The 41,334-nt window shown below is 58.5% G+C and carries 40 protein-coding genes, 1 pseudogene and 2 riboswitches (1 of these 43 running past the window's edge); of the genes and pseudogenes, 12 read left to right on the top strand and 29 right to left on the bottom strand.

All coding sequences use genetic code 11. From position 1 onward, the window contains the following. The 12 genes and pseudogenes from FBZ99_RS23860 to FBZ99_RS23805 form a co-directional block, all read right to left on the bottom strand. A pseudogene (locus tag FBZ99_RS23860) lies at positions 1 to 377 on the bottom strand (class 1b ribonucleoside-diphosphate reductase subunit alpha); the annotation flags it as partial. Next, the gene (gene nrdI / locus FBZ99_RS23855) at positions 347 to 757 is read right to left on the bottom strand and encodes a class Ib ribonucleoside-diphosphate reductase assembly flavoprotein NrdI (RefSeq protein WP_145635253.1); all 411 of its coding nucleotides are present in this window, start codon (positions 755 to 757) and stop codon (positions 347 to 349) included. The pseudogene FBZ99_RS23860 and the gene nrdI, both read right to left, overlap by 31 nt. A 12-nt stretch (positions 758 to 769) precedes the next feature. Next, positions 770 to 991, bottom strand: coding sequence for a glutaredoxin-like protein NrdH (nrdH, locus tag FBZ99_RS23850; protein WP_145635251.1), 222 nt, complete (start codon positions 989 to 991; stop codon positions 770 to 772). 245 nt (positions 992 to 1,236) lie between these two features. Then, positions 1,237 to 1,452, bottom strand: a riboswitch (cobalamin riboswitch). 91 nt (positions 1,453 to 1,543) lie between these two features. After that, a complete protein-coding gene (locus FBZ99_RS23845) occupies positions 1,544 to 2,119 on the bottom strand; it encodes a GNAT family N-acetyltransferase (RefSeq protein ID WP_145635248.1) in 576 nt (191 codons plus the stop codon). A gap of 38 nt (positions 2,120 to 2,157) precedes the next feature. Further along, a complete protein-coding gene (locus FBZ99_RS23840) occupies positions 2,158 to 2,664 on the bottom strand; it encodes a flavin reductase (RefSeq protein WP_186450341.1) in 507 nt (168 codons plus the stop codon). Between the two features lie 144 nt (positions 2,665 to 2,808). Then, complete coding sequence (locus tag FBZ99_RS23835) at positions 2,809 to 3,843, bottom strand: methionine synthase (protein WP_145635245.1); 1,035 nt, start codon at positions 3,841 to 3,843, stop codon at positions 2,809 to 2,811. 27 nt (positions 3,844 to 3,870) lie between these two features. Then, complete coding sequence (locus FBZ99_RS23830; RefSeq protein WP_246661186.1) at positions 3,871 to 5,028, bottom strand: DUF1852 domain-containing protein; 1,158 nt, start codon at positions 5,026 to 5,028, stop codon at positions 3,871 to 3,873. Next, a complete protein-coding gene (locus FBZ99_RS23825; RefSeq protein ID WP_145635242.1) occupies positions 5,029 to 5,946 on the bottom strand; it encodes a LysR family transcriptional regulator in 918 nt (305 codons plus the stop codon). After that, entirely contained in the window at positions 5,939 to 6,778 is an 840-nt protein-coding gene (locus FBZ99_RS23820) for an acyl-CoA thioesterase (protein WP_145635240.1), read from the bottom strand. The genes FBZ99_RS23825 and FBZ99_RS23820 overlap by 8 nt, the downstream gene beginning before the upstream one ends. Positions 6,779 to 6,877: 99 nt before the next feature. Then, positions 6,878 to 7,088: riboswitch (cobalamin riboswitch) on the bottom strand. Positions 7,089 to 7,581: 493 nt separating this feature from the next. Next, positions 7,582 to 7,881, bottom strand: a complete 300-nt coding sequence (locus tag FBZ99_RS23815) for a hypothetical protein (RefSeq protein WP_186450340.1) — start codon at positions 7,879 to 7,881, stop codon at positions 7,582 to 7,584. A gap of 470 nt (positions 7,882 to 8,351) precedes the next feature. After that, positions 8,352 to 8,666: a hypothetical protein gene (locus FBZ99_RS23810; protein WP_145635238.1), complete on the bottom strand. Its 315-nt coding sequence runs from the start codon at positions 8,664 to 8,666 to the stop codon at positions 8,352 to 8,354. A 59-nt stretch (positions 8,667 to 8,725) separates the two neighbouring features. Next, on the bottom strand, positions 8,726 to 9,508 hold the full coding sequence (locus FBZ99_RS23805) for an ATP dependent DNA ligase (RefSeq protein ID WP_145635236.1): 783 nt from the start codon (positions 9,506 to 9,508) through the stop codon (positions 8,726 to 8,728). 193 nt (positions 9,509 to 9,701) lie between these two features. Between FBZ99_RS23805 and FBZ99_RS23800 the strand changes: the two genes are divergently transcribed. The 7 genes from FBZ99_RS23800 (at position 9,702) to FBZ99_RS23770 (ending at position 19,636) form a co-directional block, all read left to right on the top strand. Then, a complete protein-coding gene (locus FBZ99_RS23800) occupies positions 9,702 to 10,208 on the top strand; it encodes an RNA polymerase sigma factor (protein ID WP_145635234.1) in 507 nt (168 codons plus the stop codon). Positions 10,209 to 10,305: 97 nt separating this feature from the next. Continuing rightward, a complete protein-coding gene (locus tag FBZ99_RS23795; protein ID WP_145635232.1) occupies positions 10,306 to 11,241 on the top strand; it encodes a FecR family protein in 936 nt (311 codons plus the stop codon). A gap of 193 nt (positions 11,242 to 11,434) precedes the next feature. After that, the gene (locus FBZ99_RS23790; RefSeq protein WP_186450339.1) at positions 11,435 to 13,831 is read left to right on the top strand and encodes a TonB-dependent siderophore receptor; all 2,397 of its coding nucleotides are present in this window, start codon (positions 11,435 to 11,437) and stop codon (positions 13,829 to 13,831) included. Next, complete coding sequence (locus FBZ99_RS23785) at positions 13,831 to 14,757, top strand: ABC transporter substrate-binding protein (RefSeq protein ID WP_145635228.1); 927 nt, start codon at positions 13,831 to 13,833, stop codon at positions 14,755 to 14,757. The genes FBZ99_RS23790 and FBZ99_RS23785 overlap by 1 nt, the downstream gene beginning before the upstream one ends. Next, entirely contained in the window at positions 14,757 to 16,739 is a 1,983-nt protein-coding gene (gene fhuB, locus FBZ99_RS23780; protein WP_145635225.1) for a Fe(3+)-hydroxamate ABC transporter permease FhuB, read from the top strand. The genes FBZ99_RS23785 and fhuB overlap by 1 nt, the downstream gene beginning before the upstream one ends. 109 nt (positions 16,740 to 16,848) lie before the next feature. Continuing rightward, positions 16,849 to 17,679 carry an ATP-binding cassette domain-containing protein gene (locus FBZ99_RS23775; RefSeq protein ID WP_145635288.1) on the top strand — a complete coding sequence of 277 codons (831 nt, stop codon included), beginning with the start codon at positions 16,849 to 16,851 and terminating at the stop codon, positions 17,677 to 17,679. A 253-nt stretch (positions 17,680 to 17,932) separates the two neighbouring features. Beyond that, complete coding sequence (locus FBZ99_RS23770; protein WP_145635223.1) at positions 17,933 to 19,636, top strand: cyclic peptide export ABC transporter; 1,704 nt, start codon at positions 17,933 to 17,935, stop codon at positions 19,634 to 19,636. Between the two features lie 194 nt (positions 19,637 to 19,830). Here the strand turns inward: FBZ99_RS23770 and FBZ99_RS23765 are convergent, their stop codons facing one another. The 8 genes from FBZ99_RS23765 to FBZ99_RS23730 all read right to left on the bottom strand — a co-directional run bounded on the left by FBZ99_RS23765 (position 19,831) and on the right by FBZ99_RS23730 (position 29,988). Next, positions 19,831 to 20,745 (bottom strand): dihydrodipicolinate synthase family protein, encoded by a 915-nt coding sequence (locus FBZ99_RS23765; RefSeq protein WP_145635221.1) that lies wholly within the window; start codon positions 20,743 to 20,745, stop codon positions 19,831 to 19,833. A 100-nt stretch (positions 20,746 to 20,845) separates the two neighbouring features. After that, entirely contained in the window at positions 20,846 to 22,537 is a 1,692-nt protein-coding gene (locus FBZ99_RS23760; RefSeq protein ID WP_145635219.1) for a dihydroxyacetone kinase family protein, read from the bottom strand. 26 nt (positions 22,538 to 22,563) lie between these two features. After that, the gene (locus FBZ99_RS23755) at positions 22,564 to 23,976 is read right to left on the bottom strand and encodes an FAD-binding oxidoreductase (RefSeq protein ID WP_145635217.1); all 1,413 of its coding nucleotides are present in this window, start codon (positions 23,974 to 23,976) and stop codon (positions 22,564 to 22,566) included. Then, entirely contained in the window at positions 23,976 to 25,304 is a 1,329-nt protein-coding gene (locus FBZ99_RS23750; protein ID WP_210248391.1) for an MFS transporter, read from the bottom strand. Before FBZ99_RS23750 ends, FBZ99_RS23755 begins: the two co-directional genes overlap by 1 nt. A gap of 51 nt (positions 25,305 to 25,355) precedes the next feature. Further along, positions 25,356 to 26,108: an ABC transporter ATP-binding protein gene (locus tag FBZ99_RS23745; protein ID WP_210248390.1), complete on the bottom strand. Its 753-nt coding sequence runs from the start codon at positions 26,106 to 26,108 to the stop codon at positions 25,356 to 25,358. A 17-nt stretch (positions 26,109 to 26,125) separates the two neighbouring features. Further along, positions 26,126 to 27,250: an ABC transporter substrate-binding protein gene (locus tag FBZ99_RS23740; protein ID WP_186450338.1), complete on the bottom strand. Its 1,125-nt coding sequence runs from the start codon at positions 27,248 to 27,250 to the stop codon at positions 26,126 to 26,128. Between the two features lie 13 nt (positions 27,251 to 27,263). Continuing rightward, positions 27,264 to 29,096, bottom strand: a complete 1,833-nt coding sequence (locus FBZ99_RS23735) for a branched-chain amino acid ABC transporter ATP-binding protein/permease (protein WP_186450337.1) — start codon at positions 29,094 to 29,096, stop codon at positions 27,264 to 27,266. 19 nt (positions 29,097 to 29,115) lie between these two features. Beyond that, positions 29,116 to 29,988, bottom strand: coding sequence for a branched-chain amino acid ABC transporter permease (locus tag FBZ99_RS23730; RefSeq protein WP_145635210.1), 873 nt, complete (start codon positions 29,986 to 29,988; stop codon positions 29,116 to 29,118). A gap of 250 nt (positions 29,989 to 30,238) precedes the next feature. Here FBZ99_RS23730 and FBZ99_RS33620 point away from each other — a divergent pair, with 250 nt between their 5' ends. After that, the gene (locus tag FBZ99_RS33620) at positions 30,239 to 30,925 is read left to right on the top strand and encodes a GntR family transcriptional regulator (protein ID WP_145635208.1); all 687 of its coding nucleotides are present in this window, start codon (positions 30,239 to 30,241) and stop codon (positions 30,923 to 30,925) included. 210 nt (positions 30,926 to 31,135) lie between these two features. Here the strand turns inward: FBZ99_RS33620 and bla are convergent, their stop codons facing one another. Continuing rightward, positions 31,136 to 31,990 (bottom strand): class A beta-lactamase, encoded by an 855-nt coding sequence (gene bla, locus FBZ99_RS23720; RefSeq protein WP_281408409.1) that lies wholly within the window; start codon positions 31,988 to 31,990, stop codon positions 31,136 to 31,138. A 296-nt stretch (positions 31,991 to 32,286) separates the two neighbouring features. Between bla and FBZ99_RS23715 the strand changes: the two genes are divergently transcribed. Continuing rightward, positions 32,287 to 33,147 carry a LysR family transcriptional regulator gene (locus tag FBZ99_RS23715; protein WP_145635204.1) on the top strand — a complete coding sequence of 287 codons (861 nt, stop codon included), beginning with the start codon at positions 32,287 to 32,289 and terminating at the stop codon, positions 33,145 to 33,147. 224 nt (positions 33,148 to 33,371) lie between these two features. Then, on the top strand, positions 33,372 to 33,995 hold the full coding sequence (locus tag FBZ99_RS23710; protein ID WP_145635282.1) for a plasmid pRiA4b ORF-3 family protein: 624 nt from the start codon (positions 33,372 to 33,374) through the stop codon (positions 33,993 to 33,995). Positions 33,996 to 34,132: 137 nt separating this feature from the next. Here the strand turns inward: FBZ99_RS23710 and FBZ99_RS23705 are convergent, their stop codons facing one another. The 8 genes from FBZ99_RS23705 to FBZ99_RS23670 form a co-directional block, all read right to left on the bottom strand. Beyond that, positions 34,133 to 34,555 carry a type II toxin-antitoxin system VapC family toxin gene (locus FBZ99_RS23705; RefSeq protein WP_145635202.1) on the bottom strand — a complete coding sequence of 141 codons (423 nt, stop codon included), beginning with the start codon at positions 34,553 to 34,555 and terminating at the stop codon, positions 34,133 to 34,135. Beyond that, the gene (locus FBZ99_RS23700; RefSeq protein WP_112508848.1) at positions 34,552 to 34,806 is read right to left on the bottom strand and encodes a type II toxin-antitoxin system Phd/YefM family antitoxin; all 255 of its coding nucleotides are present in this window, start codon (positions 34,804 to 34,806) and stop codon (positions 34,552 to 34,554) included. Before FBZ99_RS23700 ends, FBZ99_RS23705 begins: the two co-directional genes overlap by 4 nt. A 397-nt stretch (positions 34,807 to 35,203) precedes the next feature. Continuing rightward, on the bottom strand, positions 35,204 to 35,860 hold the full coding sequence (locus tag FBZ99_RS23695) for a hypothetical protein (protein ID WP_145635199.1): 657 nt from the start codon (positions 35,858 to 35,860) through the stop codon (positions 35,204 to 35,206). 4 nt (positions 35,861 to 35,864) lie between these two features. Continuing rightward, positions 35,865 to 36,470: a dCTP deaminase gene (gene dcd / locus FBZ99_RS23690; RefSeq protein WP_145635197.1), complete on the bottom strand. Its 606-nt coding sequence runs from the start codon at positions 36,468 to 36,470 to the stop codon at positions 35,865 to 35,867. Continuing rightward, positions 36,467 to 37,510: a hypothetical protein gene (locus FBZ99_RS23685; protein ID WP_145635195.1), complete on the bottom strand. Its 1,044-nt coding sequence runs from the start codon at positions 37,508 to 37,510 to the stop codon at positions 36,467 to 36,469. Before FBZ99_RS23685 ends, dcd begins: the two co-directional genes overlap by 4 nt. A gap of 382 nt (positions 37,511 to 37,892) precedes the next feature. After that, positions 37,893 to 38,264: a DUF6527 family protein gene (locus tag FBZ99_RS23680; RefSeq protein WP_246661183.1), complete on the bottom strand. Its 372-nt coding sequence runs from the start codon at positions 38,262 to 38,264 to the stop codon at positions 37,893 to 37,895. Continuing rightward, entirely contained in the window at positions 38,261 to 39,670 is a 1,410-nt protein-coding gene (locus FBZ99_RS23675) for a ThiF family adenylyltransferase (protein ID WP_186450336.1), read from the bottom strand. The genes FBZ99_RS23680 and FBZ99_RS23675 overlap by 4 nt, the downstream gene beginning before the upstream one ends. Beyond that, positions 39,667 to 40,521: a multiubiquitin domain-containing protein gene (locus tag FBZ99_RS23670; RefSeq protein WP_145635192.1), complete on the bottom strand. Its 855-nt coding sequence runs from the start codon at positions 40,519 to 40,521 to the stop codon at positions 39,667 to 39,669. The genes FBZ99_RS23675 and FBZ99_RS23670 overlap by 4 nt, the downstream gene beginning before the upstream one ends. A gap of 176 nt (positions 40,522 to 40,697) precedes the next feature. On the opposite strand from FBZ99_RS23670, the gene FBZ99_RS23665 reads away from it, so the two are divergent. Next, positions 40,698 to 40,892: a transcriptional regulator gene (locus FBZ99_RS23665; RefSeq protein WP_092749794.1), complete on the top strand. Its 195-nt coding sequence runs from the start codon at positions 40,698 to 40,700 to the stop codon at positions 40,890 to 40,892. 3 nt (positions 40,893 to 40,895) lie between these two features. Continuing rightward, positions 40,896 to 41,334 carry the 5' portion of a GNAT family N-acetyltransferase gene (locus FBZ99_RS23660; protein ID WP_145635190.1) on the top strand. 188 nt of this gene lie beyond the right edge of the window, so the window shows 439 of its 627 coding nt (coding positions 1–439); it begins with the start codon at positions 40,896 to 40,898; its stop codon lies off the right edge, out of view.

The following is a 41,334-nucleotide window of genomic DNA, read 5'->3' as shown; positions in this document are numbered from 1 at the left end:
CGCTTTCCATCGAAGGTCTTCAGCGTGTAGCTTGTGTAGTATTTGAAGGCGCCGAGGAAGGTCGGGAAACGGAACTTTTTCGCATAGGCGTGGTCAAAGAGATCGCGCACGAAATTGAAGGAATACTGATCCAGCACCTCCTGCTCGTAGTAGCCTTCCGTCACAAGATAATCGAGCTTTTCCCTCAGATTATGGAAGAAGACCGTGTTCTGGTTGACGTGCTGGAGGAAGTATTGCTTGGCCGCCATGCGATCCGTGTCGAGTTGGATCTTTCCGTGCTCGTCATAGAGGTTCAGCATGGCGTTCAGTGCGTGATAATCGAGCGCCGCATCAGCGGCCTGCGCCTTCAAGGGGCGCTCGAGAACTGCCGTGTCCAAAATCGTTCCAATCCGTGTCTGACATTGGCGACGTCCTCTTCGGTGCCTAGGAGCTCGAACCTATAGAGGTAAGGCACCTGGCATCTCTTTGAGATGATGTCGCCGGCAAGCCCGTAGGTCTCGCCGAAGTTGCTGTTGCCCGCGGCGATCACGCCGCGAAGGTTCGAACGGTTCGCCGCATCGTTCAAGAAACGGATCACCTGCTTGGGCACGGCCCCCTTGCCGCCCTCGCCGCTATAGGTCGGAACGAGAAGCACATAGGGCGACCCTGCCTGCAGGGTCTCGCCAGTGATGGGGATGCGCTGCGCGGGAAGGCCGAGCTTCTCGACGAAGCGATGGGTATTCTCGGATCTGCTGGAAAAGTAGATCACCTCACCCATTGCAGCAGCCACTCAGGCGAGCGCGCTGATCATGTCCGGGCGGAAGCCCGCCCAATGCTGCTCGCCGGCGATGACGACGGGAACCTGGCGATAGCCGAGACCCTGCACCAGCTCGTAGGCGGCAATATCGGTCGAAACGTCGACGACAGTATAGTCGATCCCCTGGCGGTCGAGCGCGCGGGTGGTGGCAGTGCATTGAACGCAGGCAGGCTTGGAATAGACGGTGATCGACATGGTTTCCTCGTGAAGCTGGACGCAGAAAAGGGTGTCCGGCCTGGCATCGGACCGGAGCGAAAAGGGCTGTGGCAGAAATCGACGGCGCGGATGGCCGCAGTCGAAACGACTACGGGTCAGCGATGATATAGAATTGTGAATTCATGGCCTTCACCCCGAAGCAGACAGATGACGGGGCAGCGAGGACGGCATAGGACCGGCTTCATCCGGACGCAATCTACCGTACCCTGCCGGACACCCCGCCGGCGGACGTATCGATCAAGGCAGGTCTCCTGGCTCACGGATCGCCGCACCTTCTCCGCCTTCCCGGGAACTCCCAGTGGCATAATGGACAAGGCACTCGCCGTTCACAGTTGCGGGGGGCAGCCTCGGCTTCGCGAACATCATGTGCGCTACCGAATTCCCATCTTAGCCCTTGATCCGAATTCGAATCGAAGGGAACCTCGAACACTAGATATAGTATACGAGGTTAAATCCGCGTCAACGGCTATGATGCGACTGTGCCAAATTCACAGGGGAAAACCCGGCTGCAAGGCTCCAAGCCGTGGATATTCAGTCCTTCTGGGTCAGAAGCTGCTTGTCGAAGTCCACGCTGGTATCCATCCCTTTTGCCGAGGGATACGAGAACCGGCCGAACTCGCTGTAGCCTTGGCTTCTCCAGAAGCTGAGGGTATCAGGTGTGCCCGCATCGGCATGGAGATAGGACGTGACATAACCGAGATCGCGCGCCTTATTCTCCAGGGCAGCAACGATTGAACCGCCGAGTCCTTTCCGCCGCACGTGTGGCTCCAGATAGACCCGGACGATCTGGCATACATTGGCAGCGTCGCAATAGCGATCTTGCAGGCGGATCGCCGTAGTCGGCTTGTTCTGAAGATCGTAGAGGCCTCCGGCGGCGACGACGCGCTCTTGTTCGTCGCGAACGACTAGGAAAGCCCCGCGTCTTTCATTCGAGAACCAACTCTCCGAGGACACGTCCAACAAAGAGTCCAGATCGGTGTGCCAGGCAGGGGTATAGTCGATCTTGTAGAAGTCCTTGATGATCCGGAGGCAGAATGCGCGTGCTTCAGTCCGCACAGCGGTTGGATCGTCATCAGTGAGCCATGTCAGTGCGCTTATCGATTTCACAACTCTGTTCTCGAACGTCCCCAAATCCCGACTTAGCGCTAGACTATCCCATTTATATATCGACGCATGCAATACAGGAGCGTTGCACGTTCTTCATTTTCGCAAAGGTTGATCACCCTGCCGAAAAGAATGCGGTGAGTAGCCTCATCAACGGCATTGACAAGTTCGCATTCGAAACTGACCGATGCGCTAAGAAGGACGGGGGAGCCGGCAATCCCTTCATTCCATTGCCCGAATGAAAATCGATCTTCTGTCGGTATCCGGCCTCCGAACGCGTTTGAAATGTCTTCCTGGCCTGGCATCAGGGTGTTAACGCAAAAATAGCGGGCGCCTCCAAAGGCATGAAAACATGAACTTGCGCGGTTGATACAGACGAGAAGCGTAGGCGGCGTATCGCTGACACTACAGACAGCCGAGGCCGTGAAGCCGTATCGCTTGCCCCTAACGCTGGTGCTGACGACATTGACCGACGTGGCAAGGCGAGACATTCCATCGCGAAAAATGGCGCTATCAACAATGTCGAAGCGGTGGTCATCCATTTTCATATCAGCCTCGTTAGCGCCGTCGAGACGGTTGTTTCTCTCAAAAATCAAGTTCGGCAGCGAGCCCCTGCCCCACAGAATTGGCAAGGCGCGCGCAAACATTGACGGATATGGGTGAAGCTGTCGCTGTCCCCTGTAAGCAACTCGTTAGGCCGCAGCAGACAATTCCCTACGGACGATTTCCGCGCCTGCGCTCAATGCCTGCAGCTTGCCTCTTGCCACGCGACGCGACAGCGGGGCCATGCCGCAGTTGGTGCAGGGGCAAAGCTTGTCGGCGTCGACGAACTGGAGAGCCTTTCGCAAGGTGGCGGCAACCTCTTCCGGAGTTTCGATGGTGTTGCTCGCCACGTCGATCGCACCGACCATGACCTTCTTGCCCCGGACAAGTTCGATGAGATCCATCGGCACATGGGAGTTGTGGCATTCCAGTGAGATCATGCCGATGCTGGATTTCTGCAGTTTCGGGAACGTCCGCTCATACTGCCGCCACTCCGAACCCAGCGTCTTTTTCCAGTCGGTATTGGCCTTGATCCCATAGCCATAGCAGATATGCACCGCCGTTTCGCACTTGAGCCCTTCGATCGCCCTTTCCAGGGTGGCGACGCCCCAGTCGTTCACTTCATCAAAGAAGACGTTGAAGGCGGGTTCGTCGAACTGGATAATGTCGACACCGGCAGCCTCAAGTTCCCTTGCTTCCTCATTGAGGATTCTGGCGAACTCCCACGCCAGTTTTTCCCGGCTTTTGTAGTGGTTGTCGAAGAGGGTATCGATCATGGTCATGGGGCCGGGAAGCGCCCATTTGATCGGCTGCTTGGTTTGCTGGCGCAGGAACTTGGCATCTTCAACGAAAACCGGTCTTTGACGAGACACGGCGCCGACAACGGTCGGCACGCTCGCATCATAACGATCCCGGATCCTGACTGTCTCGCGCTTCTCGAAATCAACGCCGTCCAGGTGTTCGATGAACGTCGTGACGAAATGCTGGCGCGTCTGCTCGCCGTCGCTGACGATATCGATGCCCGCTTGGTTCTGGTCATCAAGAGAAAGGCGAAGGGCGTCGTGCTTGCCCTCGGTCAATTCCTCGCCTTGCAACTTCCATGGCGACCAGAGCTTCTCGGGTTCGGCAAGCCAGGAAGGCTTCGGCAGGCTGCCGGCAGTTGACGTGGGCAGAAGTGTTTTCATGGCATTCGACCTTGTGATTTCGGTTCGTCAATGAGCGTGCTTGGCAGACCATTGTTCAAGAATGTGCCCGTAAGGCTTGATCAGATGGTCCTCGGCGAACTTGCCCTGTTCCACGGCCAGCCGGCTACGTTCGTCCCGATCGTAGACGATGCGGGTCAGCGAGTAGTCCTGGTGCTTCAGGCTCGGTTGATAGACGCCGCCCGCTGGCGAATTGGCGTTATAGATTTCGGGACGATAGATCTTCTGAAAGGTCTCCATCGTGCTGATGGTGCCGATCAGTTCAAGATCGGTGTAGTCATGGAGAAGGTCGCCGAGGAAGTAGAATGCCAGAGGCGCCACGCTATGTGGCGGCATGAAGAAGCGAACCTTTAATCCCATCTTACCGAAGTATTCATCGGTCGCCGAGAAGCCATTCTGCTGGTATTCGATCCCCAGCACGGGATGCTGATTTTCAGTCCGACGATAGGTCCTGCTGCTCGAGGCGCTCAGGCAGATCACCGGCGGCTTCCTGAAATGCGTCTTGAACGCTTCGGACTTCAGGAACGATTGGAACAGGTTTCCATGCAGCTCCCCGAAATTCTCCGGTGTACTGAATTCGGCGCGCTCCTTGTTGTATGAGGGCAGCACGATGCTGAAATCATAGTCGCGGATGTAGGATGACAGGTTGTTTCCGACGATGCCGTCGATGCGAGCATTCGTGGCTCGGTCGATGATCGTCGTCTTCAGGATCTCAATCAGCGGCAAGGCGTCGGACTTGCCTCGAGCATCGGTCGCAAGCTCGACCGAGATGATGTCGAGGGCGACGGAATATCGATCACCTGTAGCATTGTCCCAATGAACCAAGGCGTTGAAGCGATTGTCGATCATCGTCAGGGTGTTGCGAAGATTCTCCTGGCGGCGTGCCCCCCTGGCGAGGTTCGCGAAATTAGTCGTAATGCGCGTGTTAGCTGCCGGAAGGTAGTTCTCATCGAAGGGAATACTCTTGAGGACGAAGCGAAATCCCGCGTCCGCCGCATTATCATCCGTCACATCCGAAGTGAAAGCAGGGTCGCTTTGTTTCTCCTTTATCGCTCTCATCGCTTCTCTCACCCTTTTACCTGTCAGTACTGGAGGATTCTGCTGCTGGTATGTGCACCCCTTATGTCTGAGCCTTTGACGAAGAAAAATTGATTTGATTTCACGCAATCATGAGCGGCTCTCATGCTTGGGACGAGAGACATCTCTCGACCCGCGCGACGCAGTGAGAAAGCCCGCAATGAAATCGACGGCCTCTTCCCTACGTCTCAGGCCGAGATGAATGCTCTTGTGGATCCCTGTGGGGCCGATCCGCACAGGGCAGACGCCGAGCGTTGCCGCCTGCTGGTGCACCAGCCAGTCCGGGATGGCGCTGACCCCACGGCCAGCAGCCACGAGCTGGAGCATCATCTCGGTTGTCTCGACATTGCGGTGGTGTCGGGGGCTGCAATTGGCGGGCACCAGGAATTGCGTGAACACGTCCAACCTCTGCGGCGGAACAGGGTAGGTCAGGAGAGTTTCATGGGTGAGATCCATCGGGTCGGCATAGTCCCTGCTCGCAAGCGGGTGAGAGCTTGGAGCGGCAAGCACGAGCTCATAGTCGAACACCGGCACGTACAGGATACCCGGTGCCTCGATCGGGTCCGGGGTGATCAGGATGTCGATCTCGTGGACCATTAGCGCCGACACACCGCCGGCGGCGAATGAGGTCGTCAGCTCCAGGTCTACCTGCGGCCAGTCCATGAGGTAGGGTTTTGTCACACCCATCAGCCATTGATGGCATGGATGACATTCCATGCCGATCCTCAAAGAACCCCGCTGACCCTGACGATAGTCCGTCAGGACATGTTCGGCCCTCTCGATCTGCGGCAGCACACGCTGCGCCACCGAAACAACGTAGCGGCCAGCCTGTGTGAGACGGAGATTGCGACCGTCCTTCTCCCACATCGCCACGCCATAGCGGTCTTCGAGCTTTCGGATCGTATGGCTGAGCGCGGACTGGGTCACGTTCAGCCGTTCCGCGGCCGCGGTCAGACTTCCCAGGCGATCCACTTCGCGCAGGATCGATAAATGCTGTCGGTCAAGCATGAGCGTGCCCGTCCTCGCTTGCGGAGAGTTCTACCGCAGTGGTTTCCTCGAGGATCGCAATCGGCCGGCTGTCTTCGCCGACCGCCACCATGTTGAAGTACCCAGTGGCGGTAATGGATCTTTCGCCCGCGAGCAGATTCTCCGACCAGAGCTTTGTCTCAACAAGCATCGAGCTGTGACCCACACGTTCGATACGTGCCTCCGCCTCGACGATCTCCCCGATCTCAATGGGTCTCGCAAAGTCGATACGCTCGGATGACGCCAGCACCACCAGCTTGCCGGAGTAGCGCGATGCCTCCACGAAGGCGGCTTTCGTCATGAACGAGATAGCCTCACCCCCGAACATCCGCCCGACGCTGTTTGCCTGATCCGGAAAAACGATATCCACCATCTTGACGCTCGCCATCGGAAGCGGCGGCTCCACAGGCAGGAGTTCCGGGAGGCAAAAATCCCGGGCGCCCTGGCCTTCGGGAGTTGCCACCATATTAAAGATGCCGCGAGTGCAAGCATGGCGGTGATGCCCTACTACTGTCTCCGCGAACATCTCGACCTCGACCGTCACAGATCGACGTCCGGCTCTGACCGGCGCCGCCGAGAACTCAACGATGTGGCCGGCATGTGCCGGCTGCTTGAAATCGATGCGCTCACACGAGGCCGTCACGAAGGGGACGCGTCCGAAGCGGGTGGCCGCTATGAATGCGACGCGGTCCATGAGAGCAAGGCCAGCTCCGCCAAACAGCGTTCCGTGATGGTTCGTATCTCCGGGAAAAACGATGTCGATGAGACGGGTCGCCAGAGCTGGCTGGCCGGTTGTTTTGATCGTCTGTGTCATCCGCACTTCCATCAGGTTGTGACGGGGCGGACGCATGACGCAGGGCGAACGGCAGGGCATGCCGATCGCGTAAAGCGGCACACCGGGACACCCCGCCCGTGGACGTTATCTATCGCGGCAGGTCTCCTGGCTTGCGGGTCATCGCTGACGTTCGTCTTCCCGAGGAGTCTTCCTCAGTGACATGTTGAACGACAACTCTCCGCCTACAGTTGCGGGGGCAGCTCCGGTATGTGCGCTTGTGTCGCCGCCACCGAATTCCCTCTTAGCTCCGGATTTCGACATCCGCAGAACCACGACGGGCACACCATGCCTTGGCGAGAGCGCAGCCGTCAACCATATAACGACATCTTTATATGACTTGCTACATGGTTTTTTTGGGTAGAATGCGAAGCTAATGTCTGACTTCATTGGCAACGCCAGTTGCATCTTGTCATCGCCTTGCGAGAGCCGGAGACCTTTGCTCTCTGGTGCGCGAAGGACTAGCCGTCTCTATAGTATCCCTAGCGTCGGCCTATAGCCGACGCTGACGAGGCGATACGATCAGGGGAAGGCAGCTTTCAGGCGGTCCCGCTATCCGAAATGACGGCGCAAAGCAGTCGTCCCGCACTCGGCTGCAATGCCACTTTTAGAGATCACGACCCACAGTCGACAAAATCGATCCGTAATGATGTGAGGGGAATCGAACTGTCGGCCCGGAAATTCAAACAACCCATAAGTTCGCGAGAACATTACGCTTTAGATCAGGCTAGGTGATGGAACTCGTCTTTCCGCGTTTTGAATAGCACTACGGAATCTGCCGGCGGTCACCGCAGCTTGATGTCTTCAAATCCGAGATCGAAGCGCGCAAGATACTTCGTGAGACGATCTGCGTCATTGCTGCTTTTCTTTTCCAATCGCGAGATCGCAAACGAGGTTTTGCCGGCAGAACTCGCCGTCGTATGCTCGCGGCAACTCTGAAGAACGGTTGCAAGCTGCACTGCATCAAAACGTTCGAGCCGGGCGGCATCTTCTGTGCCTAACACATCTTCAATGATCACATCGGTCCCTTGACCATCGGTCGCCCGGCGGCAAAACGCATTGAGGCGCTTGATTTCGTCGCCCACCAGCTCGGTCGTAATATGCCCGTGGCGGCGATTGGACGGATCGATGTGGGCCGCTCAACCCAACCCCCTGCCTAGAATAACAGGCAGCTGTCCCTAGCGTATCTATTCTTCAACACTCGTGGAAAGTGCGGTTTCAGGCTGGTATGCAACAGCCACCAAACCGCCCAGACGTTCCACAACTCTGCTTATCTGTTCTTTATCAGGCTAAGTATTAGTATCCTATGCCGAAGCGAAATACGCCAATTTTTTCAATTCTCTACCAATTGCGATAGCGATACAAATAGGCCCAAATTCTTCCAGATTGGGATTGAACGAGACCATGATATTGCTCGCCGGAAATCGGCGAGTGTGAGAGCGCACCGCGGTCAACTTGCCGGCCAATCCCGATCTCTAGGGGCCGTTTCAGGCCAGTTGCGGGGGAACGGATTGGCTCAATTGGCGGGGCACCACGCCTAAGGCTTCGGATAGGTTCACAGCAAACTGTCCGCATTGATCGCGCCAACCAATGAATTTGCCCTTTCATGGGTATCGGGTCTTTGTCCCAAACCCATGTAATTAGCTTCGATGTCAACCAGATATGCAATGACGGTGGAAGTGGCAACTCCTCTACGCAACTGTTCTGCCGCGTTTAGCAGGTAAGTATCGTATTCATCGGCGAACGACCTACACTCTTCATCTTCCCACCGTTGTCCTGGTTTCAATAAACCTATTGGATCCCACAGAGACCAACCAATATCGCGTAGCCGGGAGAGTTTTATTGTTGGCGGCGATTGAAACGGAGCCATTTCTTATCTTCTTGACCATTTGTCACACGGGTTAGGGCTGTGCCAATTCATTCTGGGTCTCATTGCGGTAGACGATAGACCTCGGCATTGTCCTGCCGTTCCCGGAGTCCCTTGTACGAAGCGTGACGCAGTTTGCCGTCATCGGTCCAGGCACGATACTCGATTTCGGCGATCAGCGTCGGTTGGACCCAGACGACACCACGCTGTTTCAGCGCGATCGGCGCCCGGGATGTCTTGAGCTTTTCCAGATCCTTGCGGAGCCTGGTGGCATAGCGTTCATTGAAGCCCGTCCCCACATTGCCGACGTAAACGAGATCGTCACCTCTATAGGCAGCAAGAAACAAGTTGCGGATCCCACCGTGCGCAACGGCAGATGGTTCATAACCGACGATGAAAAAACTGTCGCTCCGGACGCATTTCACCTTGATCCAATCACCCGTACGGCCCGAGCGATACGGCTGGTCACGGTTCTTGGCGATGATACCCTCCAGCCCGTGCGCACATGCGGCGGCCAGCAATTCGTCGCCATCGGCTTCAACCTTCTCGGATAGTTTGATGACGCCAGCATGATCGACGAGAAGCCCATCGAGGATCTGCCGACGTTCAGCGAAATCCAGCTTTGTCAGGTCATGTCCATCGAAATAAAGGAGTCGAACCCGCGGCCGGGATCCTAATGAACTTCTGCGTATCCTCAAGTGGCTTAAGGCCAACTGAATTGGGTGGAGTCCTCGTTTGAAGTTAAATGCGCCTCCAAGCTGAAACGGGGTTCGCCTGGACAACAGCTTGTAAACGCCCAGCCGTGGAAACGAATGTTGCTCAATAGCCACAATCGTTCGAAACATGACAAATGTGATCAAGAATACGACGCAAGGCGCGTGATGCGACCCTAAATGAAATCCGTCACTTATCACCTCGGCGGGCTGGTATCTCTGGAGCACTTTAGAAGCCGTCTAAGATTCCGAGATTGCAGTTCATTTTTCGATCACCTACAGCCAACAGGAGGATCTGTCGCGGTTTGAAATCTGGATGAAGTCAATGAGTGCCAAGACGTTTGATATCGCTGGTTTATACGTCTCCGAACAAAGGCGCCTGCAACAACTCATCCGACGCCTCGTCGGCAACTGGGCCACGACGGACGATCTTGTCCAGCAAGCATTCACCAAATTAGTCGCGGCCGCGGACACTGGCAATCTCGACAACTGCCCGGCCTATCTCATGACGACGGCACGCAATCTCGCGCTCAATCATCTCCGAGATCTCAAGCGACATGGCGAAGTTGGCATCCCGGATGCAGAGCTTCACGCCATACCGGATGGACGCCCCTCCCCAGAAATGACAGCGATCTATCGTTGTGAATTGCGACGTGTTCTGCAGGCAGTCGCGTCGCTGCCGATAAAGCGCCGCGAGGCCTTCGTCCTCAACAAGTTCGAAGGCATGGGCTATGACGAAATCGCTGCACGCCAAGGTATTTCTCGCAACACCGTGATTTCTCACATCGTTCTCGCTCTTGCAGAGCTCGACCGGAAAATTGGTCGCTATTAATCCGGTTCCTCATTCATCGGATAGCTTGCTTGCGGTGTCATGGGTAATAGAGGCTTTGACCCACAAGGGTCTAGGGAACGCCGGGCTGCGAAGCGATATGAACGAAGAAGTGACTGACCCGATCGTCATGGAAGCCCTGGAGTGGTTCGTGCGGATGCGCGACGACAAGGTTACGGCGGCCGACCGGCAGGCGCTGGAAGAATGGCTCGCTCGGGACGACGCGCATCTCGCTGCATGGAATCACGCGCAGGCGCTCTGGGCACGCTTCGATATCATGCAGCCGGAATTCGATCGAATGCGCCGCGGTCGTCCGCTTCTGTCACGACGCAATTTCGTCCTCGGCTCCGTCGCGATCGTCGGGGGGCTTGGTGGCCTCTATGCCCTCAATCAGCGGGGCTTTTTTGCGGAATACAAAACCGACATAGGCGAGCGCAGGACGATCGGCTTGCCTGACGGCAGCACTGTCGAGCTGGGGAGCTATTCGGCGCTCTCGACGCATTTCAGTGAGACGGAGCGGCGCGTCGAGCTTTATCGCGGTGAAGGATTCTTCGATGTGTCACGCGATCCGGCTCGCTCTTTTCTAGTGGATGCCGGGGGTGGAAACACCCGCGCACTCGGGACGAAGTTCGATGTGAAATTTGTAGACGATCTCGTCACCGTCGCCGTCAGCGAGCATGCCGTCCAAGTGCAAGAAGACGGCTTTTCCAACCTGCGACTGGAAGAGGGATGGCAAGTCAGTTATGGCCGCAACGGTCTCGGCCAGCCGACCGAGGCAAGTCTTGACACGGTGGAGGCATGGCGCAGCGACCGCATCATCTTCCAGGACGTGCCCCTGCGGCGCGTATTGGCGGAACTGGAGCGTTACCGGCGCGGCCGTATCATTCTTATGGATAGCAGCATCGGCGACATACCGGTTACGGCGATCTTTGAAACGGCCCGTACCGAGAGCGCCTTGCAGACGATCGCAGACACACTTGGCATCCGCCTCCTGAACGCGGCCAATTATGTCACGCTCGTCTACCGCTCCGGCTAAGTTCCAAAAACATGAATTTTTTTCTCAACTAATTCATTAGCTCCGCCCCGTCAGGTGTCTAACTTCTCGAGGCCATCGAACCGAGGCCTTTTAGAGCAGCAATCCCGCATTGGCGGGCACAGGATGCAGGTGGGCGATGCAGTACCGCGGAAATGACACTCGGAGATCTCAGCAAAACGGCGGAGCCGGAAAATTGCGCTGCAACCGTTCCCTTGTATTCGCGCTGCTGGTCACGACCACGCTCGGCACCATCGTCGCCGCCCCTGCACCTGTCTTCGCGCAAGCGGTCGAGAAGACCGGCCGCGTCGCCTACAACATCCGGCCGCAGCCTCTGTCCCAAGCTCTCGTTCAATTCTCGAAAGTGACCGGCATCCAGCTGTTCTTCAGCGCCGATGTCGCGCGCGGCATAAGCTCGCGAGGTGCCAGCGGATCGCTGACCCGGACCGAAGCGCTGGACAAAATCCTGGCCGGATCAGGCCTGACCTATCATTTCACCAACGCAACGACGGTGACGATTTCCAATCCGAGTGCTGCAGCCACAGGAGCGGCAGCGGCCGATGGAGCAACGACGCTCGCTCCCATCGTGGTGCAGGCGGCCAAGCAGGCCGGTTTCGTCTCGACCGACGGCAACGTCGCGTCGAAGTCCGGCATCCCGCTGCTGGAAACGCCGCAATCCGTGCAGGTCGTCACCAGAGCCCAGCTCGAGGTTCAAAAGCCGCAGACTGTTCGTCAGGCCATTGCCTATTCGGCCGGCGTGACTACGCCTGACAGCCCCGACAACCGGCTGGACAATTTTCTGGCTCGCGGATTCCAGATCGACCAATACTATAATGGCTTGAAGCTCCAGCAGGGGACCTGGGCTGTGCCGAAGGTCGACCCCTTCTTCCTCGACAGCATCGAAGTCCTGCAGGGTCCCGCCTCGGTTCTCTACGGCCAGGGATCGCCCGGCGGTCTTCTCAACATGGTCGGCAAGAAGCCGACGGATGAACCGCTGCACGAGATGCAGTTTCAAACCGGCAGCTACAATCGCGCCCAGGCGGCCTTCGATTTCAGCGGGCCGGTGAACGACGAGGGCACAGTGCTGTATCGCTTGACCGGGTTAGGCCGCACCACAGGCACCCAGGTCGAGAGCCAGCGCGAAGAGCGCGTCGAGATTGCACCATCCGTGACGATCAAGCCGGACGAAGATACCAAGCTGACGATCCTCGGCGATTATCTCAACGATCCGAAGGGCGGCTTCTGGAGCCGCCTTCCGACTACCGGGACGCTCTTCCCGACAAGCCGCGGCGCCTATTTCCCGACGGACCTGTTCACGGGCGACAGGGATTTCGACCATATGCGGCGCCAGCAGCAGAGCATCGGATACGAGTTCGAGCATCGTTTCGACGACGTGTGGACAGTCCGACAGAACCTGCGCTTTCAGCACGTGAGCGTCGATTATGCCGAATTGCAGGCTACGGCCCTGGCGGTAGATGGCCATACGTTGGCCAGGTCGGCCTATACCGCTCAGGAACAGCTCAATACCCTTGCAATTGATAACCAGGCGGAAGCTGACTTCGATACCGGCCCCGTCGCGCACAAGGCGATCCTGGGTTTGGACTATCAGTACAAGAATTGGAACAACCTCACGCGCTTTGGCGCCGGACCTTCGCTCGATCTCGACAATCCCGACTATACGCAGCCCGTCACATTGCCTGCCATCTTTCAGAACGCCAACCAGAAGCAGTGGCAGCTCGGCGTTTACGCGCAGGACCAGCTCAAATTCGACAATTGGGCACTATTGCTGTCTGCTCGCCAGGATTGGGCCGCGACCGACAGCGACAACTATCTGAGAAACGTCACGACCGATCAGAACGACCATGCATTCACTTGGCGCGCCGGCTTGACCTACCTCTTCGATAACGGCTTTGCGCCCTATGTGAGCTATGCCACCTCCTTTAATCCCACCATCGGCGTCGCCGCTTCGGGCGAGCCTTTCAAGCCGACCACCGGCGATCAGTATGAAGTCGGTTTCAAATATCAGCCCACAGGTTATGACAGCTTCTTTACTGCGTCGCTCTACGATCTGACGCAACAAAACTACTTGACCAACACGTTGACGGTACCCGTCGTCCAGACGCAGGTCGGAGAGGTCAGAAGCAGGGGGGCTCAAGTTTCCGCCGTCGCCAGCATGAACGACGAACTCGACGTGACCGCCTCCTACGCCTACCTCAACAACGAAATCCTGAAGGCGAGCGATGGGACCGCAGGCAACCGCGTAGCGAATTTGCCCGCCAATACAGCATCGCTGTGGGCCGATTACAAGTTTCAGGATGGAACGGCCGGCGGCCTCGGCCTCGGCTTTGGCGTCCGATATATCGGCAGTCGTTACACCACCAATGCCAATACGGCAAAGATACCCGATCATGTCGTATTCGATGCGGCGCTGGACTACGATCTCGGAAAACTCTCGAGTGAGATGCGCGGAGCAACGTTTGCCTTGAACGTATCGAACCTGTTCGATAAGCACTTCATCAGTGATTGCACTGCGGCGGGCTGCGTATACGGCATGCGTCGTACCGTCTTCGCCACGCTCGGGTACAAGTGGTGATGACAGACAGAAGGCATCCCCCAGTAACCATCGGACGCCGCGCCCTGCTGGTAGGCCTCGCGGCGTCATGGGCGGACAGCATATCCTCGCGGGCAGCAGAGCTGACCGATGCTCCGGTTGCAGATGCCCCGCGCGTCGCCGCATTGGACTGGGGCATTGCCTCGACGCTTATGGCGATGGGTATCGCGCCGGTCGGCGTGCCCGCGCCAAGCTGGTGTGACCGCTATGTCGTCGATCCGACCTTGCCGGCCTCCGTTGTCGATGTCGGGCTCTTGTTTACGCCAAATTTCGAGGTGCTGATCGCGCTCGCTCCCAGCCTGATCGTCACCACGCCGACCTTACAGCAGGCAGCGCCAATGCTTCAGCGCATCGCGCCCGTCTACGGCGACCTGCTGTTCCAGCCTACACCTGACGTTCTTGAAATCGCCGAGCGCGGGACGCTCGGCCTGGCCGACAGGATTGGCATGCGCGACGCAGGCGAGCGCCTCGTCGAATCCACCCGCGCCGAGTTGGCGAGGACCGGTCAGCGCCTCTCCGGCTACACAGGTTCACCCGTCCTCCTGGCAAGTCCGCTCGATAACCGGCATGTCAGCCTCTTCGGCCCTAACAGTCTTTATGGCGCTGTGCTGCGGCATATCGGCTTGCCGCTCGCCGAGCCAGACATCGCCGGCGAATTCGTCATCGTCGGACTTGAGAAGCTCGGAGCCTATAACGACGCCACCATGGTTATGATTGATAGCCCCATCGCGCCAGGAATGGCGAGCCGACTGACGGAAAACCGTCTCTGGCGCACCTTACCCTTTGTCCGCGAGGGGCGATTGCGTGTCATTCCCACCGTACTCGGCTCGGGCGGTCTGCCGTCGGCCTCCCGTTTCGCACGTTTGCTGACCATTGCCTTGGGCGAGAATGGCGGGGGGACGCCTTGATGCCGGTCCAAGAGAAGTTTCGCATAGGTCCGGTCGCGATCATGCTGTGCCTGTTTGCGACCGCTCTCATTTCTGCCGCGATGCGGCTGTCGGAACTGTTGCCCGTGTACGATTGGTGGCAGGTGGCCGCCAATCCCGATCTCAATTCCTATGTGCAGGTTCTGGTTCATGACAGCGTCCTGCCGCGTTTCCTTATCGCTCTTCTCGCCGGCGGCGCGTTAGGACTGTCCGGCACCATCTTTCAGCAGGTGTTGCGCACGCCGCTCGCCGACCCCTCGACGCTCGGCGTCTCGGCCGGGGCTTATCTCGCCCTTGCACTCGCAACCTTGTGGGCGCCCGCCCTGGCAGCGTCAACGCGCGAACTGGTGGCTCTCACCGGCGGCTTGGCAGCCTTTGCGCTCGTTTTCCTGATCGCATGGCCTCATCGTCTATCACCCATATCTCTGATCCTGGCCGGTCTCGTCATAACCTTCGTCTGCGGAGCCGTGTCGGCTGCGGTCAGCCTGTCCTATGGCATGGGAATGACCGGTCTCTTCGTCTGGGGCAGCGGCTCGCTCACGCAGAATGATTGGTCGGCGGTTTCCCGCCTGCTTCCCTACACTCTGCTCGGTTGCCTCGGTGCTGCATTTTTGGCCCGACCGCTAGAGCTGCTGTCGCTCAACGACGAGGGAGCCAGATCGCTCGGGTTACCGCTTTTTCACGTGCGCCTGCTGTCGACCATTCTTGCTGTATTGCTCGCCGCCTTCACAGTCAGCGCCGTCGGCGTCATCGGTTTCGTCGGATTTGCCGCACCCTTTATCGCCCGTGCGGCAGGCGCTCGCAGACTTCCGCAGCGCATGCTCGCGAGCGTCTTGATCGGCGCGATCCTGCTCCTTGCCGCCGACGAGGCCCTGCAGCAGGCCGCACGTTTCATGCGCGAAATCTCTGCCGGGGCCGCGACTGCGCTACTCGGTGCACCGCTCATCGCCATCTTTCTGGGACGATTGCCTGTTGTGGAAACGCCGACGCCGCCACTCACCGCAGCACGCAACCATCGTCCTCTCCTGTATCTTACCATCACCGCCTCAGTCCTGCTGGTGTTGATCTGGATTTCCCTGTCTCTCGGCCCGTCCTTAAGTGGCTGGAGCTTTGCGTCACCGTCACAGATGCACTCGCTATTGATGTGGCGGCTCCCGCGCTTGGCGGCCGCTGCTTCTGCCGGAATTCTCTTCGCGCTCTCGGGAACGATCGTCCAGCGCATGACGAACAATCCAATGGCAAGCCCCGAGGTTATCGGGGTCAGCACGGGCGCTGCCCTCGGCATACTGCTGCTCGTGCTGCTTGCGCCGAGTTTTACGCCCATCTCACAGCTTGCCGCGGCCGCTACCGGCGCAATCGTCAGCCTGATCGCCGTTCTGCTGATGGGGTATCGCAGCCGTTACAATCCCGATTACGTTCTGCTCTTCGGCATTGCGATCAATACCGCTTTCGCTGCCCTGATCGCGGTTCTGCTCGGCACCGGCCTGCCGAAGGTTTTCGGCGTCATGCAGTGGATGGCGGGTTCGACATACAGCACAACGCCGATGCAGGCGACGATCGCAGTTACCATTGCCGCGATCATGCTGTTGATAGTGCCGTTCTTCAACCGCTGGCTCGATCTTCTGCCGTTGGGCACGGCCTCCTCGAAGGCTCTCGGGCTCAACATATCGATCAGCCGGGCGGCACTTCTCTTGCTGGCGGCCGTGTCCGCCGCCGCGGCAACCCTGCTCATCGGACCTTTGAGTTTCGTCGGCCTGATGGCGCCACATATTGCGCGAACGCTCGGCTTTCAGCGCGCCATTCCCCAGATGATCGCCGCCGCTTTGACCGGAGCCGCAATAACAACATGCGCAGACTTCATCGGGCGCGTCGCGCTTTTTCCAAACCAGCTACCGGTGGGCATCGTCGCGACATTGATTGGTGGGCCCTATTTTCTTTGGCTGATGCGAAAACGAGTGCATTAGGCTCATGACTGTAAGAATGCGGCCCCTATCGCGGGCATACTCCGATTCATCTTTTGCGTATCCGCCGGCGGGCCGCAGAGTACATAGAGACAAAGGATTGTGAATGATGATGACCAGTGGCTCAGAAGCAAGATCACCGCGCCATGTCGACGTTTCAACGGGCGGAGACGATCTCTTCCGGCTCGACGAGGTCTCCTTTTCCATCGCCGGCCGCACGCTGCTGCAGCCACTCACCCTCACGCTCGCGCCCCGGAAGATCGTTGGCCTCATCGGCCATAATGGCTCCGGAAAATCGACTCTTCTGAAACTGCTTGCCCGCCAGCAGCCTCCGGCCGGCGGTACCATCCGCTTTGAGGGCAAGCCCCTGCCCGAATGGGGCGATCGAGCCTTTGCCCGCAAGGTCGCCTATCTGCCCCAGGCCACGCCGGCTGCCGCCGGCATGCTGGTGCGTGAGCTGGTGGCGCTTGGACGCTATCCCTGGCACGGCGCGTTTGGGCGTTTTGGCCAGACCGACCGCGACAAGGTCGAGGAAGCCATGAAGCTCACCGACGTCGCCGGCATGGCCGACCGTCTCGTCGACACGCTCTCGGGCGGCGAGCGCCAGCGCGTCTGGCTTGCTATGCTGGTTGCCCAGGACGCCGAGTGCCTACTGCTTGACGAACCGATCTCGGCGCTCGATGTCGCTCATCAGGTCGAGGTGCTGTCGCTCGTCCAAAGCCTTAGCCACGCCAGGGGCCTCGGCGTGGTGGTCGTGCTGCATGATGTGAACATGGCCGCCCGCTTCTGCGACCGCATCATCGCGCTTCATTCTGGCAGGATCATCGCCAACGGTCCGCCGGATGATATCCTCACCACCGAGGCGCTTCACGCGATTTATGGCGTTAAGATGCATATCCTCCAGCATCCAACTTCGGACCGCCTAGTCGCTATACCGATGTGAACGATCCAATCCTCATAAGTGGACGTCCTCCTTGACCATTTCCGCGGCTTCCACGAGAAGCAGGTGGGAGCTGCCCGCTACCAGCTCTGCGGTAGCAGATCGCACCAGCTTGCTTACTATGGCTCATATGCAGGCCAGCCAGAGCATAGAAAATGAACTGTCCCACGCCACGATACACGAACGGCTCCGCAGGCAGTCGGGTCAGAGAAGCATTCCCCCTAAACGAAGTGCGATCCGATTGAGGTTAGAAAAGATGCCGAAAGCCATTCCACTGAGTGAAGCCGGACAGTCGAGGCAGGAGAAATTGTTCTGGGTAGCCTTGGGGCTACTGCGGCCATTCTGGCCACTTGCGGCTTTTGCGACGGCGATCGGCGTTCTGGGCGGTTTGGCGAGTGCCTGGTTGCTGGCGACGATCAATTCCAGTCTGCATGACGCAGACGGCTTCACGGTTCCTCTACTTGCTCGTTTCGCCGGCCTTTGCGCCCTGAGCGTGGGGGGCACTGCGATTTCCGGCGCGATCAACAGCATTCTCGGCCAGAAGATCATCGCTGCCCTGCGCAAGGATATATCCGCTAGGATCCTGCGCGCCCCGATCGCCTCTCTTGAGGCGCATCGGTCCTACCGTTTGATGTCGGTCCTGACCGGCGATGTCGACATCGTCTCGGCCTTCACCTTCAACTTCTCCGGCTATGCCATCGCGCTCGCTATCACCGTCGGGGGTTTTGTCTATCTCCTTACCCTGTCGCCGACTGTCTTCCTGCTGGCGCTCGTCTCGTTGGCGGTAGGCCTTGCCGTCAACGTCATCTCCCAGCGCGTCTGGATCCGTGATTATCAGGCGGTGCGCGTCGCTCAGGACGAGTTGCACAGGCAGTATCGTGCCATTATCGATGGTGCAAAGGAGCTCAAGATCAGTCGGCCGCGGCGGGAGCGCGTCTTCGACGTGTTGCTGACGGGGGCTGCCGATCGCATTGCTGAACTCAAAAGCCGGGCCATGCGGCTGCACTGGATTGCCGACGCGTCTGGCTCAGCAGCCTTCTTCGTCATGATCGGTCTGCTACTGACCGCCCGGAACCAGCTCGGCATCGATACCACCGTCATCAGCGGCGCGGTCATCGTGCTGCTTTATGTAAAAGGACCGATCGAGCAGATTGCCGGCGCCCTACCCGTCTTCGATCAGGCACGGATTTCCTTTAGACGAATCGCTGCACTCTCGGCCGAACTTGACCAGAGCGAGCCGAATATTCTCCTCTCGCCGGAGTTAGGCTCAGGCACAAACGGCCTCGCCATTCGCTCGATTGAGCTGCGTGGTGTCAGATATGCGTTTGCGGCCGGGAACGATGTCCCGCCCTTCGTGCTTGGGCCAGTGGACCTCACCATCCAGGTCGGCGAATTGCTATTCATCGTCGGCGACAATGGTTCCGGAAAGACGACGCTGATCAAGCTCTTGCTCGGCCTGTACGTGCCGCAAGAGGGCTCGATCCTGTTGGACGGCGTGGTCGTGACGGCGGAGGACCGGGACCACTATCGCCAGCTCTTCTCGACCATCTTTTCCGATTACTATCTCTTCGACGATCTCGCCTATGGCGCCCTGCCGGAAGACGCCGGACGGCATCTGGCGCGACTGGGAATTGCCCACAAGACGACCCTCGACGGCGACCGCTTCACGACTACGGATCTCTCGTCCGGCCAACGCAAGCGCCTCGCCCTCGTCCAGGCATGGCTGGAGCATCGCCCCATCATAGTCACCGACGAATGGGCCGCTGACCAGGACCCTGACTTCCGTCGTGTATTCTACGAGGAGCTGCTACCTGAGATGACCAAGGAGGGCAGGACGCTGATCGTCATCTCCCACGACGACCGCTACTTCCACGTCGCTGATCGGATCGTGCGAATGGCAAACGGGCATATCGTTGAGGATCGCATTGAAGAGGATACATTGGTACAGAAGGAAGCATGATAAAAACGATATCGGAAGCAGCGGGCGCGCAATCGGCGTCGTCATCCCCAAGTCAACGCCAAAGTCTAGCGCAGACTACCGTACGTCGTATCGTGACCGCTTCTCTCTATTTGCGCGGCTGAAAGCTGGGCCTTATGAATCTTGACTGTTAGAAACTACGCGGACGCCACCTTTAGGTGGCGCCCGCCGCCTAGTTAGGCTGCAGCGGAGTGCACTAAGTTTTCATAACGAAGAACGTTCTTCAGCTCGCGCTCGATATTGGCGAGCTGGCCAGCCGTCGTTGCTGGCATCGGCATGCGCGGCAGGCCAGCCTCGGCACCCTGTAGGCGGATGGAGGTTTTGATGTTGGCCGGTAGGTTGTCTGCATAGATCGTATTCCAGAAACGCAGCAGCGCTTCATGGATTTCCTTGGCGAGCTTGTGATCGCCGCACTGGACCGCATTCCAGAGCGCGATGCAGACGCCCGGAACGGCGGCCGGGTTGGCAGCGATCGTGCCGTGGCAACCGATCGCGAAGGACGGATAGAGCAGCGCGTCGACAGCCGAATAGACCTTGCAGCCGTTCGGGACGTTCAACATCAAGTCTGCCATCAGCTTCAGGTCGCCGGCGCTCTGCTTGACGCCCTGAACGCCCGGCAATTCGGTCATGAGACGCACGAGCAGAGCGGGGTTCAGATAGTTCCACGGCACGACGTTGTAGATGATGACAGGAACTTCGGTTGCTTCGGTCAAAGCCTTGAAGTGCGCGAAAGTCGCATCTTCATCCGGTTTGAAGACATAGTGAACCGGGGTAACTTGCAGACCCTGGATCGACAGATGCGAGATCGCCTTGGCACGACGGATCGCTTCTCGGGTCGAGTTGGCGATGATACCAGCAATAACCGGAATCTTGCCGTTGACTTCCTCGACGCAGATCTCCATGAGGCGCGTATATTCCTCAAGGGTCAGCGTGTGTCCTTCGCCCGAGCTGCCGCCGACGCAGACGCCGTGAACATTCTTGGAGAGATTGAACTTCACGATGCCGCGGAACGCTGCTTCATCGATTTCGCCATCCTGCGTGAAGGGGGTAACGATCGGCGGGATGATTCCGTTTATTTTATCAAGGTTCATTATCATTGCTCCTATTGTAGGTGGGAAAAGTCGCTCGCTATGGCACCCGGCGGCTTCAGGGAGGCGGCCGGATCGGTGCCATGAGCATCTTCGATTTGGGTTAGAGCGCTTCGGCGAGCGCCCTCATCCAAATGGCAACGGCGGCAGCACCGCCGTCCGGGACGCCGACGGCACGCTCGCCGAGATAGGCAGCACGGCCGAGCTTCGGGGTCATGGTTTCGGTTGCCTTTGCACCGCCTTCTGAGGCCTCGGCTGCGGCCAGCCAGGCCGCCTTGGCATCCGTCTCGCCGCCTGCCTTAAGCGACTTCAGCGCCGGATCGAGGGCGTCGAGCATGGTCCTGTCGCCGGGCTTGGCGCCGCCGATCTGGCTGATGGCAGCGACGGCGATCTCAAGGGCAGCGATAAAATCGGCGGGTCTGAAGTCAGCGTTCTCTGCAAGATGCCGCCCGGCGCGAGTTAGCGCGATTGCGTAGAACGGCCCAGAGCTGCCGGCGATCGCACGGCGCAGAGCATTGCCGATCGACACGAAGGCATTAGCGGGATTGGCCCAGGCCTTTTCCGGCAGGTCGCGAATAGCCTGCGCACCGCGCAGCATGCTGGCGCCGAGGTCACCATCCCCGGCCTTGCTATCGAGATCGGTGAGATACCCTTCCGCCTTTTCGAGCGCATCGGCGACCGCAAGGCCGACCGAGCGGAGCTTCACGGAATCGAAGGACACGCCGTCGCGGAGGATCGCATCATCCTCGGCAACACCCTGAACCTTGACGATCTGGATCTCGTCCGGAAGCTTGCCAGCACCCGGCCAGGCGAAAGCACCGGTCGGCGCGTCGAGAAGATCGGTATCGCCAGGCTGCAGCTGAAGAAGCGATATCGAGCAGCCGGGCATTTCGATCGCGGTCAGGAAATCGCCGCTCCAGGCCCGGTCGACCGTGATGCCCTTCTCGCGAAGTATAGCCAACGCCCGACGAGCGACGATGGCAAGCTCCATCGGCGGTGTCGCCCCAAGTCCGTTGACCATCATGGCGACGCGTGCGCCACGCTCGATCCTCATGTCGGAAACGATGGTTTCGATCAGCCGGTCGGTCAACTCGTCGGCGGACTTCATACCCGTCCGCTCAATGCCCTTTTCGCCATGGATACCAAGGCCGAGCTCGATCTCGTCGTCGGCCAATGTGAAGCCGGGTTTGCCGGCTGCCGGCACTGTGCAGGCCCCGAGCGCAACGCCCATGGTGCCGATACGGCCAGCAGCGGCGCGCGCAATGTCGGCAACTTCCTGCAGCGACTTGCCACTTGCGGCAGCGGCACCCGCGATTTTGTGCACGAAGACCGTACCGGCGATGCCGCGACGGCGTTCGCGGTTAACGAGGCCGGCCAGGGCGACATCATCGGCAACGACAACCAGTTCGCTCGGAATGCCCTCGACGGCGGCAAGCTCGCCTGCGAGACCGAAGTTCAGGCGGTCACCGGTATAGTTCTTGACGATCAGCAGCGCGCCGGCCGGACCGGCCGCTGCTCGGATAGCGGCCAGAACCGCATCGACACTGGGCGAAGTGAAGACTTCGCCAGTGACGGCAGCGGTCAACATCCCCGGTCCAACGTATCCGGCATGGGCAGGCTCATGCCCCGCGCCTCCACCGGAGATCAGTGCCACGGGACGGCTCGGCACCTCCGGCAGGCCGCTGCGGATCACAACGTTTTCGGTATCCAGAAGAGCAAGCCCCGGATTGAGACCGACAGTCCCTTCTAGCATCTCCCGAACGACGTCGGGTGTCTTGTTGATGAGCTTCTTCACGTTGAATTCTCCATGCTGTGCGTAGTTCATGCCCCGGGAAGGATCTTTCCCGGATTGAGAAGGTTGCGCGGATCGAGCGCCTGCTTGATGAGGCGCATCACGGCGACCCCTTCGCCATGCTCGGCATTCATGAAGCGGATCTTGCCGCTGCCGACACCGTGTTCACCGGTGCAGGTACCGTCCAGCGAAAGCGCGATCTCGACCACCCGGTCGCCGATCTTGCGGGCATAGGCCATCTCCGCCTCGATCGCCGGATCGACGACCATGCCAAGGTGGAAATTTCCATCGCCGACATGACCGGCAAGCGACACGAAGAAGGGGGCCTTCTCGATCAGCGGCTTGATCTGTGCGATGCATTCGGAAAGAGCCGAAATCGGCACGCAGGTATCGGTGCCCCAGATTTTGGCGCCCGATCGCGTTGCCAGCATGGCGTAATGGAGATTGTGCCGCGCATGCCACAGGCGCGCGCGCTCCTCGGCATTGCTAGACCATTGCATTTCTCCGGCGCCATTTCCCTTGGCGAGTTCGGAAAAAAGGCTGGCCTGTTCAGCCACACTCGCTTCCGTACCGTGGAATTCCAGGAAGAGCGTCGGCGCTTCAGGATTCGTAAGGTTCGAAAAGGCGTTGACGCATCGGATCGTCGCGGCATCGAGCAGTTCCATGCGCGCAACCGGAATGCCGCACTGGATCGCTTGGATGACGGTCGCGACGGCACCTTCCACTGTATCGAAGGGGCAGACAGCGGCCGAAATGGTTTCCGGAATGCCGTAAAGCTTCAACGTTACTTCGGTGATGATGCCAAGCGTGCCCTCCGAGCCGACAAACAAGCGGGTCAGATCGTAGCCGGCAGAAGACTTGCGGGCTCGCGAGGCCGTGCGGACGATTGTGCCGTCTGCCAGAACGACCGTCAGATTGACGACGTTCTCGCGCATCGTACCGTAGCGAACAGCGTTCGTGCCGGAAGCACGCGTCGCCGCCATGCCGCCCAGCGTTGCTTCGGCGCCGGGATCAACTGGGAAGAAAAGTCCGGTATCGCGCAGTTCGGCGTTGAGCTGCTGGCGGGTGACTCCGGTCTGCACGGTAACGTCGAGATCGTTGGGCCGGACCGAGAGGATCGCATTCATGCGACTGACGTCGAGCGCAATGCCGCCGCGAAGAGCAACGACATGGCCTTCGAGCGAAGTACCCGCGCCGAAGGGGACCATGGGCACGTCATGAGCGACGCAGAGCTTGACGATGTCGCTGACCTCTTCCGTCGTCAGCGCGAAGCAGACTGCATCCGGCAGGCGGGTCCCGTGATAGGACTCGCCATGGCCGTGATGCTCCCGGTCGGACATTGCCGTCGAACAGCGGGATCCGATCCGCTCGCGCAGGGCGGCGATCAGCGCGTCCAGGCTACTTTCCTCGCGACCGGGCACGATATCGAGCGCCTTTGACATTAATCCTCCTGGTGCGACGGCAGAACGCGGAGCGCCAGAGCGCAGACCGCGGAGAGTACGGCGATGCCGGCCATGTAGAACATGACCGGGGTGGCGGACTTATATTCGGTAAGCAGCGTCACGGCGACGAGCGGCGACAGACCACCGCCCAGAATCGGGCCGACCTGTTGTACCAGCGACAGGCCGGTATAACGCACCCGGGTCGGGAATAGCGCCGAGAACAAAGCACCCTGCGCGCCGTACATCATGCCATGGCCGAGGCCGAGGCCGATCGCGACGGCGACCCAAATCGTTGCGGCGTTGGCCGTATCCAGCATTCCGAAGAAGAAGAAGGCAAAGACGGCCTGCAGTAGAGCGCCGGCGACGTAGATCGGCTTGCGGCCCATACGATCGGACAGGCTACCGAAGATCGGAAGCGTGATGCACTCGACGGCACAGCCGAACAGAATGCCGTTCAGCACCAGTTCCTTCGGCAGGTTCAGCGTCGTAACGCAGTAGGTGATCGCGAAGACGGCATAGATGTTGAAGAGGCCGCTTTCGGCGATCTTGGCGCCGATGCCGAGCAGCACGTTCGGCCAATGATTACGCAGCACTTCGGCAACTGGAAGCGCGGCAGGCTTCTCCTTGGCGACAGCCTTTTCGAAGGCGGGCGATTCAGCGATGCGGAAGCGGATGAAGAGCGCGACGCCGACGAGGAGAATACTCGCTAGGAACGGAACACGCCAACCCCAGGAAAGGAAGGAATCCGGATTCATGGAGACGCTGATAACGCTCAGGAGCGCGATCGGGATGAGGAACCCGGCGGGCGTCCCAATATGCACCAGCGACGAGTAGAAACCCCGGCGTTCCCGCGGCGCGTTCTCGATGGTCATAACCATACCACCGCCATACTCGCCGCCAAGGCCGATGCCTTGAAGGAGGCGAAGCGTCACCAGCAGGATCGGGGCGTAGATGCCGATCGCATTGTAGGATGGGATCAGGCCGATGAGGAAGGTACCGATGCCCATGATCAGGACGGTCAGCAACAGCATGGTGCGGCGACCGACCCGATCGCCGAAGTGACCGAATAGCAGGCCGCCAAGCGGACGCGCGCAATAGCCGACGAAAAAGGTTGCAAAGGCGGCGATGGAACCTACCATCGGATCACCGCTGACGAAGAAGATGTGATTGAAGACGAGCGCGGTCGCCGTCGCATAAAGCGTGAAGTCGTAATATTCGACCGTCGTGCCGATCGCGCTTGCCAGCGCAACCTGACCAGGACCGGCGGAGGGCAATGCCTCTTGTCCCGTTTTCATAGAGGATGCGTCATAAGTTCTATCTACGATCAAGTTAACCTCCCTTGGCTCTTGTCTCATTTTCCTCTCCCAACGATGCCAATCTCAGGCTCCGAGATAAGCGTCGCGAACGTGATTGTCCTTGAGCAGCGCTTGCGCCGGACCTTCCAGCGCCACTCTTCCGCCTTCAAGCACGTAGCCGTAGTCGGAGACGCCGAGGGCCGCGTAGGCATTCTGCTCGACGATGACGACCGTGCGGCCGCCGGCGGCAATGCGCTTGACGTCGCGGAACATTTCAAGGGTCAGCTTCGGCGAAAGCCCCATTGACGGTTCATCAAGCAAAAGCAGCTTGGGGCAAGCCATCAGGCCACGGCCGATGGCGAGCATCTGCTGCTCGCCACCCGACAGAACGCCGCCCATCATCGTCGCCTTCTTCTTGAGCACTGGGAAGAGCTCGAAAACCTCGTCGCGAGCGGCCGAAACCGCACCCTTGTCGCCTCGCTTGACATAGCTGCCGACCTCGAGGTTCTCCATGACGGTCATGGTACCGAAGATGCGCCGGCGCTGCGGCACGCAGGCTATCCCCGATGCGATGATCTGCTCGACAGAGTGGCCTGCAGTAATCCGACCACCGAAGCGGACCGTCCCTTTGGTCGGCTTGAGGCGCCCGACAATGAGGTTGAGCGTGGTTGACTTTCCCGCGCCGTTCGCGCCGATGATCGAAACAACCTTGCCCTTCTCCACGCAAATGGACAGGTCGAACAAAACCTGCGCTTTTCCGTAGAAGACGTCGACGTTTGACAATTCTAGTTCGGGCGTCATCACCAGCTGTGGAGCTGTTTGAACGGCAATGGTCATTTTTGAAAGCTCACCGGTCAGTTGCGGGTCAGAACGGCCGGCTTGCCGTCCTTGATCTCGACGATGTTGATCTGATGGTTGCAGTTACCGGCATCGTCGCACTTGTAGTCCGCGAGCAGGCCACTGTAGGTCACCTTGCCGAAAGCTTCGCGGATCTTGTTGGGATCGGCCGCGCCGGCCTCGTTGATCGCCTTGGCGGCCAGGATCGTCGCGTCGTAATAGGTCGCTGACCAAACGTCCGGCTCCATTTTGAAGCGCTCCTCGTACTTCTTGTTGAAGGATTGCACCTTCTCGCTAGGATCAGTCGGCACGAAAAAGGATGCGCTGAGCGCGCCCTCGGACGACCGGCCGGCAAGCTTCAGGAAAGCGTCTTCGCTGAGAACCGAGCCGGCGAACTTGATCGGCAGGCCAAACTGCTTGGCCTGCCGTACAATCATTGCGGCATCGGTATCGGGAGCCCAGAGAAAGACCAGCTTGGCGCCTGCGCCGTTCAGTTTGGCAAGCAGTGCCGAAAAATCTTTTTCTCCCGGATTATAACCCTCGACGGTTGCCGGCTTTAGGCCGAGCGCATCCATCTGGGCGATGAGGCGCGCCTGGCCGGACTTGCCGAAATCGTCGTTGACATAGAGCACGCCTGTTTTTTCGCCCGCCTTCAGTTCCTTCTGGGTGTACTCGATCAGTGCGTGGGCCTGAACGTTGTCGTCGGAGCGTGTGCGGATGACGAATTTGCACCCGCTGTTAGTCACAGGGACGCCTGTCGCACCGGTGACCGAGACGACGTTGCCGTTGCAATAGGTGCTCTGCGTCGCCATCTGCGTAACCGAGTAGTGCGGGCCGATCATCAACGGAACCTTGTCCAGCTGCATCAGCTTGTTGACGGCGTTGATGGCGCCGTTGGCATTGTCGCCCTGGTCGTCTTCGAAGACGACTTCCAACGGCTTGCCGAGAACGCCGCCGGATGCATTGATGTCTGCGACTGCAAGCTCTACGCCGTGCTTGAAGTTCTGGCCGACGAGCGCCTTGTTGCCCGTCATGGGGAGCGAGACACCGATAAGGGGATCCGCATGCGCAGCCGACATGGTAATGGCGCCCAGAATGGCTGTTGCCGAAATTGCCTTGGTAATTCTCAGGAACCTGGTCACGTGATTTTCCTCCCTATTTGTCGCGGACCGTTTCGAGGGGAGCATGCTGGATGACACCGCGAGGGTGGTCCTCTCCGGAATGCTCGGGAATATCGACTTTCTCGCCGAGATAGGCCTCCACCACGCGCGGCGAATTCATGACCGTCGCCGGATCCCCTTCGGCAATCAGCTCGCTGAGGTTCAGGACGACGACCCGGTCGCACATGCTCATGACGAGTTTGATACGGTGCTCGATGACAAGGATCGTCATGCCCTGACGGCTGAGCGCCTTGAGGATTTCCGCGAGTTCGAGGATCAGGCCGCCGCGCAGGCCGGCGGCCGGCTCGTCGAGAAGCAACAACTTGGGCTTGTTGACCACGGCGCGTGCCATTTCCACAAGGCGGCTTTGGCCAAACGACAGGTCGTTGGCATTGCGGTTGGCAAGATGTGCGACGCCCATCTGCTCGAGCGCCTGAAGTGCGGCCTCGCGTGCCTTTTTTTCACCCGGCCAAACCTTCGGCCGGTAGGCAACCATAACGTTCTCGATGACGGTCAAGGAATCCCAGAGGCGCACGTTCTGGAAGATGCGGGCCACGCCATGCCGGTGGATCTCCCAGGGGCGCAGGTTCTCGATATGGTGCCCGTCAAATATGATCGAGCCATCGACCCCGGTCGTACCGGAGCACGCATTGACCATGGTCGACTTGCCGGACCCGTTCGGGCCGATAACGCCAATGATCTCGCCGGTATTGACCGAAAAGCTGACGTCGGTCATGGCCGAGATGCCGCCGAAACGCTTGTTGACTCTATCCAGGGTCATCAGCGGCGTACCCGCTGCGCCTACGGTATCGGAACCCGTCTGCGCAGAGCGCTCGGCAGCCGCTGCAAGGCTGAGCGGGCCTGCCGGCTCCGTGCCGGTCTCAACCGGACGCCCGCTCCAGAATGTTCCAGCCAACCAGTCACCGAAGACGCTGAGACCGCGCGGCCAGGCCAGAAGGATCAGCACCACGCCAAGCCCGAAAGCGGCCATATAATAGGTCTGCAGATCGCGCAGCGCTTCGGGCAGGACCGTGACGACGAAGGCGCCGAGTATGGTGCCAGGGATTGAGCCGAGACCGCCGAGTACGACCATCAACAGCATGCGGATGCTTTCGGCGATGGTAAAATTCGTCGGGGCGATGAAGCCGACAAGCATAACATAGAGGCCGCCTGCCAATCCGGCGAAGGCGCTGCAAACGACAAAGGCGATGGTCTTCGTATGAGCAGAATTGACACCCATGGCTTCCGCGCCGAGTTCATCGTCACGCACGGCGCGGATGTCGCGGCCGATTCGGCTGCGATGCAGCCAGATGGCCAGTGCGTAGACCGCAAGCATGACAGCCACCAGCGGCAGGTAGAATTGCGCATCGACATTGCTGCCAAGGAAGGGGATCTGTACCTGCGGGATGCGCAGACCGAGAGGCCCGCCCGTCAACCACTCCTCGTTGAGAACGACGAGACGGAAAATCTCATTGAGCGCGAGCGTGGTGATGGCGAGATAATGCCCCTTGATCCGGGTCGACAGACGGCCGAGACCGACGCCGACCAGCCCAGCGGAAAAAACGGCAGTTGGTAGCGCGAGCCACCAGGGCAAGGCTGCCTTCAGCATCAGGAGCGCCGTTGCGTAGGAGCCAAAACCGAACAGGGCGGCTTGCCCGAGCACGATCTGGCCGCCGACACCGGTGGCGATCGAAAGGCCGAGCGCTGCGATCGCGAAGATCCAGGCCGAGTTCAGGACACGGACGTAGTACTGGTTGAGGCCGAGCGCGATCGGGGCGATCAGAAGGGCGGCAACGCAAATCCAGGTGAGAAGACGTAACGGCTTCATGTGACAGGTCCTTCCCGGATTATGCGCGGTCTGCGTCGCGCTCGGGCAAAAGCCCTTGCGGTCGAAGCAGCAGGAAGATGAGAAGGACGCTGAAGGCGATCGCATCCTTGTAAGATGACGAGATCTCGAAGGCGCCGACGTTTTCGACGACGCCGAGCAGGACGCCACCCACGATGGCACCAGGCACGCTGCCAAAGCCGCCAATGATCATCGCCACGAAGCCCTTGAGGCCGACCAGCGTACCCATTTCCGTAGTGACGTAGAACAGCGGCGCGAGCAGTATGCCGGCCAGTGCTGCCAGCACCGAGGAGAAGGCGAACGCGCCGGCGAGAACGCGGCCGACCGGAATCCCCATCAGAGCCGCCGTTTCGCGGTCAAGGGCCGTGGCGCGCATGACCTTCCCGATCATCGAATAGCGCAGGACCAGATACTGGGCGACCATGATGACGAGTACGGTGCAGATGACGACGAGCTGCTGGACCGGCATGTAAAGGCCAGCAAATTCGAGGACGCCATCGCCGAAGGGGCTTTCATAGAGGATCGGCTGCGGACCGTAGATGATGCGTGCCAGCTCGCGAAGAAAAATGCCGAACCCAACGGTGGCGATGATCGCGACCAGAGATTTCTGCTTCTGCAATCTTGCAAAGACCAGCATCGAGAACAGCGCGCCGAGCACCGCCATGAAGGCACAGGTAAGGATTGCTGCAAGCCAGAAGGGGAAGCCCATGCTCATGGTGAAGCTTGCCACGAACACGTAGGCGGCAAACGTCAGGAATTCGCCGGCGGCGAAATTTACGATCGCCATGGTGTTCCACACATAGGCGTAGCCAAGGGCGATGAGCGCATAAATGCAGCCCATGGCGAGACCGCTGACAATGACCTGTCCGAGCATAGTTCCTCCAACGACAACAGGCGCCTGAGCGCCCGGAAGAACGAGGCTCGTCCTTCCGCTCTCCCATTTGAGGGGACCTCCATCCCCACGCCATCATCAAAAACTAGTGTGAAAGTTCACAAAAATGTTCTGACATGTTAGGCTGACGTGGTAACTACCAAGTTCGCCGGACGAATGCAAGGCCTCTTTCGGGTGGTGAGGCGGAAGACCTCCGCAGATCCGACAATCAAACAGACAGGAAAGTCAGTGGATGGAAAATTTGAGTGTGGAAACGAAGGAAGCGCAGCCGATGACGGGAAGAATGCAAGCATATGAGAGCTTTCGTCAGCAAATACTGGAAGCGCGCCTGAGGCCGGGGCAGTTCGTATCGCAACGCCACCTTATGGAAATCCTCCACCTTCCTCTTGGCGCCGTTCGCGAGGTAATCCCTCGTCTAGAAGCCGCCAGACTGCTGGTGACAGTCCCGAAGCGAGGTCTGCAAATTGCCCAAGTCGACTTCAAGCTCATCCGGAACGCATTCCAGATACGTCAGATGATCGAGAAGGAGGCGGTGACAAATTTCGTCGACGTCGTGACCGACGACGAATTGGAGCGACTGGAGACCAGCCACCGAGATATCCTGGCGCGGGCATTGGCGCCGACACCAGACAAATTGCTCGACCGCGATACCCAACAGGTGGATTGGGGCATGCACGACCGAATGGTCGACTGCCTCGGCAATGAAATCCTGTCCGAGATCTACCGGGTAAACAGCCTCCATGTCCGGCTGATCAAGATCGACGCGGAGCTTGTGCGGCCCATGCGCATCGTCCCCGCCATGGAAGAACATCTGGCCTTCATCGCCGCGCTAAAGACACGCGACAAGAATGCCGCCGCATCGCTGATCGGGCAGCACGTCGAGAATTCTCGCAAGCGCGTCCTCGAAGGCCTTCTCTAAACACTCAGAGGGTAGCGCCGCCTTAACGGATCTTCGTCTCAGCAAGCACTCGCCGCCAATTCACAGCAATTCGACGATGCGATTTCACGCCAGGTGTGGACGGACCGGGTGGGGAGTTGGCAGTGGTCTGCGGCAGTGAGATGGACCGTCCACGTTCCACGCTATCTTTTCTTAATGGGTCGACGGGCGGCCTCAGATACGGCCTCAAGCTCACGATACGCTATCGCACACACACCGCGCGACATCTGCAAGAACAGCTTCCTGGGATTTAATCGATCCAGGGGCATGGCCAAGATAGGCCGCAACGATGACAGGTGGGCGATGCGGCGGCCAGATGACGCCGACATCATTGGTCGATATGCCTTCCCAGGTGCCTGGCTTGTTGGCAATCCGCCAATCCGTGGGAACGCCTTTGCGCAGTCTTTGTGTCGCGGCATCCTGTCCGCCCACCAGCCAGTCAGTCAGAAGACCACGCGACCGCGGGGAAAGCACGTCACCCAGGATAAGCCGCTTCATCGTCCCGGCCATTGCGCGGGGAGACGTCGTATCATGCAGCTCACCGGGCTTCACGATATTGAGCTTCGGTTCGACATTGTCCACCCGCGTCACACTATCGCCTATCGAGCGAAGATAGGCCGTCAGAGCCGCCGGACCACCAAAACTGGCCAGCAGCAGGTTTGCCGCGGTGCTGTCGCTGTAAATCGCCGCAGCCTTGCAGAGCTCACCGATTGTCATGCCTTCGGGGCCGAGGTGAGGTTTGGTCGCCTTATAGGGAAGGACAAGGTCCTGTTTTGAAAAAACCACCTTTCGATCAAGATGTTCTTTCCCTTGGTCGACCCGTGCAAGAACGAAGGCGACGGCCAGCGCTTTGAACGTGCTGCAGAGCGCAAACCGTTCATCCAGACGATGACCAACTACCCGGTCCGTCGCCGTGTCGAGAACGGCAACACCCAATTTTCCTCCGCTCTTCGTTTCAATGGCGCGAATATTTTCCTCGATCGCGCGATCTGTCTCGGCAGCGAATGACTCGGCTGCGGAGAAAAGCGGAGGTGAAAATAGCGCCATAAACAATGCGGCTCTTCGAGTGAACCTGACGGTCATGCGAAATATCTCTCATGAAAGATGGTGGATGGATCTGGCTTTGTGCTCCGGGCATTTGTGCTTCGGGCAAGAGGTAGGAGACAGGAGGGTTCAGACGCAAGCGCAACTTCTCATCATTCCGATTCGTGTTTTCGAAAGTCTAATTTTGACTGCCGCGTGCGACCTACCGCGGATGAAATTTCCCTAATTATGCCATAGGATTAGCCTGAATTCTGGCTCATTGATCGCGAGAAGCCTGAGCAGGAACGAGCACGAGGTTTATGAATATCGACGTCATCCGTGACTTTCTGAGTTTTGCAGAGAGCCTTAGTTTCACTCGGGCTGCAGTGGACCGCGGAACCACGCAATCCAACCTCAGCAAACGACTTCGGCAGTTGGAGCTTTGGCTGGAATCCGACTTGATTGATCGGCGAAGCAGGCCGGTCGCACTGACACAGGCCGGGAAGGACTTCGTGCCAGTCGCCCGCAGTATCCTGGTGGAACTATCCGCTTTCCGCTCGAACCATCGGCCTTGGCATGCCGCGGACGGCGCAATAACGATTGCGATGCCGCACAGCGCAACCATCAGCGTTTTCCCGTCATTCAAACATCAGCTCGCAAAGAAGGCGCTCTCCGCAAGCTTTTCCGTTCGAATAGCGAACCACGACAGGGTCGGATCCATGCTTGCGAATTCCGAATGCGATCTGGCGCTGGCCACGAGCCATCCGAAAGTACCCCAATCGCCGGAGTTTTCGGCATTGCGATCAATCGAGATCGCAAAGGAGAGGTTGGTTATCGTGTCGTCCGCCGAATGGGACGATCGCAAGCCGGCGCCGCTGCATGTCTCAGATCGCCGAACCTACATCGGTCAGATCTGGCAACGGTGCCGGATTTCGCTGCCTTCGACTGTCGAGCTGGAACACGACATGGCGGCGGACATCAGGAATTACTGTCTCTCCGGTGATGGACGGGGTGTGGTGCCGCTGAGCCTGGTCGAAGCGGACATAAACTCCGGCAGGCTACGGAATGTCGGGTCTGGTCAAAGCTTGGCATACACGTTCCTGCTTTACTGCGCGCCGAAAGCCAGCATGCAAGCGAAGAGGATATGGTCTTCCGCAGCGTCGATCTTCGGCACGACCTAACCTCAGTCCTTACCCTGTCTTTCTGCTGTCCCAAAGCGGATGTAGAGCGAAGCTTTCGGGGGTGCGCACCGTGCACAGTCGCTGGCCAGCTGTCCTCAATCGGACGAGGTGGTTACTGCCAGTAGCTGTTGAGCGCTGAAAGGAAATAAGGCTCGACGTCGAGAAACGCCGTCGTGCGTTGCACCGGTCTTGACGGCCAGTTGGCAGCCCTGTTCAATTTGGCAATGTTCAAAGCCGCAAATGCTGTGCAGATCAGAGTTTCCATCGACGAGATCCAGCCTGACGTCTGGCGCCGTCTGGTTCTGCCGGTTCATTGGAACCTGGAACAGCTGCATCTCGGAATTCAGGCAGCCTTCAACTGGTGGAACTATCATCTGTATGAGTTCCGGATCGGCGGTCTCAGGCATGGAGATGTTGAGATCCTTGAGGAGGACGCGACCGACGACGATCCTCGGGTCTTCGATCAGAGAGAGGTTCGCCTGCTCGACTTCGAGCAAGGCGCTGTCTTCAGCTATCACTATGATTTCGGGGACGGCTGGCGGCATACTGTTTCAGTAGAGGACTTCTTGACACTCGCCACAACCCCAAAACACGGAAGCTGCGTCGCCGGCGAAAGGGCGCGGCCGCCAGAAGACGTCGGTGGCGTATCAGGATACGAGCGGTTTCTGGAAATTATTGCCGACCCAGAGGACCCCGAATATGCCGACACCATTCGATGGTGCGGTGGCTACTTCGATCCCGAATGGTTCGACCTTTCGACCGCGGACAAAGATCTCCGCAACGCTCTACGCTCGAATGTCAAGCGGCGTCTGTACCAGCCGAAGCCGAAGGTCGCCTCGAGGAAATGAGTTTAGACAGGATTTCTGGTTAGATGCTCTTGATGAAATTCGAACCTCCGACCCTTACGATCCTAGCAAATGGGCTGAGGCGATCCCAGGAATTCCCCGAAAAAGACATCAGCTCGCGAATACCCACGCGGCCGATATTATTCGCGCCACGGATCGACGAGGATCACGCCGGTACCATCGAAATCTTGAACATTCCGTGTGACCACCGTTAAACCGTGAACCAGCGCGGTCACCGCTATCAAGGCATCGGCTTCGTTACGGCGATCTGGAATATGTAAGTGGGCACAACGCGTTGCTATCGCGTCATCGATTGACAGAACTCGCTCCGCGAACTCAGGGCGGACACGGCTGTCCATCCATGCCCGCAGGCGAGAACCTTGGGAAGCATCTCGACGTTGGATGCTCAATATCCCGCGCTCAAGTTCCAGAATCGTAATCGCGGAAATGAATAGGTCGCTGGAATCTTGAGCACCGACCCATTTCGTCACATTTGGATCAGCTTTACCGTCTCCGACTTTACGCAGCTCGGAGACGACGTTTGTATCCAGCAGATACTTCAAGACAGATCGACTCCACGAGGTGCAATTTCGGCTCGGGGTGGATCGAAATCGATGGCTGACAACCCGGGCATTGAAAGAACATCGACAAGATTGCGGCGCTTACCGGTCAGGCGCACGAACTCACTGTAGGTCATCAACACATGGGATGGCTTCCCGCGATCTGTGATAACTACAGGCCCTTTATTGGCAGCCTTCTTTGCCCTACTCACGTCGTGGTTCAACTCCCGGCTAGATAAACTCGTGATGCTCATAACAGCCTCCATGTAGGAACATGCCTACATATAGGTTACCGCTTGCTGCCAAGCAATGCCCGCCTTGAAAGGAGTCGAACCCGTCACCCATCACTCTTGTGCAAACATCATTGATAATTAAGCGTTTTTCTACCGACGGGACGTGTTCGCTGCGACGGCTTATGCTACAGAACCAGTACCGTGAAAGCTGTACTTCCAACTGTTTTTTTGTGCCTTGGGTGAAGAAATCAGGCGTGACACCGGAAATGTGACTTCGCCAGCTGTATGATAGATAGCGCTCGTGGAGGCACCTCGATAATTCACACAATATCGAATCCGGCAGCTCTCGCCTTCTGGCGGCGGGTCGTCGAGAACAACCGCATCCTCCATCGGCCTACCCGCATTCGGAAATACGATCTTATGTGAGTTGCGCCACGTTCCGGGATTGGCAACTGATTGCGCATAAGCTTCTACGCCCGCGACGCTCGGGGGCACTATCTTCGAACGAAATCTGGAGATGGAGCTCGGTTTCCTTCGCAGGCGTTTTACCCACATTAGTGGCTTCAACGCTGAACTGGATGGCGAAGGTGCCCTGATGTTCTGCAAGCTGTATGATTGGGCGCTCCAGCTTGATCCATGGCCGTTGATCGAGGATGAAGTTCTCTCGCGCTAGCTGGTTGGCGTTAAGAGCAGCTTTCGCCGCCGCTGCGGCCGCCTTTGTCGAGGCCCACGTCAACAATAGGGTGATAATGAGACCCAAGGCGCCAATTACAGAGACGACAAGTTGGAGCCAGCCAATCGACAACTGCGTTTCGCTCGCGGCAGCAGCTCTTTCTGCAGCAATCGCCGAACGCTGTTGCGCTTCGAGATCTAAAGCGTCGTGACGTTCAGCAGCAGAACGCTGCCGCAATTCTTCTTCCAGGGACAACTTGTCCGGAACTATTCGAACGGGAACTGAGAACTCCGCCTCCTGCGATGTTTGAGCGCTGCCGAGGGCCGGGCCAGCCACCGTTACACAAGCGGCCATCACAAAGCGTAATACGGTGAAGCGAGAAAATGATGCGCGACCGTTCATTATCTTATTCGCGGTGGTTGTCCGAAATGGATCGAAGGCGCTGCAAGTCTTCGTCGTCTGCTGCTCGGGAAGGCGTCGGGCGAACATTGCCGAAATATTTCCGCTCTAAACCACCATAGGTGATGCTCTCCGGCAACTGGGTCAGCCGCACCTGAAACATTTTCGCTCCAACGACGAGCTCAATTGGATTGTTGCCGTGGTTGAAGAGTTCGATAGAAAAACAGCCCCGAAATCCCGGCTGGACCATGGTGTTCACCGCGATCCCAAGCCTGTTGTAGCTGCTTCGCGTCAGGACGTCCGCATAGCAGTCACCTGGAAGCGCGACGTATTCAAGTGTCGTCGCAAGTACAACCTGATCCGGATAGAGAATGAACCGCTCGCCAAGTTCACGGCGAGTCGGCTGGAAATAGGACGAGATCGCCCGAAACCGTTCGTCGTCCCGTGCGATGCCTATATAGGGACGCCGGGTCACGATGGAGACGAGAAAGTCGTAGCCCAGCCGGAGATCAATGGTCAAATCGCCGATCTGACTCTCATCAAGAAGAGGATCAATCCATAGTCCGGTGGGATCAGATTTGCCGAGCCGGGCGAGGACGTCTTTTTTAATCATGCCGCTCCTCGTTTCCATAAGTCGCGAATGGACGCATTTCTGATCGACTTTTCGACGAGGTCGTTCACAATGCGGGTCGCATCGAGGTGGCCTCCGCCGGTGGACCAATTCGGCCCTCCGCCCGACTTGACCTTTCCAAGATAGGACCAGCCCGCGGCAAACATGCCGTGAAGTTCCTCGTCGTTCGAGATCGCGTATGGCCGGATGTCGTCAAACGCCGCTTCCAACGGTGGCACAGTATAACGGGACTGGAGCGTAGGGAGACCGAGGCTCTTCAACGCGGCCTGATACATCTCCATTTCCTCGAATTTGTCGCCGTCCAGGAATGACTGGATCGTGCCGAGCCGTTTCTCCGTTGAAGGGTGGGTGAGACTGATTTCAGCGTTCGGGTTGATCGCGTAGAGCGTATCAATAATCACCGGTCCGACATAACAGGCTGCAAAAAGATCCGCAAAATGCTCGCGTCGATGGACGAGCAAAAGCTCGAGCACCTCGGGCGTGGCCTTTGGCTGCGGATGCGTCAAGAGGGTTGAGCCGGAAACGTTGCGCGCAAGATCAACGAAGTGTCCGAGTTCATGATAAAGTGCTGCGCAAAAGAGCGGCATGTGCTTGTAGATTCGGGGAACGCCGATGAAGATGAGCTTCTCCTCAGGCAGTTTCCCTTGATATCGGTCCATTGCAGTTGCCACAAACTCCCAAGGGTCCCCCGGCTTGAGATGAAAGTCCTTTTCATCGGTCAGTGCCGTGGTGATGATGCACTTGCCTGGCAACCATTCGTTGATCGCGTGCCGCATGCAATATTCGATCTCGTAGGGCGCCTCTTTCGTCGTCGAGCCCTGAAGATAGCGATGACACGTCCAGACCTTCTCCGTAAAAGACCGGAGGATTTCTTCATCATAGGCCGGCGACACCTCCAGCGCGTGCTTAATAACATCGATCAACGCGTTCGCGTGTTTCTCAATCGCGCGATTGAAATAGGGTGTCTTGGAGAGCTGTGTCAGGCTTTCGGCCAGTAGTGCAAGATCAGTCCGCGGATGCAATTCTCGGCTCCAAATTTCGGAGCACCTTATGAGCAACGGCTTGGCTGACATCGTCGAGCGAATTGACCCCGTCTAGAGCGTCACGCAGACCCTTGTACGCCAAGAGATCGTTGGCAAGCTGTACCGCTTGCGGCGTAACATCTGGAGAGATCGCATGTGGGTTGTCAGAAAGTAGTCTCGCTTGGTGCAATACACAGTCAAAGTGGAGCGATAAAGGATTGGGAACTGGGCTGTTACCGCGATCGATTAAAACCAACGCCAGTCGAAATAGCTCCAATCGCCTACTGTTTTCGGATGGCATGGCTGCAAGCATATCGTCCCCCAACTCGCGCCGAATCGAAGCGAGAATAACTCGGCAGAGTTGAGAGTGGAACAAGACATACTAATTTTCCGGTAATATATCCCCACTATCTTTGCACCATTCTATCCGACCGCCGCGCATCCAGAAATGGCAACGGCAACCGTCGGTGCGTCGCACGGACGGCTCGAGACTTGGCCGGCCGAGCCAGTCGGAACTGACTGACCAACGCGGACGCCGTTCCTGATTGAGCGAGAGAAGGATTGGAGCCCCGCAGCCGGACGGGCAGGTAAACGTCACCCATTTCGGCCGATCGGCTGGACCGACGATGACGGCGCGGCCCGGAAGAAGTTCATCAGGACCTGGCATATCGAGCGCCGTCGAAGCGAGAAACGCCGGACGTTCGATGATACCGAGCCAGGCAAGCACCCTGGCAAACGAGGTACGCAATATCATCCTGCTCTCCCCAGGAATGGTTGAACATCGCCGAGGCCGTGGATACGGTCGGATGTGCAGATGCGGCACGGCTCCTGTTTTGCCCCGGGCCGGAAGTCCTCAACCAGATTGAACTTGCGAACGCGGTTGGCGATGGAGCCATCTTCACCGCGAAACTGGTTCATGCGCTGGATCATTTCCTCGACAGCCATTGTTGCGACCGAGGTTGTAAAAGAAATAACAGCGGGCGACGGATCGCCCTCACCGCGGACATAGGCTTCTGTCTTGCGGCGTTCATATTCCTCCGGGTCGTTGCGACGCAGCGCCTCTTCTGCTGCGATCCGGGCGTCGACAACACGCCGGCAGACGAGGCAGCTGCTTCCCGGCTCCAGCACAGACACGCGGCCGTCGGCCTCCAAGCACGAGATCGCGAAGCGCTCGGTGACGCGAAGCGCGAGGCCAATATCGATGACCGGGATGAGGTAGTAATAGGCAAGTCGATTGAGCAGCAGGCGGCCGTCGTGATCGTCGGTACAGCCAAAGATCAGATCCATTGACTTTAGCGCGTCGCGGCATTCGGCCGAACCGATCCAGCTGTCATACGTCCGCACCTGCGTTCCAAGGCCCATTTTCTCGATCTCACGCTTTGCGACCTCGACCTTTTTGACCTTGCGTTCCGCGTCGTCCCAAGTGGCGCCATAAAGGCGATTGAGATTGGAGTGCTCGACGTGATCAGGGTCGAAGATGCCAATGTGCCCGGCGCCCATTCGCGGCAGTTGCTGCAGAAGAGGGCTTCCCGTGCCACCGGCTCCCACCACGCCGATCCGCATATGGCTCATCAGACGGTTGAAGCCGGCTCCCAACGCCAGTTCCTGTCGCGCAAGCGCAGGTGAGGCAAGGGTGGGCTTTGCGGCAAGGAATGTCGTATGCCAATTGCCGCCGATCGTGCGAGCGTAGCCGAGATCGACGACGATATCCGGAGACGTCCATACGCGGCCGGCGACGAGCTTGTCGTTGGCAAAAAGCAAGCTCGGGAGCACTGCTGTCTCGCCATTTCGATTTTGCGCGAGGCGGGCAAGCTCCGCCTCGTTGCGATCATCCTGAGAAGAGAAATGATCGGGACCGCGCGGATGGGAATGGGCGATGCCCACATGGAGGCCTTCGCGGTCGGCGCGGGCCAGAAGCTCCACGAAACGTTTGGTGCTCCACGAGATGTGCTGGTGGTCCGCAGACTTGATCTCGTCGCCTGCTACCCTAAGCACGTCCTTGACCATCAGGCGAAGGCGCGGCTGCCCATCGAACGGGTCTTGCTCGATGCGGGAAAGTCCGAAGAGGACGTAGGCTGCATGCTCTGTGTCGTCAAAGCAGCAGAGCTCGGCGCGAAGCACGCCGAGATGCAGTTCGTTGATTGCGAGGTCGGCTCTCATGCTGCGATCTCCAACGCGCGTTCGATACGGCGTACCATCGTCCAGATGCCGTCGACGCCAGGGCGCCATGCATTGTTGTGGCGCGACCAGCGCTGCCAGGTCTTGCCGGCGTACGCATGCGGCTGATCGGCGGCCGTCGGATAGCGTTGGCTGGCCGCCAGGCGGATCCAGGGCATCAGATAGAACATGTCGGGGGCACAGTCGGGATAGGCGGGCGGCAGCAGGATGAGAATGTCTGCTGCACCGACATCGAAGCGCGCCGGCGGCAGGCTCCAGCCCTTAAGGACCACGGCCCTTGTCGCGCCTTCAGCCACCTCTTCGTATTCGATGCCCTGTTCGCGAAGGTAATCGCGGTCCTCGGGCGGGAGCACTGCTGCTCCCGCGCCTTCGGTGGTGGTGTCGATACCGGTGAAGAAACGCTCGGTGCCGTCACCCTGAAGATCGACCTTCTCCTTATTGGCGATCAACTTGTCGTCGCCAACGCGCTGGGAAAGCCAGACGCCGTAGGAGTTGGGGTCAACGCCGGCAAGCCGCTTCAGCTGCAGTCCGGTGATGAAGGGAAGACCCCATTCGAACTTCCGGCCATCGAGCACGAAGCGGAAGGAACGATCGCTCTTGAAGGTGATGAACTGCTTGCGGCCTTCACGATGCAGATCGACGCTCTCGTCCGGACGGATCTCCTCGAGCTGACCGTCTTCGAGTTCCTGGAACAGGAGGTATTCGTCGGTCGGGAAGAGTTTTGCCTTCTGAAGAATCTGAGCGCCGATGACGATCGGATCGTCAAAGGTGAAGGGATTGCCGTCGATCTTGATGTCGAAGGTGTGACGGCGCTGTTCGATATTGTCAGTCATGCTTGGATTACTCCGGTTGCCGACAGGGCGCCATCCGCCCCGTCTGCATCTATATTTAATAGCTATTTTTTAGCTATGCAATAGCCAATGACTGAATTTTTTTTGTTGACTAAATCAGTAAAATATCTATTTTCGTAGAGTCCATTTGCACAGGAGGCCGCCTCGTGAAGAAAACCATGACACTCAACCTGACTGACGCTGAGATGCAGGCACTGCAGGATCTCTGCGACAAAAAGGATCTCTCAAAGACAGCCGTGCTACGTCAGGCACTCAGGCTTTATCAGCTTGTTGACGGACGCATTGAACAAGGTGGAAAGCTCTTCTTCGAGGATGAAGCCAAGAAGGAGAAAGCGGAACTTATGGTGCTTTAAATCGTGATCTCCTATCCTGCGTTTCTGATTGATAAGCGTTCTGGCCAAACGGTGGACGCTCTACTCGTCGAAGGCATCAGCGAAACTGACTTGCAATCGGTAGAAACCGATTGGAGGCCTGTGCTGGAAGCAAGGCTTCGAGAGTTGATGGCGCAAGGCGCCGATCGATCGACATGGCCTGAAAGCAGTCATTGGGACTGGCGCAGGAAGGTTGACAGGGTTCGAGGATATCTCGCGTTCAGGACGATGGCGCTGATCTGTGAGGGTCAGCTGCAGGGTCTGATGATGCTCGCGATGGCAGGCCATACCTGCCGGATCGCAGAGCAAGCCAGGAAGGACCTGGTTTACGTCGACTATCTCGAATCAGCCCCGTGGAATCTAAAATCCATCGTCGCGCAACCTCGCTTTGGCGGCGTTGGAACCATGATGATCCGCGCCGCCA

The sequence above is a fragment of the Rhizobium sp. ERR 1071 genome, assembly GCF_007828675.1.
Taxonomy (GTDB): domain Bacteria; phylum Pseudomonadota; class Alphaproteobacteria; order Rhizobiales; family Rhizobiaceae; genus Rhizobium; species Rhizobium dioscoreae.
Note: the sequence above shows the minus strand (reverse complement) of the source record. Positions and strands in the feature narration are given on the sequence as shown.

What these genes read in the sequence shown, in the direction of transcription:
- FBZ99_RS23795 (WP_145635232.1), top strand. Translation starts at nt 10,306, where the DNA reads ATGAACGAAGAAGTGACTGACCCGATCGTCATGGAAGCCCTGGAGTGG.
- FBZ99_RS23715 (WP_145635204.1), top strand. Translation starts at nt 32,287, where the DNA reads ATGAATATCGACGTCATCCGTGACTTTCTGAGTTTTGCAGAGAGCCTT.
- FBZ99_RS23680 (WP_246661183.1), bottom strand. Translation starts at nt 38,264, where the DNA reads ATGATATTGCGTACCTCGTTTGCCAGGGTGCTTGCCTGGCTCGGTATC.
- FBZ99_RS23820 (WP_145635240.1), bottom strand. Translation starts at nt 6,778, where the DNA reads ATGACACAGACGATCAAAACAACCGGCCAGCCAGCTCTGGCGACCCGT.
- FBZ99_RS23665 (WP_092749794.1), top strand. Translation starts at nt 40,698, where the DNA reads ATGACACTCAACCTGACTGACGCTGAGATGCAGGCACTGCAGGATCTC.
- FBZ99_RS23785 (WP_145635228.1), top strand. Translation starts at nt 13,831, where the DNA reads ATGACAGACAGAAGGCATCCCCCAGTAACCATCGGACGCCGCGCCCTG.
- FBZ99_RS23840 (WP_186450341.1), bottom strand. Translation starts at nt 2,664, where the DNA reads ATGAAAATGGATGACCACCGCTTCGACATTGTTGATAGCGCCATTTTT.
- FBZ99_RS23675 (WP_186450336.1), bottom strand. Translation starts at nt 39,670, where the DNA reads ATGAGAGCCGACCTCGCAATCAACGAACTGCATCTCGGCGTGCTTCGC.
- FBZ99_RS23770 (WP_145635223.1), top strand. Translation starts at nt 17,933, where the DNA reads ATGCCGAAAGCCATTCCACTGAGTGAAGCCGGACAGTCGAGGCAGGAG.
- FBZ99_RS23695 (WP_145635199.1), bottom strand. Translation starts at nt 35,860, where the DNA reads ATGAACGGTCGCGCATCATTTTCTCGCTTCACCGTATTACGCTTTGTG.
- FBZ99_RS23810 (WP_145635238.1), bottom strand. Translation starts at nt 8,666, where the DNA reads ATGGCTCCGTTTCAATCGCCGCCAACAATAAAACTCTCCCGGCTACGC.
- FBZ99_RS23800 (WP_145635234.1), top strand. Translation starts at nt 9,702, where the DNA reads ATGAGTGCCAAGACGTTTGATATCGCTGGTTTATACGTCTCCGAACAA.
- FBZ99_RS23825 (WP_145635242.1), bottom strand. Translation starts at nt 5,946, where the DNA reads ATGCTTGACCGACAGCATTTATCGATCCTGCGCGAAGTGGATCGCCTG.
- bla (WP_281408409.1), bottom strand. Translation starts at nt 31,990, where the DNA reads ATGGCGCTATTTTCACCTCCGCTTTTCTCCGCAGCCGAGTCATTCGCT.
- FBZ99_RS23735 (WP_186450337.1), bottom strand. Translation starts at nt 29,096, where the DNA reads ATGAAGCCGTTACGTCTTCTCACCTGGATTTGCGTTGCCGCCCTTCTG.
- FBZ99_RS23730 (WP_145635210.1), bottom strand. Translation starts at nt 29,988, where the DNA reads ATGCTCGGACAGGTCATTGTCAGCGGTCTCGCCATGGGCTGCATTTAT.
- dcd (WP_145635197.1), bottom strand. Translation starts at nt 36,470, where the DNA reads ATGATTAAAAAAGACGTCCTCGCCCGGCTCGGCAAATCTGATCCCACC.
- FBZ99_RS23765 (WP_145635221.1), bottom strand. Translation starts at nt 20,745, where the DNA reads ATGAACCTTGATAAAATAAACGGAATCATCCCGCCGATCGTTACCCCC.
- FBZ99_RS23755 (WP_145635217.1), bottom strand. Translation starts at nt 23,976, where the DNA reads ATGTCAAAGGCGCTCGATATCGTGCCCGGTCGCGAGGAAAGTAGCCTG.
- FBZ99_RS23745 (WP_210248390.1), bottom strand. Translation starts at nt 26,108, where the DNA reads ATGACCATTGCCGTTCAAACAGCTCCACAGCTGGTGATGACGCCCGAA.
- FBZ99_RS23805 (WP_145635236.1), bottom strand. Translation starts at nt 9,508, where the DNA reads ATGTTTCGAACGATTGTGGCTATTGAGCAACATTCGTTTCCACGGCTG.
- FBZ99_RS23835 (WP_145635245.1), bottom strand. Translation starts at nt 3,843, where the DNA reads ATGAAAACACTTCTGCCCACGTCAACTGCCGGCAGCCTGCCGAAGCCT.
- nrdH (WP_145635251.1), bottom strand. Translation starts at nt 991, where the DNA reads ATGTCGATCACCGTCTATTCCAAGCCTGCCTGCGTTCAATGCACTGCC.
- nrdI (WP_145635253.1), bottom strand. Translation starts at nt 757, where the DNA reads ATGGGTGAGGTGATCTACTTTTCCAGCAGATCCGAGAATACCCATCGC.
- FBZ99_RS33620 (WP_145635208.1), top strand. Translation starts at nt 30,239, where the DNA reads ATGGAAAATTTGAGTGTGGAAACGAAGGAAGCGCAGCCGATGACGGGA.
- FBZ99_RS23670 (WP_145635192.1), bottom strand. Translation starts at nt 40,521, where the DNA reads ATGACTGACAATATCGAACAGCGCCGTCACACCTTCGACATCAAGATC.
- FBZ99_RS23700 (WP_112508848.1), bottom strand. Translation starts at nt 34,806, where the DNA reads ATGAGCATCACGAGTTTATCTAGCCGGGAGTTGAACCACGACGTGAGT.
- FBZ99_RS23775 (WP_145635288.1), top strand. Translation starts at nt 16,849, where the DNA reads ATGACCAGTGGCTCAGAAGCAAGATCACCGCGCCATGTCGACGTTTCA.
- fhuB (WP_145635225.1), top strand. Translation starts at nt 14,757, where the DNA reads ATGCCGGTCCAAGAGAAGTTTCGCATAGGTCCGGTCGCGATCATGCTG.
- FBZ99_RS23710 (WP_145635282.1), top strand. Translation starts at nt 33,372, where the DNA reads ATGTTCAAAGCCGCAAATGCTGTGCAGATCAGAGTTTCCATCGACGAG.